At 46.0% G+C, this 45,137-nt stretch carries 40 protein-coding genes; 21 read left to right on the top strand and 19 right to left on the bottom strand.

The features are described 5' to 3' along the window. Nucleotides 1-703 (bottom strand): phosphate ABC transporter substrate-binding protein (locus RH89_RS14495; RefSeq protein ID WP_004403342.1); only part of this gene is annotated, 703 nt, incomplete at its 3' end. Between the two features lie 912 nt (nucleotides 704-1,615). Between RH89_RS14495 and RH89_RS14490 the strand changes: the two genes are divergently transcribed. Together RH89_RS14490 and RH89_RS14485 are read left to right on the top strand one after the other, a co-directional pair. After that, nucleotides 1,616-2,227 carry a LysR family transcriptional regulator gene (locus RH89_RS14490; protein WP_004403341.1) on the top strand — a complete coding sequence of 204 codons (612 nt, stop codon included), beginning with the start codon at nucleotides 1,616-1,618 and terminating at the stop codon, nucleotides 2,225-2,227. Further along, nucleotides 2,217-2,546 carry a type 2 periplasmic-binding domain-containing protein gene (locus RH89_RS14485; RefSeq protein WP_004403340.1) on the top strand — a complete coding sequence of 110 codons (330 nt, stop codon included), beginning with the start codon at nucleotides 2,217-2,219 and terminating at the stop codon, nucleotides 2,544-2,546. Before RH89_RS14490 ends, RH89_RS14485 begins: the two co-directional genes overlap by 11 nt. Before the next feature lie 65 nt (nucleotides 2,547-2,611). Here the strand turns inward: RH89_RS14485 and RH89_RS14480 are convergent, their stop codons facing one another. After that, the gene (locus RH89_RS14480) at nucleotides 2,612-3,967 is read right to left on the bottom strand and encodes an aerolysin family beta-barrel pore-forming toxin (protein WP_004403339.1); all 1,356 of its coding nucleotides are present in this window, start codon (nucleotides 3,965-3,967) and stop codon (nucleotides 2,612-2,614) included. Between the two features lie 135 nt (nucleotides 3,968-4,102). Then, on the bottom strand, nucleotides 4,103-5,002 hold the full coding sequence (locus RH89_RS14475; protein ID WP_004403338.1) for a LysR family transcriptional regulator: 900 nt from the start codon (nucleotides 5,000-5,002) through the stop codon (nucleotides 4,103-4,105). 152 nt (nucleotides 5,003-5,154) lie between these two features. Between RH89_RS14475 and RH89_RS14470 the strand changes: the two genes are divergently transcribed. The 7 genes from RH89_RS14470 (at nucleotide 5,155) to RH89_RS14440 (ending at nucleotide 14,053) form a co-directional block, all read left to right on the top strand. Beyond that, nucleotides 5,155-5,553: a RidA family protein gene (locus RH89_RS14470; protein ID WP_004403335.1), complete on the top strand. Its 399-nt coding sequence runs from the start codon at nucleotides 5,155-5,157 to the stop codon at nucleotides 5,551-5,553. Between the two features lie 24 nt (nucleotides 5,554-5,577). Then, on the top strand, nucleotides 5,578-7,032 hold the full coding sequence (locus tag RH89_RS14465) for an aldehyde dehydrogenase family protein (RefSeq protein WP_004403332.1): 1,455 nt from the start codon (nucleotides 5,578-5,580) through the stop codon (nucleotides 7,030-7,032). Nucleotides 7,033-7,066: 34 nt separating this feature from the next. Then, a complete protein-coding gene (locus RH89_RS14460) occupies nucleotides 7,067-8,056 on the top strand; it encodes a membrane dipeptidase (protein WP_004403325.1) in 990 nt (329 codons plus the stop codon). A 120-nt stretch (nucleotides 8,057-8,176) separates the two neighbouring features. After that, nucleotides 8,177-9,766 (top strand): BCCT family transporter, encoded by a 1,590-nt coding sequence (locus tag RH89_RS14455; protein WP_038142778.1) that lies wholly within the window; start codon nucleotides 8,177-8,179, stop codon nucleotides 9,764-9,766. Nucleotides 9,767-9,829: 63 nt separating this feature from the next. Then, a complete protein-coding gene (locus RH89_RS14450) occupies nucleotides 9,830-11,530 on the top strand; it encodes a hypothetical protein (RefSeq protein ID WP_004403322.1) in 1,701 nt (566 codons plus the stop codon). Continuing rightward, nucleotides 11,527-12,261 (top strand): DUF3726 domain-containing protein, encoded by a 735-nt coding sequence (locus RH89_RS14445; RefSeq protein ID WP_004403320.1) that lies wholly within the window; start codon nucleotides 11,527-11,529, stop codon nucleotides 12,259-12,261. Before RH89_RS14450 ends, RH89_RS14445 begins: the two co-directional genes overlap by 4 nt. Before the next feature lie 364 nt (nucleotides 12,262-12,625). Beyond that, nucleotides 12,626-14,053 (top strand): OprD family outer membrane porin, encoded by a 1,428-nt coding sequence (locus RH89_RS14440; protein WP_004403318.1) that lies wholly within the window; start codon nucleotides 12,626-12,628, stop codon nucleotides 14,051-14,053. A 68-nt stretch (nucleotides 14,054-14,121) separates the two neighbouring features. On the opposite strand, the gene RH89_RS14435 is transcribed toward RH89_RS14440, so the two are convergent. Continuing rightward, nucleotides 14,122-15,006 carry a LysR family transcriptional regulator gene (locus tag RH89_RS14435; RefSeq protein WP_004403316.1) on the bottom strand — a complete coding sequence of 295 codons (885 nt, stop codon included), beginning with the start codon at nucleotides 15,004-15,006 and terminating at the stop codon, nucleotides 14,122-14,124. Between the two features lie 98 nt (nucleotides 15,007-15,104). Between RH89_RS14435 and RH89_RS14430 the strand changes: the two genes are divergently transcribed. Then, nucleotides 15,105-16,472, top strand: coding sequence for an MATE family efflux transporter (locus tag RH89_RS14430; protein ID WP_004403314.1), 1,368 nt, complete (start codon nucleotides 15,105-15,107; stop codon nucleotides 16,470-16,472). A 25-nt stretch (nucleotides 16,473-16,497) separates the two neighbouring features. Here the strand turns inward: RH89_RS14430 and RH89_RS14425 are convergent, their stop codons facing one another. Together RH89_RS14425 and RH89_RS14420 are read right to left on the bottom strand one after the other, a co-directional pair. After that, the gene (locus RH89_RS14425; protein ID WP_004403311.1) at nucleotides 16,498-17,352 is read right to left on the bottom strand and encodes an AraC family transcriptional regulator; all 855 of its coding nucleotides are present in this window, start codon (nucleotides 17,350-17,352) and stop codon (nucleotides 16,498-16,500) included. A 141-nt stretch (nucleotides 17,353-17,493) separates the two neighbouring features. Continuing rightward, nucleotides 17,494-18,039, bottom strand: a complete 546-nt coding sequence (locus tag RH89_RS14420; protein WP_004403309.1) for a hypothetical protein — start codon at nucleotides 18,037-18,039, stop codon at nucleotides 17,494-17,496. 360 nt (nucleotides 18,040-18,399) lie between these two features. Here RH89_RS14420 and RH89_RS14415 point away from each other — a divergent pair, with 360 nt between their 5' ends. Both RH89_RS14415 and RH89_RS14410 read left to right on the top strand, forming a co-directional pair. After that, nucleotides 18,400-19,092 carry a response regulator transcription factor gene (locus RH89_RS14415; protein WP_038146120.1) on the top strand — a complete coding sequence of 231 codons (693 nt, stop codon included), beginning with the start codon at nucleotides 18,400-18,402 and terminating at the stop codon, nucleotides 19,090-19,092. 13 nt (nucleotides 19,093-19,105) lie between these two features. Then, nucleotides 19,106-20,473, top strand: a complete 1,368-nt coding sequence (locus RH89_RS14410) for an ATP-binding protein (RefSeq protein ID WP_231109586.1) — start codon at nucleotides 19,106-19,108, stop codon at nucleotides 20,471-20,473. A 44-nt stretch (nucleotides 20,474-20,517) separates the two neighbouring features. On the opposite strand, the gene RH89_RS14405 is transcribed toward RH89_RS14410, so the two are convergent. From RH89_RS14405 to RH89_RS14385, 5 genes are all read right to left on the bottom strand, one after another. Beyond that, nucleotides 20,518-21,825 carry an MATE family efflux transporter gene (locus RH89_RS14405; RefSeq protein WP_004403302.1) on the bottom strand — a complete coding sequence of 436 codons (1,308 nt, stop codon included), beginning with the start codon at nucleotides 21,823-21,825 and terminating at the stop codon, nucleotides 20,518-20,520. A 44-nt stretch (nucleotides 21,826-21,869) separates the two neighbouring features. Continuing rightward, complete coding sequence (locus tag RH89_RS14400; protein ID WP_004403299.1) at nucleotides 21,870-22,742, bottom strand: GNAT family protein; 873 nt, start codon at nucleotides 22,740-22,742, stop codon at nucleotides 21,870-21,872. Between the two features lie 452 nt (nucleotides 22,743-23,194). Then, entirely contained in the window at nucleotides 23,195-23,437 is a 243-nt protein-coding gene (locus RH89_RS14395) for a glutaredoxin family protein (RefSeq protein WP_004403296.1), read from the bottom strand. 12 nt (nucleotides 23,438-23,449) lie between these two features. Beyond that, nucleotides 23,450-24,382, bottom strand: coding sequence for a ribonucleotide-diphosphate reductase subunit beta (locus tag RH89_RS14390; protein ID WP_004403294.1), 933 nt, complete (start codon nucleotides 24,380-24,382; stop codon nucleotides 23,450-23,452). A 65-nt stretch (nucleotides 24,383-24,447) separates the two neighbouring features. Beyond that, nucleotides 24,448-26,703, bottom strand: coding sequence for a ribonucleoside-diphosphate reductase subunit alpha (locus RH89_RS14385; RefSeq protein WP_004403291.1), 2,256 nt, complete (start codon nucleotides 26,701-26,703; stop codon nucleotides 24,448-24,450). 401 nt (nucleotides 26,704-27,104) lie between these two features. On the opposite strand from RH89_RS14385, the gene RH89_RS14380 reads away from it, so the two are divergent. Together RH89_RS14380 and lpdA are read left to right on the top strand one after the other, a co-directional pair. Beyond that, a complete protein-coding gene (locus tag RH89_RS14380) occupies nucleotides 27,105-27,521 on the top strand; it encodes a hypothetical protein (protein WP_004403286.1) in 417 nt (138 codons plus the stop codon). 326 nt (nucleotides 27,522-27,847) lie between these two features. Beyond that, on the top strand, nucleotides 27,848-29,986 hold the full coding sequence (gene lpdA, locus RH89_RS14375; protein ID WP_004403284.1) for a dihydrolipoyl dehydrogenase: 2,139 nt from the start codon (nucleotides 27,848-27,850) through the stop codon (nucleotides 29,984-29,986). A gap of 51 nt (nucleotides 29,987-30,037) precedes the next feature. On the opposite strand, the gene RH89_RS14370 is transcribed toward lpdA, so the two are convergent. The 3 genes from RH89_RS14370 to RH89_RS14360 are packed head-to-tail and all read right to left on the bottom strand — an operon-like array spanning nucleotide 30,038 to nucleotide 32,468. Next, a complete protein-coding gene (locus tag RH89_RS14370) occupies nucleotides 30,038-30,940 on the bottom strand; it encodes an EamA family transporter (RefSeq protein WP_004403282.1) in 903 nt (300 codons plus the stop codon). A 4-nt stretch (nucleotides 30,941-30,944) separates the two neighbouring features. Next, entirely contained in the window at nucleotides 30,945-31,649 is a 705-nt protein-coding gene (locus RH89_RS14365; protein ID WP_004403281.1) for a UTRA domain-containing protein, read from the bottom strand. A 3-nt stretch (nucleotides 31,650-31,652) separates the two neighbouring features. Then, a complete protein-coding gene (locus tag RH89_RS14360; protein ID WP_004403279.1) occupies nucleotides 31,653-32,468 on the bottom strand; it encodes an IclR family transcriptional regulator in 816 nt (271 codons plus the stop codon). 175 nt (nucleotides 32,469-32,643) lie between these two features. On the opposite strand from RH89_RS14360, the gene pta reads away from it, so the two are divergent. The 5 genes from pta to creD all read left to right on the top strand — a co-directional run bounded on the left by pta (nucleotide 32,644) and on the right by creD (nucleotide 38,314). Further along, the gene (gene pta, locus RH89_RS14355) at nucleotides 32,644-33,642 is read left to right on the top strand and encodes a phosphate acetyltransferase (protein WP_004403277.1); all 999 of its coding nucleotides are present in this window, start codon (nucleotides 32,644-32,646) and stop codon (nucleotides 33,640-33,642) included. Nucleotides 33,643-33,657: 15 nt separating this feature from the next. Then, on the top strand, nucleotides 33,658-34,410 hold the full coding sequence (locus tag RH89_RS14350; protein ID WP_004403276.1) for a TSUP family transporter: 753 nt from the start codon (nucleotides 33,658-33,660) through the stop codon (nucleotides 34,408-34,410). A 106-nt stretch (nucleotides 34,411-34,516) separates the two neighbouring features. After that, a complete protein-coding gene (locus RH89_RS14345; protein WP_004403268.1) occupies nucleotides 34,517-35,200 on the top strand; it encodes a response regulator in 684 nt (227 codons plus the stop codon). Beyond that, entirely contained in the window at nucleotides 35,197-36,651 is a 1,455-nt protein-coding gene (gene creC / locus RH89_RS14340) for a two-component system sensor histidine kinase CreC (RefSeq protein ID WP_004403265.1), read from the top strand. The genes RH89_RS14345 and creC overlap by 4 nt, the downstream gene beginning before the upstream one ends. Before the next feature lie 277 nt (nucleotides 36,652-36,928). Continuing rightward, nucleotides 36,929-38,314, top strand: coding sequence for a cell envelope integrity protein CreD (gene creD / locus RH89_RS14335; RefSeq protein ID WP_004403261.1), 1,386 nt, complete (start codon nucleotides 36,929-36,931; stop codon nucleotides 38,312-38,314). A gap of 30 nt (nucleotides 38,315-38,344) precedes the next feature. Here the strand turns inward: creD and RH89_RS14330 are convergent, their stop codons facing one another. The 4 genes from RH89_RS14330 to RH89_RS14315 all read right to left on the bottom strand — a co-directional run bounded on the left by RH89_RS14330 (nucleotide 38,345) and on the right by RH89_RS14315 (nucleotide 41,549). Further along, nucleotides 38,345-38,917: an SOS response-associated peptidase family protein gene (locus RH89_RS14330; protein ID WP_038146130.1), complete on the bottom strand. Its 573-nt coding sequence runs from the start codon at nucleotides 38,915-38,917 to the stop codon at nucleotides 38,345-38,347. A 179-nt stretch (nucleotides 38,918-39,096) separates the two neighbouring features. After that, nucleotides 39,097-39,699, bottom strand: a complete 603-nt coding sequence (locus RH89_RS14325; protein WP_004403257.1) for a TfoX/Sxy family protein — start codon at nucleotides 39,697-39,699, stop codon at nucleotides 39,097-39,099. Between the two features lie 102 nt (nucleotides 39,700-39,801). Beyond that, the gene (locus tag RH89_RS14320) at nucleotides 39,802-40,620 is read right to left on the bottom strand and encodes a TSUP family transporter (RefSeq protein ID WP_004403253.1); all 819 of its coding nucleotides are present in this window, start codon (nucleotides 40,618-40,620) and stop codon (nucleotides 39,802-39,804) included. Between the two features lie 71 nt (nucleotides 40,621-40,691). Continuing rightward, nucleotides 40,692-41,549 (bottom strand): TauD/TfdA dioxygenase family protein, encoded by an 858-nt coding sequence (locus RH89_RS14315; protein ID WP_004403249.1) that lies wholly within the window; start codon nucleotides 41,547-41,549, stop codon nucleotides 40,692-40,694. Between the two features lie 107 nt (nucleotides 41,550-41,656). Between RH89_RS14315 and RH89_RS14310 the strand changes: the two genes are divergently transcribed. Then, complete coding sequence (locus tag RH89_RS14310) at nucleotides 41,657-42,574, top strand: LysR family transcriptional regulator (protein ID WP_004403246.1); 918 nt, start codon at nucleotides 41,657-41,659, stop codon at nucleotides 42,572-42,574. Nucleotide 42,575: 1 nt separating this feature from the next. On the opposite strand, the gene RH89_RS14305 is transcribed toward RH89_RS14310, so the two are convergent. Continuing rightward, entirely contained in the window at nucleotides 42,576-44,243 is a 1,668-nt protein-coding gene (locus tag RH89_RS14305; protein ID WP_004403244.1) for an amidohydrolase, read from the bottom strand. 353 nt (nucleotides 44,244-44,596) lie between these two features. Between RH89_RS14305 and RH89_RS14300 the strand changes: the two genes are divergently transcribed. After that, on the top strand, nucleotides 44,597-45,137 hold a 541-nt coding region (locus tag RH89_RS14300; RefSeq protein WP_004403242.1), incomplete at its 3' end, for a PAS domain-containing protein.

Here is a 45,137-nt window from a genome sequence, read left to right as displayed (position 1 = left end):
ATGGACGAGCGACTTTGTAAGAACCGTTCTTCACGTTGTCGACTGTTGCCGCTGTGCCATCGATAGCCAGAGCCTGAACAGAAGAATCAACCGTACCTAGAGAGATGTAACCGATAGCAAATGGGTTGCTTGCAACCATGGTTTTCAGTGCACCGTTGCCGTTTGCAACCTGAGCGCGTTGAGAGATTGCCGATACTTTCTTACCCGCAATTTTCTTTTTCAGTTTCATGATGTCTTCGAATGCACCACGAGTACCAGACGCTGTGTCACGAGTGATAGCAACGATTGGCTTGTTAGCACCGCCAACCTGGCTCCAGTTTGTTACTTCGCCTTTGTAGATAGCCGTTACCTGAGCGGCTGTCAGTTCTTTCACACCGTTTTTAGGGTTAACAACAACTGCGATACCATCACGAGCAACAACCACTTCTTTTAGTGCTGGCTCTTTTTCAGAATCTTTCAGGTTACGAGAAGACATGCCCAGGTCTGCACTGCCGTTCTTCGCCGCTTTAACGCCAGCAGAAGAACCAGGACCTTGAACTTCAATGAAGACGTTTCCGTTCGTTTTCATGTAAGTTTCAGAGAATACTTCCATCAGTGGAGTAACGCTGCTAGAACCGACAGCAGAGATAGTTTCTTTAGCCAGAACTGGGTTTACTGTTAGTGTGCCTAGTAGAGCCAATGCACCGATTACTGTTTTTTTCATCACAATTTCCTTAAGTGGCATTCATCGCCGTTGTGTTTCACTTGAACGCTGCTCACTTTAGGAAGAATATGTGACAGTTGTGTTTCACTAGTTTGAACCCTACATGACAAAGTGTAATATTTGAGAATACCGACATTCTTAGCTTCTGATGAAACAAGAGTCTAGTAACTTAACGTATTGATTTAAATATTGATTAACCCTTCAACTTACTAATTAAGTTATTGCATCAATACCTTTTATATCCGTATATTGAAAATCAAATGAATTGAAAACTCAGTGATTAATTCGCCTTCTAAATCTCGAGCGCTCAAACGATCACCGTACGGAATGAGGAAATAGCTATAGGGATTAAGCCAGCCTCTGTTTTTATTACGAACAGCCTAAACAGAATAATAATTAATCAATATTGTTCAGAATAATATATTTTAGATGAGTCTAAATAAGTTATTTCCAAATAATCACTATGAGCTAATCTGGAATCATTTTTAGAATGGGAATCACAAACTGCATTCAGTAATAAAGATATAATTCTTACCCTCGTCCAAATAGTGACAAATATTGTTATCCACATAATTCATCAGTTTATTCAATCTTAAGTGACTCAATAAAAATAGACTTAATATACTCAAACCACCTCAAGATGCAGGATTCAGAGCGTTATCTCCTGTTTCAGTTCAAGGAAAAGAACGCAGTGGAATGACGAGTCCTTTCCAAGTTCTTTGACGATGAAATGAGGCAGGAGATACGCTCCCAAGGGCGAGTTTGCTTGGCTTCCATACTGCGTTATCGATTCTAGATTTAGAGCCACTAGATCTTCAAATCGATGTCTTGTCTGAAAACCAAGCAACTCTCGCTGAAACTAGCACCTTGAGGCGGTTTGAGTATAACTACGTGTTTCGTTAAGTTGGTAAAATGGATAGATTTTTAAAAATTAAGGCATTCGTTACCGTTGTCAATGCCAACAGTTTCTCCCTCGCTGCTGAGCAACTTTCAGTATCGATATCAACGGTGAGTAAACGCGTACAGTATCTTGAAAAGGAAGTGGGATACCAACTGCTCAATCGAAAAGGAAATAAAATTTCGCTCACCAATAAGGGTGTCGACTTCTACCAGAAAGCCAGAGATCTTCTCCATGGTTATCATGAATTGATGACCCCCAGCCAGGACAGCGTAATGAAAGGCAATGTCCGTTTAGGCTTGCCGCGTCGCTTTGGTGAAGACGTTGTGTTTCCGGTATTGCTGAAGTTTATTAACTTGTACCCCGACATTCAGTTGGACGTCAGTTTAAACGACACACGCGAGTCCATTTCTCGTATGGGCTACGACTTAGTACTGCGTATTGGAAAAGTCACCGAGCAGGACGTGGTGTCTGTGAAACTTGGCAGCATACCAAGAATGCTGGTTGCGCCCAGTACTTTGGTTCCGGAAGAACAAAAAAACAACCTCGATTACATCAGTAAAATACCGATCGTTTTAAACGTTGCATCTAAATTTTCCCTATATAAAAACTTACATGGAAAATAACGTCTGTTCAGATCAGGTGATATTAAAAGTGAACTCCGACAGATGCGCAATTAACGCCATATCTTCATTGAATGCTATGACAATTCTTCCTTATTTTAATATTCGTGAGAAAGTGAGCAACGGTGAATTAACCGTATTATTGCCGCATAAAAATTTACCCTCATTGGATGTAAGTTTAATATTTCCCAGCAGACAGTTACTCACTACACCGACCCGAACTATTATTGATTTTTTAAAAAGTCACGTAGAAGAAATATTTCCAAAACAAGAAACAGGCGATAAACCAATTGTTGATAAGCTTGTGACAGAAGACATGTAGATAAAAACAAAAATGACCTGAAGCGAAGTCACTTCAGGTCATTTGAGATTCATATTATTTCAATTTTACATAGTCAAAGGTGCTGCCAGCGACATAGTAATATTTGAAACCGTGTTATCGTCGGAATGCTTATCGATAGACTCGACTTTCAGCCCCAGCTGAGAACTGGCGGTACGCATTCGAGCCATGCGGCTATTCACTGGCTGACTGCAATTCGCAAGTGTAGCAATCTCTTCTGGAGTCAAACGAATAGAAGCTCCGGCAGTTATGTTGTACTGGCTGCCATCCACGGTCGTAAACTTGCCCGACATAGGCGCACCATATTTTCGTTTTGCCACGTTACCAATTGCCCAGTTCAGGTTCGACTGACCAAATTCATCTCGCATCCAGTGCCAGTCCCAGCCACTGTAGCCTCCAATGTAAGAGAACTTGTACTCATCTGCGATTTGTTGCGGACCGTTAAGACCATTGGTGTGACCAAACGTGTGAGTAATATACGGGCGATCGGTTGGGTGATCAGATCGTGCATTGCCACCCCAGCGAAGGAAACCTTCGTAGTCAATGTTATAGCTGAGGTAGGCGAATGAGTTATACGGAATGTCTGCTTTCTGCTTAAACAGGGTCAGAGTAATGTAGCGCTTACTCATCTCAGGAACCTGAGCTCGGTACTGCGCTTTTTGGTCAATGGAAGTCGAATCGCCATTGGTTTCATTCCACCCCTGGCTAGCATTAAACTCCACTTTTACCTCTGATGATGCTCCCCCAATCAGTGGCACACCTACTTCATACTTGTTGGTCACACTTAAAGACTGACCAAAAGAGAAGTTGTCGGTTTTTGACCAACTGGTCGTTTCACTGTAACCAATATCGACAGGGGCGGTATCTTCGGTGTTCCCGCAGTTATAGACCATCGCATTAACCGTGGCGAGCGCTTCCCTGTCGTACACTTCTGGCTCGCCCAGAATCAGATCTGCTGGGTTTGTTACCAGTTTGACGTCTTTCACTTTCATTTTTAAGCGTTTATGCGCCCAGTATCCATCGGCGTGCGGGTCATTGCTGTTGTAGCGAGCATTAATAGAATACGTTTTCGAATCAATTCGCTTCACTTCCATATCTTCGCCAATGAAACCTGAGTTGGTGCCACCAGCCCATCCAAACCCCATGTAGTGCCCAAGATAGGCAAGAGGTTTGTAAAAATCCGGGTCATTAAAGACTTGGTATTGAAGGGCTTCCGCGTTTCCGCCATCCGCGTATTCTTTGTTGGTGTAGTTAGGCAGACTTGGTAGCTGGCTATTATTGGCAGTCGTGGTGACGCTGTTCGCTGCTGCGTCTGCAGACGCTCCCGCTACGGCAAGAGTTGGCACCAGAACGATTGCGATGCTTGCAGCCAAGGTACGTAGAGCAAAAGGTGTTTTTTCCATTGTTATCTCCTTCGTGTTTGCAAATTCATTCTTATGCATCACATCAGGGGATTGAATATCTATGGAATAAAACCGGGTTTTCGTAAATAGAAATTGCCTTTTGATATTAAAATCAATATCAGACTAAAACGTAACCTATTGTTTATCCGCCTCTCCTTTCCCAAAGTTCAGATATTCGATACACAAATCATGAAAACCCTTGGCCTGCGGTGAAATCGTGCGTTCAGACAGCCGAAAAATACCAATCTCACGCTGCAAAGGAGGGTCTATAAGGGGGATCCACACCAGCCGCGTTTCATTGGTTGGAAATGCAAGCTTTGGAAGCGTTGTCACGCCAATGCCTAACTCTAAGACGGAAAACAGAGACGTGATGTTTTCTACTGAATACAGCGCTTTTTGGCTGAGCACCCTTGCAGGGGTCGATTCAAGCAAAGTACAGGTGCCATTACGAATAAAGGGTTGTTGCAACAAAGTTTCCCAGGCTATGCCATCCATATTGGAGGCAATTGGATTGTCTTTCAGACACACCACGCCAATAGGATCTGAAATCAGAGGGGTGAAATCCATAGATTCATCATCCAGATGCATGCAGTTACCCAACGCCAGATCCACTTCTCCCGACATCAGTCTAGCTTCCACTCCAGTCGCGTTATCGTCGATTAAGCTGACTTCCACATCGGGAAAACGTTCGCAGAACGCCGCTAGCACACTCGGGATCAATTTGGCGGCTACCGACGGCACACTGGCGATACGAACCCGACCCTGCTGCCCAGCGGCTGCGGCACGCAAGTCATTGTCCAATGCGTGGTAAACATTGAGAAATTGCGTGATCTTAGGCACACAAATTTCACCAAACGGGGTCAGTGTCGACTTGTTCCCGCTTTCAAACAAAGGTTGACCAAGTGTTCGCTCCAGCTCTTTGATTGACGTGGACAGAGCTGCCTGAGATCGGTTGGCACGTTGAGAAGCAGCCCTGAAACCGCCCTCTTCAACCACGTACGAAAAATGCATCAATTGTTGCAGTTTAATGTTCATCCTTTCCCTCTAACGCCTTTCCCTGTCTGGTTTTTTCTCCACTGATAAATTTTATTTATCAAATGTAAAAAATTTACCGTTAGATTTATCACTTGTCAAAGTGCAATATTTAACCAAAGAGAAACATTTCTATTACATCTTGGATTCGAAACGTGAATACACAAACTGCAAAACACCCAGTAAAAACCGAGCTATTTGCTTCTAAAGCCCCATTGGAATGGGCAGTCGTCGGCAACGGCACTTTATACACCGCTCAGATTCCCATCGACCACACGGGCGCTGTCGTTGAAGGAGGCATAGAGGCACAGACTCGCCAAACCTTCGCCAACCTTGCACACACACTGGAATGCGCTGGGGAATCACTCGATTCGGTATTTCAGGTGCTGATTTACGTAACGGACAGGGACTATTTACCAACGGTCAACCGCGTGTATGCAGAACAGTTCAATGCCCCGTTTCCAAATCGAGCGGCGATGGTGGTTGCTGGACTGGCTCGTGAAGAAATGCTGGTGGAATTTGTGGTGTACGCGTCTGCCACCCATGGTCAATAACTCGAATGACAACAAGGATTCAACATGACAACTTCATTGCCCTACGAAAAAGCCCTGTACATTGGTGGAGAATGGCAATCGGGTGAAAGCACCATTGCCAACATCAACCCATCGGACATCAGCGAAACCATCGGAATATTCGCGCAAGCCAGTGAGCAACAAACTCAACAAGCGATTGCCGCTGCCAAGACCGCCCAGAAAGAATGGGAAAAAACACCCCTAGAGCGCAAGCAAGCGGTGCTGCAAGCCATTGGTGATGAACTTATCGCTCGCTGCGACGAACTGGGTACGTTGCTCTCTCGTGAAGAAGGAAAGCCGTTTGCAGAAGGTCGAGGAGAAATTTACCGCGCTGGTCAGTTCTTCCAGTATTTCGCGGCAGAAGTGCTACGCCAGATAGGCGACGCTGCCGATTCAGTGCGCCCGGGGGTTTCGGTTGAAGTCACACGTGAAGCCGTGGGCGTGGTTGCCATTATCTCCCCGTGGAACTTCCCTACTGCGACTGCGGCCTGGAAAATTGCGCCTGCACTGGCGTTTGGGAATAGCGTTATATGGAAACCCGCCAACCTCACTCCTGCCAGTGCCGTAGCCCTAACCGAAATCATTCACCGTCAGGGTTTGCCAGCGGGAACCTTCAACTTAGTCCTAGGCAGCGGTTCGAAGGTGGGCAACACCTTAATTAATTCAAAAGAAATTGATGCGGTCAGCTTTACCGGTTCAGTGGAAACCGGTCGCAAAGTTGCTGCGGCTACAGCACCTAATTTTGTGCGCTGCCAGTTAGAAATGGGCAGTAAAAATGCGCTGGTCATTGCTGACGATGCCGATATTCAGACAGCGGTTGACGCGACTATTGCGGGTTCGTTCTCGGGGGCAGGTCAGAAGTGTACCGCATCCTCTCGCTTGGTGGTGATGGACAGCATTCACGACCAGTACGTTGAGGCATTGATTAAACGCATGAGCGAACTGAAAGTCGGTCATGCCCTTGATGACGGGATCTTCATGGGTCCGGTGGTCGATGGAAACCAGCTTGAAGCCAACTTCGCATGGTTAGAAAAAGCGCGTGCAAGCGGTGCTGAACTCGCCTTTGGTGGCGAGCGTTTAAGCCTGAAACACGAAGGCTACTACATGTCCCCAACTCTATTCTTAGACACAAAAAACCAGTGGGAAGTGAACCAGGAAGAAGTATTCGCACCGATGGCTAGCGTGATTCGAGCATCGGGCTTGGATGAAGCAATTGCTATCACTAACGATACTCGCTTTGGTCTGACTGGCGGCATCATTACCCAAAGCCTTCGCACCAGCGCGCTGTTCAAACAGCAAGCGCAAACGGGCTGCGTGATGGTGAACTTGCCAACCGCAGGAACCGATTACCACGTGCCGTTTGGCGGACGTAAAGAATCCAGCTTTGGTCCTCGTGAGCAGGGTCAGTACGCCAAAGAGTTTTATACCGTCGTTAAGACGGCTTACCAGCGTGCTTACTGATTCTCGCACGCGCAGCCTAATAGGAAACCACGGTATGTATCAGGAAAGGATAGTGATTGACGGCTTGCAGTACTGCAACTGGGACAGAGAGTATTTTCAGACTCTCAGAGCCAGCGGCATCACCGCCGTCCACGCCACGTTGGTGTACCACGAGAATACGCGTGAGACCCTCACACGATTTGCGGAATGGAATCGATTGTTCGAGCTCAACGCCGATCTCATTATGCCCGTTCACACCATGGCAGATGTCGAAAAAGCCAAGTCCTCCGGGAAAGTGGGGGTGCTTTTCGGCGCTCAGAACTGCTCGCCGATTGAAGACGAAATCGGCTTAATCGAAGTGATGAAGCGTCAGGGTTTGCTGATCATGCAGCTCACCTATAACAATCAAAGCCTGCTCGCCACAGGATGCTATGAACAACACGACGCGGGAATTACCCGATTTGGCAAGCAAGCCATCAAAGAAATGAACCGTGTAGGGATGATCATTGATATGTCGCACAGTGCCGAGCGTTCAACGCTGGAAGCCATCGACCTGTCTGAACGCCCTATCTGCATCAGCCACGCTAACCCAAGCTTTGCGCACAAAGCACTGCGTAATAAATCCGATCACGTAATCCAGTCGCTGACTGAACGTGGTGGATTGCTGGGTTTCAGCCTGTACCCATTCCACTTGCCCAATGGCAGTGACTGCACGCTGGACGATTTTTGCCAGATGATCGCCAAAACCGCTGACTTAGCAGGCGTTGATCACCTGGCTATCGGCTCAGATTTGTGCCTTAACCAGCCTCAATCGGTACTGGAGTGGATGCGAAACGGACGCTGGTCAAAAGCCATGGATTATGGCGAAGGTTCGGCGAGTAACGCAGGCTGGCCAGATGCACTGCCATGGTTTGCGGGCAGTGAAGGGATGGAAAACATTTACAACGGATTAATGCGCCACGGGTTTACAGAGCCCGAGGCAGGAAAAATACTCGGAGACAACTGGTTTCAGTTTCTGAAAGAAGGGCTAGAGCCAATGACGTAATCGGCTTCGTGTCAGCCAGTGTCTATCTAACAAGGAACAGCCTGCCTAATAACAATAATCATAATGGCAGGTGTTAAATACACCTTTGCTGCGGCAAAGAAAACTTCTGGAGTCAGCATCATGTCTGATCTAACCAATAGCTTGAAAAACTCTGGGGCGGCTACCGCACCTAAAGCTTCAAACCAAACCAGCCAAAACGCAACGGACGCGTTAGGTTTAAGCAATCCGGCACTCTGGTACAGCGGTGGTTTCATCGCACTTTTCGTTACGCTTGCGCTTTTCGATGGCGAGCTCTTGTCTTCGGTGGTCAACGCTGGATTTGCCTGGTCGGTGAAAGTGTTCGGTCCCTACTGGCAGCTCCTCCTCTTACTCACCTTTTTGATTGGTCTTGGCTTAGCGGCGGGTCGAACGGGCAAGGTGATTCTGGGTAATATCGCGAAGCCGGAAATGAACAGTTTCCGCTGGATGGCCATCATCTTCTGTACCCTGCTTGCCGGAGGCGGCGTATTTTGGGCAGCAGCAGAACCGATCGCGCACTTTGTCAGCCCTCCACCACTTTATGGTGCGCAAGAGAGCGTTCAGCAGACTGCGATTAACGCATTATCGCAATCCTTTATGCACTGGGGCTTCTTGGCTTGGGCAATTGTCGGTAGCCTGACGTCCATTGTGGTGATGCACCTGCATTACGACAAAGGTCTGCCTCTGAAACCTCGCATTCTCCTCTACCCTGTGCTTGGGGAGCGGGCACTCAAGGGGCAAACAGGCGCTTTGATTGATGCATGCTGCATCGTCGCTGTAGCAGCGGGCACCATTGGTCCTATCGGCTTTCTGGGCTTACAGGTCAGCTATGCCCTTAACGTTTTGTTCGAAATTCCTGACGGTTTCACAACCCAGTTGATCATCGTAATGTTTGCCATTGCGCTGTATACCCTGTCTGCCATCAGTGGCTTGAATCGCGGCATGCAGATGCTCAGCCGTTTCAACGTAATCCTTGCTTGTGCCTTGATGGTTTACATCCTGCTGTTTGGTCCCACCAACTTTATTTTTAACGGTTACATTCAAGGCGTTGGCACCATGCTGGACAACTTCATTCCGATGGCAACCTACCGCGGTGACGAAGGCTGGCTGAGCTGGTGGACGGTTTTCTTCTGGGGCTGGTTCCTGGGGTACGGTCCGATGATGGCGATATTCATTGCACGCATTTCTCGTGGCAGAAGCATTCGCCAGATCATTTCCACTATCAGCATCGTAGCGCCACTGGTCACCTTCTTCTGGTTCACCATCGTCGGTGGTTCAGGTCTGGCTTTTGAAATTGCTAATCCCGACAGTGTCAGTAAAGCATTTGAAGGGTTCAACTTACCCGGTGCATTGCTCGCGGTAACCCAGCAGCTACCTTTACCGCTGTTTATATCAATTCTGTTTTTGGTTCTGACCACTATTTTCATCGTCACTACTGGCGACTCGATGACTTACACAATCAGCGTGGTGATCAGCGGTGAAACGGAACCAAATGCCATTATTCGCAGCTTTTGGGGAATCATGATGGGGGTGACGGCTTTAATCCTTATTTCCTTGGGTTCTGGTGGAATATCCGCTTTGCAGTCCTTCATTGTGATCACTGCGGTACCTGTGTCCTTGATCCTGCTGCCTTCCTTATGGAATGCCCCTCATATCGCGATGAAGCTAGCGAAAGAACAAGGTTTGAATTAATCCAATAACTGGTGGGCTTCGCGCCCACCCAAATACTCTTATAACAATATGGTGGTGAGCAAAATGGATGCACATCGTTCTACACACCTTTCTGCCCTGTATCGTAATCCGGATGTCGTCATGGCGCCTGACCGTTTAGGTGCCATGCATCAAACGCGGATCAGCTTTGTCAGGACGTTGATACGAAAAATGGCAAAACAGAAGTGGCGTATAAAGAGGCACTTATGGGAGCTTTGCCCACAAGGTTTTGGTCACGTCGTTTACCAGCTCAGGACACCAGAAAATGTCTATCATTTAGTGGTTTTCTGTACTGAGATTAAAAACGACGAGCGCAACGACCGGGTGATCGCCGAGAAGTGGGATGTCACTTTTGCTTTAGTGCATGGAGACGTCTCACAAGTACTGTTAAACAGGCTTAGGGAAAACGTACCATTGCAGGAAGCAGGTCGTAACCCTAACAACGTGTTGGTCTTGGCGCGCGCCAATAAAAGCATGCGAGTGTTCGAACACGTTGTTTCACGGCTGGCAAGTGGCTTGCAGCCAGAGCTAACTGAGTTGGCAGAGGTCGGTTACATTTTACGAACCACCGCGGTTTACGGGAACGGAAAATTCGGCATTGCTGATTTCAAACGGCTCGAAAATAACCCGGATTTTAAGCAGTCTTTCAGCGCTCAGATGTGTGCGGTTTACATGTTGCGAGAATTCAGCATCGACTGGGTACACTATCTGGCTAAGTTACAGGGCGGAGATAAGTTCGTAGAGCTTGAGCGCTCTCTTCAACGCTACCTCGGGGTTGGAAATGCAACAGGTCTGGGCATGGCTCCATACCTGATTAACCACCCATGTATTGTCGACCAATGGTTAACCGCGAGAGAATCTGCGCTGGCGGAAGTATTGTGTCAGACACCTGATTCTAAAAGTAAGAAACAGCTCATTCGGTTGCTGAACAAAGCCATTTGCCACTTAGAGCAAGTTGTCACGATTGATGTGCTTCAGCACGACATGAACACCACAGCAGCTCAGGAACTCAGAAAGCTTATCGTCAGTATCGATTCCCCGTCTGTCAGCAATCACAACTGGGGACAATTTCTTGAAGACAGCAGTCATCTGAGTCTGGAAGCTCAAGAGTGCTTAATTAGCTGTCTGATGGAGGTTTACCCAGAGAAAGTCGATGTGTTTCAAGACCAAATGAATTGCGACGAGTCTCTGAATCTGGAGGGAGGAAAAACCGTTCAGCAGTTTATTGACGTTCTGAAAACACGCTATCGATGGGCGATTGACCCTGATTACTCACAACGCAATAACAATTACTGGTTTTGGTATCGGTCGCAAGACAAGGAAGAGCCGAGGCTCGGTATTCGAGGTGAAGAACCAGGTCAGGAAAAAGAACTGCCGCTTGATATAGGACGGCAAGTAAACAAACTCTACCACGCCTTAGAGTCGGAAAACCCAAACATCTCGATGGCGGAGTTTTCACTTAAGCACCCCGAGCACCGCATGGTTGCTCGCCGAGTTTGCACGTTAGGGAAAAAAGTAATGGGTGACATTCAAATGAATGTATTGCACAAGGACGCATTACCGATGCACTTACTTCGCTGTAAATTGGCTATATTTGGCGCAACCAAGTTTGACCCGAGATCCGATCGCTGGGTAAGAGTCACCTTTTTCCAAGGCGCACCACTCACTGATGAAATTGGCGAAGATGAATGGATTTTCCCGACTTTGCCCTCACTCAGCTTAAGTACAGGAGATGAAGACTTATGATCGTTTCTCATAACGAGCTGGCAACGACCGTCACCAAAGCATTTCTGGGAATGCGGAAAAACTGTGGCGAAGCCGATATCATTGCCAACATGGTCGTGGATCTGCAAATGGCAGGGTTGAATGGTATTAAGCATTTCAACAGCGGCAGCCGATTCATGCACAAAGAGAAAGACAGTCCTGTTGATGTCTGCGAAGCTGGCAACAATACCCTTGATTTTGATCTTCACGGTTCAAGCCTTGCCTGCCATTTACCTGCAGTGCTGGATTTTGCACTACAGAAAATGGTGAAGCACCGACAGATTACGCTGACGTTAACCCGATGCCACAATCGCTGGCTCGCCTACAGCGAACTGGTCAAGCTGTCTTCCAAAGGCATTGCATGCAAAGCGAATTGGGAAAATGGCTCTGACCCCAGAAAGGTGTTGCTGATTTTGAACAAAGGACGAATTTCGCCGGAACTGTTTTTCTCTAAGCAGGTGTCAGCGGATTTGGATCGGATTCATGATATGACTGTTGTGCTCTCTATTGATGATTTCGACTTTTCGGATATAGCTGAAGAGTACGATATTCATATTTCAGCAAGACAGCTGTCTCGCTCGCAAAGAACGGCTTGGGAACGAGGCATAGAAGTTGACGAGCAAGAGTGGCAAGTGCTGAAACAATCGGCGAAAGAGATTTTGGTCGAAAATAGTGAACAGTCGAAGCTCGGCGCTGGAGAACCCGTCACTTAGTTCTGCAATACCATCTATGCATCAAGGTCTAAGACCAGCAATCTGGCTGGTCTTTATTGATAGAAATCACAAAAAACCGCCCAATTCCACTTTCGACGAAAAGTGATGTGACTCACTCTCCACCTTCTTCACAATTGCGCCAACTCTTAATAATTACCTTATTTTTCATATTATTACTAAGATTTTTCATATCTATAATCGCACATCAATTAGATTGTGATCGACTTCTAATCCCAGTATCTAACTATGATCGAGATCTTATGAAACATAAATAAAACGCCATTTCTATTTTAAAATAACGGCGTTTTTATATCATAACCCTGTGACTCATTCACAAAAAAATCAATAACTGATGGATATGGTTATGAACACACTGAACAAAACTCCCCTTTCCCTACTCAGTGCCTCTATTTTGGTTGCAATGGCGGCATTCCCTGTACACGCAGACGATAACGACCCTAACGACGTCCTTAATCAAAGTGCCGCGGCACTCGATTTGGCAGACGAAGCGAAGCAGGCTTTCTATGAAGAGTCGACGTCTAAGCTTCACTCTTTCCTGTACATTCGAGATCGTCAGCAAAAAAATGCCTCTGATGAATACGTCCCTAATATTGAAAACCAAACGCTACAGCTAGCGTGGGATTACCGCTCTGGTTACTTCAAAGACACCATTGGTTTTGATATTTGGGCAAACACCAACTTGCAAGTTGGCGACACAACGGGCATGTCCGAGATTCTGTACTATGACCACACCTGTGAAGGCAATCCGTCGTATGACGGAAAAGCGTGCGAAAAATCTTATGTCGCAGTGCCAGTTGCTTCACTAAAAGCAAAATTTGGTAATGACGACACGGGTCTTGCGGTTCGTGGTGGTTACACCCGAATCAACATTGGTACCATTCGTTCCAGCTGGGGGCTTAACCCTCACGCCTACCGCGGTGTCGAAGCCAAAGCGCATTTTGGTGATTTTGTCGTGGGCTATGCCATTGCCGATAAATTCAAAAATGACTGGCGTAAAAACTTCCACGACATGACAACTACCTGGCACCAGAATCAAGACCCAACTGGCAAGCAAGGTAAGATCATCGACTACATTCATACCGTTGGTGGTATCTACAAGTTTGATGGCGGTCAGATCGACTTAGGCTACGGTGAAGGTAAAGATTACCGCACCAACTGGCAGATTCTGGGTAAATACGGCTTTGATTTGGGCAACGCTAAAGTCAACCTGACCGGTTTCTACCACGGCAGTATCCGCGCTGAAACTGAGCTGACAGGTCTTAAAGATCAGGAAGCACAAAGCTATGTTGGTGTTGGTGCTAACATTAAAAGCGGTAACTTCACCTGGATTGCAGGTTTGAGTGCAACGGATACGAAAGGTCAGGAAGGCACTTACAACTTCCGTCTGACACCTTGGGCGAACTCCGACAACCGTAATTTCCAGCAGACTACTTCTCAGCTGGAAGACTACAACGTAGATGGCACACGAGCAGTGAAACTTGCGATGAACTACAACTTTGCAGATTTCGGTGTACCGGGGCTAACCGCCGGTGTAGGCGCTAACTACGGTACGAATGTCATGTCTGATTTCGCTAAGAAAGAATACGACGCGACGATGAAATCACTGGACTGGAACATTGGCTACAAGTTCCTGGAAGGTGGGCTTAAGGGCTTGAACGTTCGTATGTTCCACGGTTACTACGATCACGGTGACTCCATTTCTCGTGGTCCGAAAAACAATGACCGCACCGACGTGAAACTGCTTATCTCGTACAGTATGAACCTGAAATAATATCTATAGCTGCCTTTTATGCCCTGCATGGTTTCCCGCATGCAGGGTATTTTTTGTTTCTTATTGCTCTATTCGTTTTTTTCCAACAGCTCTTTTAGTTCCGTCATCAGCCAGGTTCTTACTTCACTGTCTGGGCTGTCAGTGCGTTTAACCAAACCAATCTCCACCATCACTTCAGAGAAAGAATCTCTGCATTCCAGTACTTTAACCTGACCAGAGAACCACGATGTATCTGCAATGTGTTTTGGGACAATTGCCCACCCCTGATTGTGTGCAACCAAATCGCAAATCAGGTAATAGCTGTCGATATACCAATGGTTTGGCGTTAACGCTTTGTCTCCCCCCTCACCTGCCCGATCACAGATAACAAGCTGGCGATCTCCGTGCAGCTCCGCCAGCGACACTTCTTTTCGATTGGCGAGCGGGTGCGCTTCTCCAACAACCAGCACTTTTTCAAAGTACCCAATGGATTGAAAATCGACACCTCTGGGCAGCTCGGCATGTCGGAACATGAGCCCGATGTCGGCTTTCTCTTCGGCAATAGCCACTGAAATATCGTCTCGAGAACCATTGGTAATCGTGAGTTTGAGATCCGGAAAGCGTTCGCCAAGTGTTGTAAATATGGAATGCGCGGCATCCAGCGGAATGGCTTCGTCTACAGACAATTTGAGCGAAATCGGTTCCCCTGATGAAGCGGTCAATGCCCGGCTATTCAGCCTGTGGCACTGGTGCAGCAAAGCTTCGGCATCCACCAACATTTGCTTACCAAGTGGCGTAACCACAGGAAATCGGGAAGAGCGGTCAAATAAATCGAACCCCAGATCTGCTTCCAGATTGGCTATCGCACTGCTAATTCGCGACTGAGCTTTTCCTAACTTTCTTGCAGCAGCGGAAAATGACCCGCTTTGCGCCGACACCACAAAGGCTTCAATTTGATCCAGAGTCCAGTTCATTGCATTTATCCATCCGAAAAACGGATAGATAATAACTTTCATCTATCCAATCTAACAATACAATGGTCAGAATAAATTGAATAATCGAGCACGTGATCATGTCTGAAGTCACCATTTCCAACACCAGCCAATCGGTAAGTAAAACCTTCTGGCGCTATGCTATTCCATCTATTCTGGCCATGGTGGTGAACGGTCTTTACCTGGTCATTGACGGCATCTTTGTTGGTCACTACGTGGGATCAGACGGGCTCGCCGGCATCAATATGGTGATTCCAGTGGTTGCCATTATCACCGGTATTGGAGTGCTTATCGGCATGGGAGGCGGGAGTATAGTTTCGCAATTTCGGGGAGAAGGTAAGCTCGCCGATGCGGATCATACTCTAAAGACTGGTTTATGGATGATTCTGGTGACAGGAATACTGGGCTCACTATTTCTTTATTCTGTTTCTGGGTGGGCTCTGGAGATTCAGGGCGCTTATGGGGACCCGAAACAGTTCGCAACTGAATGCCTGAATATATTCACAATAGGTGCTTTGCTCACTATCGCTTCCAGCGCACTTCCAATGTTAGTCCGAAACGACGATAGCCCGAATATCTCTACAGCGTTTATTTTAATCGGAGCAATCACGAATATCGCACTGGATTATCTGTTTCTGGCACATCTTGGTATGGGTCTGAAAGGAGCCGCCATTGCGACATTAATAGCTCAGGCAATCACCACATTATTAAGCCTTGGGTACTTTCTGAGTAAGTATTCTGAAGCTAATGTATTTAGTGGTCAGTTTAAGTGGAAGTTGGTCTGGCGCACCACCGAGCTTGGCGCGTCAACCTTAGTCATGTTCGTTTACTTTGGTTTTGTGATGGCTCTGCACAACAAGCTGTTCATGTACTATGGTGATTCAACCCACGTTGCTGCTTTTGCTATCGTTGGCTACATCGCCAGTATTTACTATTACTTTACAGAAGGCATCGCCAACGGCATGCAGCCCCCAGTGAGCTTTTACTTTGGCGCGAAGCAGTTTAGTAAAATTAAAGATACCGTTAAGCTTGCACTCTCGGTTTCGGTTGGTTTGGGTATTGTCGTCACTATCCTGCTGAACATCTTCCCTGAAGCTGCGATTTCGCTATTCACTACTGAAAACTCAGCATTGACCTCTGCCACCAAGCAAGGTGTGCAATTACATTTATTGGGGATAAGTCTGGATGGTTTCCTATTTGCGGCTTCTGTTTACTTTATGGCGATAGGTATGGGAGGAAAGGCGCTATTCGTCTCAGCGGGAAATATGATTGTACAGCTCCCCTTTCTGCTGGTATTGCCCCAGTACTTTGGAGTAGATGGAATATGGCTTTCTGTACCCTTATCCAATTTAACTCTCACTCTTGTAGTGTTGCCTATGGTCATCAGCAGTTTGCGCAAACTTAGAAATAACGGAATTGAAGAAGCGGATTCATTTCAGACAGTGTAAATAGAGCGGCTTTTGCCGCTCTGTTTTATTCGATGGGTAAGTAAACATCTGTAACCAGTTCATGTTCATCCACTTCAGGAAAGAAATTCTGATAATGGAAAAAGCACGGGAAATCTCGCAGTGTTTCACCGCTTTCAGGTAGCCAGGTTCCGTAAAGGTAGATAACCTTTTTATCGAGCTCATCATGAGAACCAATATGGCGAACAACAGCTACTCTTCCTTCCGGAATTTCTTTGTTCACAACACCATGAGAATTTGCAGGAACGGCTTGATGAACTTCGCCACAAATATCAAATCGAAACTTACTCGGCTCGGTTTCTGCAGGGTCATCGTAAATCAAACCAAAAGTCCGGCGACTGCTTACTGGCGATAAACCTGTCGACTTCCGCCAATCGATAAATTTCATAGCTGAGTGATTAACTTGTGGAGCGGGACCGCGATGCTCAAATACCGCAATTAAGGTTCTCTCAAATTTTTGAATGTCTACTTTCATTTTCTCCTCCTGTCGCCTTGTTGGCTTCAAGAATGTCTGGTGCAACTTCTGCCAATCCGGTTGTTTGCGAAAATCACGAGGGGATTGACCGAATTCCTTTTTGAAAGCACGAGAAAACGACTCAGAAAATTCAAACTGTGCGTCTAAGGCAATGTCTGTCACACTCTTTTCGGGATGAAAGCCAAGCTGATACGCCGCTCTTTTTAGTCTGAGCTGCGTGATGTAACGTGCGACATTGACTCCAACATAAGCCCGAAACTGACGATGAAAATGAAATTCAGAAAAATGCGCTACCTGACTAAGTTCAGAAACCGTTAGTATCTTATCCAGGTGTTGATGTATGTAATCGCATGTCGCCTGCATTCGCGCATCGTATTGTGTGCTCAAAGTGTTCTCCTGTCCTTTCTCCGAAGAGTTTCACCGTTTTTTCAGAGCGATACCTGACCAATCTTGCTAAATAATAGCTAAACAACTTAACGTTTAATTGGTCAGATGGTAAAGAAAAGAACAAAAGATATTCAGAATGGATTACAGTCCCAAAACATACTCAATTTTTTTAATTTTGCCTTTTTCATCCGTTACTACCTTGTAACCAGACAAGTCATCAAAGAACTCACCCGTAATCAGCTTCCAGCCATCTTTGCCCTTGATTGCCTTCTTTTCTACGCCTTGATCAAAATGGCTGCCTGACGCAAATAAAGTGTCCAAAGCCTCAAGTAGGTATTCGGCGTCCTCTTGGGTATTCAGGCGAAAGTCAGATTTCAGGCACTCTGATACATCTGGCATGACCTGAGTTGAAGTTGGAGTCATCAGCTCTTCTAGTTGTCCGTTGAGAGAGTAGAATTTATAGTCGCCGAACGACGATTCTCCATCGCGATGTTTTAATACTGGAGTCGCGGAATAAAAAGAGCAGGAAAACACGTGACGAATGGCGATACCTTTGACTGATTTTACTTCGACATGCATCCAGTCCATCACCTTTTTCTCGATAATGTTTTTTTCATTATCTGCCGCAAATGTAGAAAAACTGCCTATTGTAAAAATCAGTGGAAGTAGTGAGAGTTTCAGTTTCATCGCTGGAATTTCCTTGTGTAGTGAGCGCAAACTGGAAGCATAGCTACCCGGAATACATGCATCACCAAAGGCAAAGAATACGATATAGCTCGCTATCAATTTTGTAAGGACAAGTAACACCAACCCGCTTGAAACGTAATTTATGTCATTTCGTAAATATCGCTAGAAAACACCAACAAGAAATCGATTGCATCGTTTTTACAGCATGAAATATAGTCAAATGTATAGTTGGGTTCTCGAATGTAAGACAGTGTAAGAAACTTCGAGTTTACAACGAGAAAAATATTTTCCTTCTCACTATTGCGATACAATTCACATTCTATATACTTGCCCCGGAATGCATAACAACGCCATATCAAGATGCCAAATTGTAGAATTCTATTGGTTGAAGATGATAAGGAAATATCTCGCCTGACTAAGATGTACCTTGAAGCTGAAGGCTACGAGGTTGACGCTATCTGCGACGGTTCGGACGCTGTCGACGCGGTAAAAAATATTCATCCCGATCTTATTATTTTAGACCTGATGCTACCCGGCAAAGATGGAGCGACTATCTGCCAGGAAGTTCGAGAGTTTTATGATGGAATGATCGTTGTTCTCACTGCTTCTGAAGATGAACTTACAGAGGTAAGTTTGTTCAAGTTTGGAGCAGACGACTATTTAACCAAACCCGTTCGGGGTCATATTCTGGTTGCTCGAATTGAGGCGCTACTTCGTCGTTATAAAAAATCGCAACCCCCCACAGATCCTCTGTCTCTTTCTAAATATGGCATTACCCTTTGCCTTACTCGAAAAATCGCCTGTTACCACGAAAATAAACTCAATCTTACGGCATCAGAGTTCGATATCCTGCACCTGTTGATGGAAAACTCAGACAAGCCAGTTTCCCGAGAAATATTTTGCCAGTCTGCACGTGGAATCGAGTACAACTTTAATGACCGCTCCATCGACATGCGGGTGTCAGGGCTCAGGAAAAAGTTCTCTCAGGCGAATGTTTCGTCAGCATTTATCAAAACCGTACGAAATCAAGGCTATATGCTGACTCATGTTTAAGGTTCTCAATTCGATGTTTACCCGGCTTTATTTAGGCATCATTGCCGGGCTGGGTTTAACGATTATGGTCTTCATGCATCTGGGTGAAGGGTATATGCATCGAACAGATGTAGAGATATTTCTCAACGATGCTAATTTCTTTCTCAATCAGTACATCGAAGAAAAAGGCGACCCAAACTCGCTGTATAAAGAGCTGGAACGCACGGGAGAACAACGTTTTTACATCTTTGACTTAGCGTTGATCAAAGACTGGGATGAGAGTGCTCCATGCGCTGAATGTGAATTCATGTTCTACATGAAAGGACTCCCTGTTTACCTCATCAATGGCTGTCACTTTGCCGTTGTCATGCCCATTCCCAATTCAAATTACAGTTTCTTTTTTGGCGAGCATGGTGAGTTCTTCGAACCCCAATTTGAATGGTATGAGGATTCGGAAATCCATTTTGTTCTGGCTTTATTGGCAACACTAGTCGTGAGCTTGGCAGCCCTGATTTACGTGCCAGTGAGAAAGATTCAAATACAAATTAACCAACTACTTGCTGACCAAAGAAAATTTGGACAAGGCAGCCTTTCCACCAGAACAACTGCCCATTACTCTCAGCCCATTCGCGAGCTGGCGAATGGTTTCAACGGCATGGCGGAAGACATTGAAAGCCGGGTGAAACAAAGCCAGATATTTACTCAGGCAATCCCACATGAAATTCGAACACCTCTGAGCCGAATTCAGATGGCGTCAGACCTCGCAAGAATCCAGACTCCGGTTCAGGATCGGGCAATATTCAACAACATTGATCACTACGTCGAAGACATCAAAGATCTGTCGACACACATCGTTCAGTTATCCAAGCTGAATGTATCCGGTTATGCCGAAATACAGCAAAAGTCTTCCAGTATCTACATTTCTGATTTTTGTCAGGAACGTCTGAACAAAATCACCCAGCGCAATGGGGAGTTTGTCGTTAACTGCATTTCAGAAAACACCATTTTGCATGCCGATGAAACACTCTGCCAACTGGTAATCGACAACTTCATTACCAATGCAAATCGCTATGGCAACGGAAAAGTAAGGCTTAGCCTTACTTGCTTTAAAACCCATTGGGCAATTGATGTGGAAGACAATGGACCCGGTATTCCAGAAGACAAACGCAAAGAGATATTCATGGCGTTTGCCCGACTGGATAAAAGCCGCAATTCTGCCAGTGGCGGTTTTGGCTTAGGCCTGGCAATTGCAGCCAGCGCTGCGAAATCACTTAAATGGACAATTTCTGTTGATGATAGCGAGTTGGGTGGTGCCAGATTCACTGTGCTGATTCCCGTTTCCCCCGAGAAGCCATTGCCCAAAGAAATTGAAACCTATCAATTTGACACAGAAACACTCTGATTTAACGGATTAGAAAGAAAGCGTACCTCACCGGTACGCTTTTTTTATGCCAGTTTCACCAACCACTTGTGCTGACGAATTCGAAACATCGCTGGGAACAGTTTGGCAAACTCTTCCATCTGCACAAACAAATAGACCCAGTGCACTGGTAACGCCAACCACAACCCTAAAGCAACAGCGGTTGGAATTGCGATGATCCACTGACATACAAAATCGAGCTTCACTACAAATTTGGTTTCTCCGCCACTCACGAGAATGCCTGCCATCTGAACACTATTAACGGCTTTCAGCATCACAGTGATCGCGGTTAGCGGATACATGATCGACAGCATACCGACCACAGACTCACTCAGATGTTCATAGTATTGAATGACCCAGAATGAAGAACCAACAATGATGAATGCTGCCAGTCCGCCAGACATAACACCAAATGTCAGACCCAATTTGGCGACGTGCTTGGCGCGTTCAAACCTCTGTGCACCTAACTCTTTACCTACGAGAATACTGGTTGCCTGACCTACGCCAGAAACAAACGACAATGCGAGGAGTTCAAACGGAGTGATAATGGACATAACCACCAAAACGTCTGTACCCATATTGGCGTATATCACTTGAAACGCAAATACACCACCTACCCAGGCAAGCGATCCCAGCACTACGGGCCAGCATAAGCTGTAGATCTTCTTATAAGCTTCAAGGTTAAAGGAGGAATAAACTTCCCTAAGCCCTACTTTTAGCCTTGGCTCGAACCCGTACATTGCAAACAGAAGCAGCAGAAAACGTAGCCCCCTAGCGATGATCGAGCCAATGGCGGCACCTTCTATTCCTAATTTAGGTGCACCGTAAGCCCCAAATATCAGCAGATAATTCAAGAAAATATTCAGTGCCACTTCAAAACAGTAGCTGTAGAGAACTAGATTCACTCTCCCTAAAGAACGAAAGGCAAAATCTTGAATGGTGGTCAGACCCGTCAGGATGATGACAACTGCCATCAGGGAAATGTAACCACTCGATAGGTCCAATATGCTTTCATCCTTGGAAAACAACCTCGCCAGCATCTCAGGTATGGTAAAGAAAAGGCAGGCAAAGCTTAAAGCACAACCAAGAATGATCAGCGACCCTCGAACAATGTTACGACGATACTCAGTATCGGCTCGCTCAGACTGCTGATTCCAAATAATGGCAACACCAGTCGATGAAGCCGACACAAAGAAAGCACTGAACCACAGCCACCTGGCTCCGATTCCCGCAGCTGCTGCTTCTGTTTCACCAAGCTGACTGATCATAAATGAATCGACAAAGCCCAATGATGACATAACAACGTTGTACAGCGAGATCGGTATCGCGCACATTAAAAACGTTTTTTTACTAAATTGAGTCATGTAAATAAACTGGATTACAAACCAAATATTAAATTTTCTGAATGGAGAGAAATAAATGGAATATCAACATCTATACCAAACGTTACTCTCGGTTCTTTCATTTTAATCTGACTTTCCAAATTAATAAGGCAAACCGGTGTATCAGCCAAACTAATAACACAGTGCTCTGACTTGTCATGTTCTTTAATTAACTTAGAAATAGCAGGGATATGGCTTACAAAAAGGTCTTCATGACCAAAGTAAACAATTTCACTGCATAGTTTGTCTTCCAACTTCACTTTTCTAGTTATTAAGAAGCAAACCTCTTCTTCGGACTTAATTAGAAACTGATTACACTCAAGATCCTCATGTGAAAAGTAGAGCGACTTTTCGTAGTCACTGAGATAGCTTAAATCAAACTCATCAACATGCGCTTCAACTTGGGAAACGTCGTCTAAAACACCATCGACAATTTGAAACCCACCGGACTGCTCTCTTGCTTTGCACACTTTGCGGTATATAACATCGGCGACATCACTGGCAGACAAAGCCGTGAAAAGGACGTCGTCAAACTTGTTTAACTGTCTGAACAGCTTTAGTCCATATCCTCGATAGTCTGGGTGAGATACAGCGCAGGTGAGATTCACAGTCTGTACGGTATTACCTTCGCGTGTCACCCTCTCCTGAGGAATAAACCCCATGCATCCTACCAGCTTGCCGCCTGCACGGAGAGCCAGACCAGTGACCACGTCAGGTCCTTCCGGTTTGAACACCTTTTTCAAAAACTTTTCATCCACGTACCCCAAGTGAGGTGGACTGATCAATGGATATAATTCCTCGTAATCAGAAGAACGCAGATCATTAATTACAACTTCTTCAGAAACCAACTGAGTGTTTTCAGATTTCATAAAGCTTTCCCTATTTTAAAAGTAAACGAATCCCTTCAAAGCTCTTTATAAGCTTCAAACAAAAAATAAAAACAATAAGTTAATAAAAAGTTAATTCAGACTAATTTCAATATATTGGTTATTTACAGAATGAACATTGAAAATAAAAGAGCAGTGATAATAAACACAGGATTTGAAACAATGAACGGGTTTTAAATTATATATACTTTAAAGGATTACCAAATGTGAGTGTTGTCACTCATATACTTTATAGAAATGAAATTGATACTTTTATTTTATTGACTGTTATGCAACTTTATAAATGACAATTGCATCAAAATAATATGTTTAAAAATAACAAGTTAGAAACACTTTAGGGACATAGGATAAATATTGGAAAAGAAAACAAAAAAAGTGGCTGTAAAAACAGCCACTTCTCTATGTTTGATTAAGTGAGAAATTTTAGGTTCTTTTTAAAAAGAAGTTTCCGCACTGAATGCAAGTTGGTTCTTTAGCGTTTCAAAATCGCCAACAGGTTGCCCGTTCACGCGAAATTGTGGGTAGCTTCTTGCCATTGGAAACAGTTCAAACAAGGTTTCTCTGTCGAAGTCGATGTCTAATTTAAGCTGACTCAATTTTAACCCTTGCTGCGCAACCCAGCTGGCTGCAGTCACACATTGCGGGCAGTTGTCCTTGCTAAACATTTCAATTTGCATGTTCCACTCCTGTTAGAAATCGGCATCGAAAGCCAGTTGACGATCTTGCGGACGCTTGTATTCCGTCACGCGTTTTTCGAAGAAGTTTGTTTTGCCTTCCATATCCAGAAGACGCATGTAATCAAATGGGTTCTCAGAGCCGAACACTTTGTCGAAACCAAACAGGCCAGCGATAACGTCTGCCGTATGTTCAATATACTGACACATCAAGTCAGCGTTCATTCCAATCAGGTCTACTGGCAGAGCTTCGGTTACGAACTCTTTCTCAATGGATACCGCTTCGCGACAAATTTCTTCAAATTCTGCTTGAGTCACTTTGCCCTGACCTAGTGTTTTGAACAGTAAGGCAGAAAAGCTAAAGTGCAAACCTTCATCACGAGCAATCAAGTCATTACTTGCTGCCAGACCCGCCAGCAGACCACGTTTACGGAAGTAGTAAATCGCACAGAAGCTGCCCGCGAAGAACAACCCTTCAACCAGACCAAAAGCAATTAAACGCATTGGTAGTGGCTTGTCTGAAGAGATCCACTTCATCACCCACTGTGCTTTGCGTTTTACTGTAGGCACGTTGTCAATCGCATTGAACAGACGCTCACGTTCTTCCACATCAGGAATGTAGGTTTCAAGCTGGAGTGCATAAGTTTCTGCATGAATCACTTCGTTGAACGCTTGCAACGCAAGGAAGCAGCGAGCTTCTGCAATTTCAATTTCACCGTAGAAACGCGTCAGCAGGTTTTCGTTGATCATGCCTTCACTCTGAGCAAAGAAAGCCAGAACGTGGCGAATGAAGTGTTGCTCACCTTCAGTCAGCTTTTGCAGATCAGGCAAATCTTGCGCAAAGTCGAGCTCTTCGGTTGTCCAGAATGCCGCTTCGTGGGTTTTGTATGCTTGCCAAATCTCTTCGTACTGAATTGGAAACAGGCTGAATTTGTTTTTTACGATCATGGGGTTGTCCTAATTTGCAGGCGGAGCATCGTCTCCGCCTAAATATCAATGTGCTGGAGCGTCAGTTATGCGCCACAGCCTACGCACTCTTCATCTTCGTTGTTGCCAACGGTCACTTTCACCGCATTAGCAGAAGGCTTGGTACGCAAGTAGTACATGCCCGTCTTCAAACCGCGCTTCCAGGCATAGAAGTGCATGGCGTTGATTTGAGCAAAGGTAGGCGATGCCAGCCACAGGTTGAGGCTTTGTGACTGACAAACGTAAGGACCACGGTCAGCGGACATATCGATGATAACTTTCTGAGAAAGCTCCCAGATGGTGCGGTATACCGATTTCACATCTTCTGGAATCGCTTCAATCTCTTGCAGAGAACCGTTGTTCAGGATGATGGAATCACGAATTGCCGGCGTCCACAGCCCGCGCTCTTCCAACGCTGCTACTAGATGGCGGTTCACAATGATGAACTCACCTGACAGAGTCTGACGCTTGTAGATGTTGCTGGTTTGCGCTTCGAACGCTTCGGTATTACCCAGAATCTGAGCAGTGGAAGCCGTTGGCATTTGAGCAATCAATAGAGAGTTACGCAGACCGTGCTGTGAGACCTGCTCGCGAAGCGCGTTCCAGTCCCAGCGATCGCTTGGCTGCACATCCCAAAGGTCAAACTGGAAAGTCCCCTGACTTGCTGGCGAACCATCGTAGCTGCTGTAAGCACCAAGATCTCTTGCCAACTCGCTAGAAGCTTCAAGGGACGCATGGTACATGGTTTCTGCGATTGCACGGTTAAGCTCGCGAGCTTCTTCGCTGTCGTAAGCAAGGTGTAGTTTGAAGAACACGTCTGCCAAGCCCTGAATACCCAATCCGACTGGACGGTGAGCGTGGTTAGAGACTTCAATCTTATCGGTTGGATGGTAGTTCACGTCGATAACACGATCTAAGTTCTTAATCGCGATCTTAGTAATCTCGTGCAGCTTATCGAAATCAAACTGACCATCGATAACACACTTAGGCAATGCCAGAGAAGCCAGGTTACACGCTGCAGTCTCTTCAGGAGTGGATACCTCCATGATTTCCGCACACAGGTTACTCGACTTAATCGTACCCAAGTTCTTCTGGTTCGATTTAATATTGCACGAATCTTTGTACAGCATGTACGGAGTACCCGTCTCTGCCTGAGATTCGATAATCTGAGTCATCAGGTTACGCGCTTTGATGGTCTTAATGCCCAGACCTTCGCGTTCGTACTTCTCGTACAGTGCAACGAAGTCATCGCCGTATACATCAGACAAACCTTTCGCATTGTGCTCACTGAACAGCGTCCATTCGCCGTCCAGCTCTACACGCTCCATAAACAGATCAGGAACCCACAACGACAGGAAGAGATCACGTGCACGGAATTCTTCTTTACCGTGGTTCTTACGCAGATCCAGGAAAGATTCAATATCGGCATGCCAAGGTTCCAGGTAGATGGCGAAAGAACCTTTACGCTTACCGCCACCCTGGTCAACGTAACGTGCGGTTTCGTTGAACACTTTCAGCATTGGAATGATGCCGTTAGAGATACCGTTGGTGCCGATGATAGGTGCGCCTGAAGCACGAATATTGTGAATGTGAAGACCGATACCACCAGCGGATTTAGAAATCAGTGCACAGTCTTTCAGCGTGTCGTAGATGCCGGAAATGGAGTCATCTTGCATTGCCAGTAGGAAACAAGAAGAAAGTTGCTGCATCTTACAACCCGCGTTAAACAGGGTTGGAGTCGCGTGGGTGTAGTAACCCAGGCTGAGCATGTCATACAGTTCTTTGATTTGTGCGATGTCTTCACCTGCAACGGCAATCGCTACACGCATGTACATGTCTTGCGGACGTTCTACGATGTTGCCATCGACTTTAAGCAGGTATGAACGTTCAAGAGTTTTGTAACCGAAGTAATCAAATTGGTAGTCACGACGATAGTCAATAAGTTCAGCGATTTCAGGACCTTGTCTGCGCACTTGCGCAACGTAGTCCTCGGAAAGAATGCCAATTTCAGAAAGCTGCTCTGTCGCCCATTGGAAGCCCTGTGTCTCTTTTTGCAAAGAACTGACCAAAACACGTGCTGCCAGCTTGGCGTAGTCAGGGTGCTCGGCGGCTAAACTTGCGGAGGTTTCCGCTAGGAAGACATCAATTTCTGTTACTTTGATGCCATCATACAAACCACTTACGACTTTCTGAGCCACTGCGATTGGCTCAACTTTTAGCCCGTCTGCCAGTGCTTCTGCTCTACGAGTCACTTTATCTAGGCTGGTCTTCTCTCTTCGACCGTCGCGTTTTATTACGTCCATAAACTCTATCTTGTACTCGGTTAAAAACTATATCTTGTATGCAGTTCAAAAAATAACCACTACATCTTGGCATATAGTTCTAGTTGATAACGATTATCAATTCAAGTTGTGTTACATAATTTTCTTCCCTAAAAGAAAAATTTTTAAAGGGTTTATTGACAGCGCGCGAGGCTAGATCAGAGCAAGGAATCTTGCTTTGAAGCACGTAAAATTACGCGTTTTTTCAATTCATCAGCAACTGAACTATCTCAATGAAATGTTTAAACTTTTTGTGAAATTGGTGCAGAAATGAAGTTTCGTGACGTACCGCTTAATTTTTAAAACAAAAATTGGGAGTAGATTTATCAATTGATAATGATTATCATTTAAAAAATATTTCACTCATTTGGGATGTTACTGAAATGGATTCTCTTCACAACCTCATCTTCCGCAATATCGACGACTACCGCTTGAAGGCACAAGATATGAAAACAGAAATGTATCTGTGTGAAGCGGTATTGAGCAAAAGCAATGGTTGTGAACGTGCTCTGCATGCCTACAACGATGCATGCCAGAAGCTAGTGAGGAGTTCTCAGGAAATTGGCGATGATTATTGTGCAATTCGCGTTCTGAAAAAGCTTCATTATGCATTGGTGAATGAGATGAATAACCCGGAACGCGGTCAGGCATTTCGCCACAAAAGCTATCTTCTAGCCTGCGACACGCTTGTGGAAATGTGCCGCCTGTATCGACTGTACGAAAACGAACCTCGCGCCCAAATGTGTCAAGAAGAGTTTTCTCGCTCCATCACGTGTAATCACCCACCAAAATCACACTAAAATTCAAGAATCTCATATTAACTTCGCCTATCTTGATCGTATCTAGCTCAGTTTCAACAAGCTGGGCTTTTCTCTTTTTTTCTTCTCATCTTACCGTTCTCTAAAGAAGCATCCGGAATAAGTAGATTCACTTTTTTTCAAAAAAAGCATAAAAACGTGAAATGAACTCACCAGAAGCTGGGTCTTTTAAAACAGATTCCAAAAACGGGTTATCCTCACATGCATTAACCTGTTTTTATTTACTAGTTTCACTACACTTATATCCAGACCGCAATTTTGAGATAAGTGGTTGATAATTTTGCCAACAACCTAATGAAGGACATGTGATGAGCAAAAAAAAGATATTTCTTGCACTCGGGATAATCGGGTTCATCGTTTTATGGTTTAGCCTCGACTTGGGGCGCTTCCTGACTCTGGAAACCGCGAAGCAACAGCAAGAGCAGTTGTCTTCACTAATTCAAGACAACCCGCTGCTATCTAGCGTGAGTTACTTCGTTATCTACGTCATCGTAACGGCGCTGTCATTACCAGGCGCTGCCATTATGACGTTATTGGGCGGTGCACTGTTTGGCTTTGGCTGGGGTCTGTTACTGGTGTCATTCGCCAGCTCCGTTGGTGCGACACTCGCTTTCCTGTTCAGCCGATTCTTGTTGCGTGACTGGGTGCAGAGTAAATTTGGCGATCGTCTTTCTGCCATTAATGAAGGCGTTGAGAAACAGGGTAAGTTTTACCTGTTCACCCTTCGCTTAATTCCGGTTTTCCCTTTCTTTGTTGTCAACCTGTTGATGGGTCTGACGCCAATCAAAGCGCGCGATTTCTACTGGGTGAGCCAGTTAGGTATGCTGGCAGGCACAGCCGTTTATGTGAATGCTGGTACTCAGCTTGCTGAAATTGATTCACTAGCGGGCATCATCTCTCCTCCAATTCTGCTTTCGTTTGTATTGCTGGGTTTGTTCCCTCTGATTGCGAAGAAACTGGTTGATATCATCGCTGCACGTAAAGTTTACGAAGGCTACAAAAAGCCATCAAAATTCGACACCAACATGGTTGTGATTGGTGCAGGTTCTGGTGGTTTGGTATCGGCTTACATTGCCGCAGCAGTGAAAGCTAAAGTGACACTGATTGAGCGTCACAAGATGGGTGGTGACTGTTTGAACACAGGTTGTGTACCTTCCAAAGCTTTAATTCGTGCAGCTCACACCATGAAAGAGATTTCTCAGGCTAAGCGCTTCGGTATCGAAGCTGGCGAAGCCAAAGCGGACTTTTCTGCCGTAATGGAACGCGTGCAAGATGTGATTGCCGGTATCGAACCTCACGATTCTGTTGAGCGTTACACATCATTGGGTGTGGATTGCGTCACTGGTGAAGCCAAAGTCCTTTCACCATGGGAAGTAGAAGTTAACGGTGAGCGCATCACCACCAAAAATATCGTTATCGCCACTGGCGCTCGCCCGCTCGTACCGGGTATTCCTGGGCTTAACGAAGTGGAATACCTGACATCCGACAACGTATGGGAATTACGTGAACAGCCTGAAAAGTTGCTTGTATTAGGTGGTGGACCAATCGGCTGTGAATTGGCACAAAGCTTTAGCCTTCTGGGATCAGATGTAACTCTGGTTGAAATGGCAGAGCAAATCCTGATTCGTGAAGACAGAGAAGCTTCTGAGCTCGTTGCTAGCCACCTAACAGAGGATGGAGTGAACCTGCTCACGGGTCACAAAGCGGCACAGTTTGGTCGTGATGACCAAGGTCAGTTTGCAGAGCTTGAGCATAATGGCGAAACCAAACGCGTGTACTTCGATAAAGTACTGCTTGCTCTTGGTCGTGTTGCCAACGTGAAAGGCTTCGGTCTGGAAGATTTGGGTATTGAAGTCACTAACCGTGGTACGGTTGAAGTGAACGACTTCCTGCAAACCAAGTATCCGAATATCTTCGCTGTGGGTGACGTATGTGGTCCATTCCAGCTGACACACGCCGCTGCTCATCAGGCATGGTATGCCGCTGTGAACGGCTTGTTTGGTCAGTTTAAGAAGTTCAAAGCAGATTACCGCGTAATGCCTGCTGCGACTTACACTACACCAGAAGTCGCACGAGTGGGGATTAACGAGAGCGAAGCCAAACAAAAAGGCATCGATTACGAAGTGGCGACTTATGGCATCGACGATCTGGACCGCGCTATCACGGATGGTGCAGACATCGGTTTTATCAAGGTCATTACGCCTAAAGGCAAAGATACGATTCTGGGCGTCACCATTGTCGGACATGGTGCTGGAGAGTTGCTGGCTGAATTTACGCTCGCGATGAAGTACAACCTTGGTCTGAACAAGATTCTGGGTACGGTTCACCCTTATCCAACCATGAGTGAAGCGGCTAAATACACCGCTGGAGTTTGGAAGAAAGCCAATGCCCCAGAGAAATTGCTGGAGTGGGTTCAGAAATTCCACGGCTGGCAACGCGGTAAGTAAGCCAGTACAGTTAGAATCTAATAACAAAATGCCTCGTTTAACGAGGCATTTTTAGTTGGTAAGCGCCAAAACCAAGCCAGCAACAATACAAATCACACCGACGCCCCGCGTATAGAGCCATTTCTCTTTCAAGAAAACGATGCCAAGCAACAAACCAAAAATAATGCTGGTCTGGCGCAGTGCCACAACCAGGCTCACGTTCTCAGTCAGAGTCATGGCATAAAGAACGAGCGTATACGTCACACCCATCATAATGCCCGCGACCGTCGCTGACTTCTTCATCGCCCAGCCTGCTGCAAACACATCCCATTTTTTCCTGACAGCAAACACCAGGCTCAGGGTCATCGCCATAAAACCAAACTGAACACCGAGATAAAAAATGGCCACCTGCTGAGCGTTGTGAATGCCCGCGACGCTGTGAGAAACAATGTCTATCGCGACTTTATCCAGAATCGAATATCCAGTGGTGCCTATTGCTGCGACCAACGCCCAAGCAACACCGGCATTCATGTAATCTGCCAGCTTAAATTGACGAAATGAGACTAATGGGACACACAAGCACCCCAAAGTAATCAGCCCAAACCCTATCCATTGAGGTAAGGAAAGTACCTGCCCCAGAATGGCGGTTCCTACACCCACCATTAACACTGGCAATGCTCGCGCAATGGGATATATCACCCCAACATCGGCACGTTGGTAAGCATACGCTAACCCCAGAATATAAAGCGCTTGAAAAGCTGCACTGATCATCACCCACAACCAGAATTCAACTGGGAGTGATACCTCTGGGTAGGTCAGAAACCACAAAGTAAAAGGAAACAACAAAAGGGTCGGAGCAAAAGATGAGGCCAGAAAAAATGCACCTCCTGCCCCCTGTTTCGACTTGCCAATGATGTTCCAGCTTGCATGCAGCAATGCGGAAAAAATCACCAGCACTATGGTAAATGTCGACATCGATTTAGATTTTCAACTCCACAGTAGATTCAATGCTGATGGCGTCATGGCGCCAGTATTCCACTCTGCAATCAATGATGGCACCTGTAGCATCCATACAGGTTCTTTCTATCACCATTGCGGGGGCGCCGGGCGTAGCCCGTAATGCCTGAGCGATTTCTCCAAGCAGTGAAGTGGTTCGCAGCCTGATCTGCGTTGAGGCGGGATGAACACCAAATTCAGACGAGCAAATGCCACTTAACGAATGAGTCAGATCGTGTTCAAGAAGCGTTGGTGCAAAGTCTGGCTGCACGTAATGTGTCACATAAACCACGGGTCTCTCGTCCAGAAAACGTAAGCGCTCAATTTGGTGAACATCTGAGAAAGGCTGAAGATCGAGTATCTGCGACGCGTATTTTGTCGCCAGTACTGTCTTTGCCTTTAACACTTCGGTTCTTGGATTGCGCTCATTGGCTTTTGCAAGTGCGGTAAAACTGAAGTCCTTACCCGGGTCATAACGCATGGCTGACGGAGAAATAAACCATCCCCGTCGATCTTCTCTGAATATCTTGCCTTCTGTTTCCAGAAGCGACAGCGCCTCTCGCAGTGTTACCCGCGTCGTATTAAATGACTCTGCAAGTTTCCGCTCCGGCGGTAGTTTTTGCCCTGCGGGTAACAAACCCGACTCTATCTGTTCTTCAATAACGGTTTTTATATCGACGTATTGCACTGATCAGTCACCATTTCCAGCCAGAAATTCATCTTCTTCCTCTTCTATTTTGGCTAATGCATTGGCTGCGCGCTGCAAAGCCGGAAGAAAATGCAAAGCCTGTTCTGGTTTTAGACGAATAATAGGCGCCTGAATAGCGATACCAAGATTAGAGCGACCACGTTTTGAAGGCACCAGTACCGCCACGCAAAACAGACCGGGAAGAAACTCTTCGTTATCGATGGCATAACCGTTGTTTTTCACGATATCCAGTTCTTCTTCAAGCTCTTCGATGCTGGTTTTGGTGTGTTGAGTATAGCGTTCAAGCTCTGTGGTGGTCAGGACTCGACGGCGCTGTTTCGCATTCATGTTGGCGAGGAACAATTTACCAGTGGCGCTACAATGAACCGGAACTCGCGAACCAGGGTGCAGGTAGAATCTCAGCGGTGCTTCTGTCTCTACCCTATCCACATAAACAATCTCACCTCCCGAGAGGGCCGTTAGATTACAGCTTTCTCCGACCTCTTTTTGCAGTTGCAACAATACCGCATGCCTTGCGCTGTGGATTGTGCTGTTCAGCAAAAGCTTTTCTGCAAACCGACGAAGCCGAATTCCAGTGCTGTAATGCCTGTCATCATGGTCACGCTGGACAATACCTGCGCTCTCCAGTTGCTGAAGCATCCGGTGCAGGGTTGGTTTCGGCAAACCGGTTTCTTCAACCAAACTCTGTAAAGAAAAAAATTCGTCCTTTTCGGCAATCACTTCTAACAACGCAAAAAGACGCAAAGTGGGCGTGTCTCCTTCCACTTTGGGAAGATGAGGGGATGACTGGCTATCCATAACTCTCCGGGCTTTATTTGAAACAAGGTCTTCTGACGCCATCACTTATAGCAAGAAAGCAAAATGATTTATACCACATAGCGGATTTTACATTGATCTATGGGGTGTCAGTCGTTAGCATTACTATAATAAATCATTTTACGGAACAAAATGTATCAATAAATGGAATTTAAACATGAAAGCAATAGAACGCATCATTCTTAGTGCCAAGGAAAACCCAAAAACCATTGCTCTTTGTGAAGGTCAGGATCCGCGGGTCATCAAAGCCGCTCTGCGAGCCCAAAAAGAAAATATTGCCAAAGTCATTTTAGTAGGCAGTAATCGAGATCTCGAAACTCAGGCAAGGGCACAAGGGTTAGATCTGCATGAACTGACACTGGTCGAAACCCATAATTCAGAATGGAAGCCAGATCTGGCTCAGGCAATGTATGAAGCAAGGAAACATAAGGGAATGACTCAGGAAGATGCCACTCGGATCATCGATCAGCCGCTGGTTTTCGCTAACATGCTGGTCAGGCAGGGTTATGCCGATGGTCTCGTCGCAGGCGCAGTTCACACCACGGCAGAAGTGGTTCGGCATGCCATTCAACTCATTGGTACTAATCGCGACTTTCCGCTGGTATCGAGCTTTTTCATCATGATGCTTTGCGAGCCTTTTCACCAGCACAAAGGTTCGCTTATCTTTACGGATTGTGGATTGGTCGTAGACCCAAATGAAGAGCAACTGGCAAACATAGCTATCACCGCCTCTAAAAGCGCCACACAACTTCTTAATGTGGAGCCAAGGATTGCCATGCTCTCGTTCTCAACAAACGGTAGCGCACAACACTCTGCTGTTGATAAAGTAATAAACGCAGCCAAGCTGGTAAAAAATAAGCACCCCGATCTTACAATTGATGAGGATGTTCAGTTTGATGCCGCTATTGTTAAAGAGATAGCTTCAAAAAAATCCCCTAACTCTGCGGTGCAGGGGGATGCGAATATTCTGGTTTTTCCCAACCTGGAAGCGGGCAACATAGGCTATAAACTGGCTGAAAGGCTGAGTGGAGCAAAAGCCATTGGTCCTCTTCTACAAGGATTAGCCAAACCCGCAAATGATTTATCCAGAGGATGCAGTGAAGACGATATCTTTCACGTTATCGCGACAACTGTTGTTCAAGCACAACATACCTGAGGTAGCCAACCACGAATGGAACTGACCCTGTTGCTCGTCATTATTGCCTTTGGCACTTATTTCCAGACCGTGACGGGGTTTGGGCTTGCCATCATCATTGTTGGGCTCACCAGTGCTTTTAAGCTGTACAGTTTGCCAGTCGTCGCTGCAATCATCAGTCTGATCACAGTCGCCAACTGCGTAACAGCGTTAAAAGCAGTGGGAAGGCGCACACCCTGGCGTAAGTGGGTATTCACTGTTCTTGGTTCAATTCCCGGTGTGTATATCGGTGTTTGGGGTCTCAACCACCTGAGTGGAGATGCTTTGAGCGTATTGGAATTCTTGCTGGGCGGGATGATTCTGTACAGTGCCATCAGCCTGTTCCGACGCACTGCCGCAAAACAAGAGCTGTCGAGTTTTGCTAGTTTCTCTGTTGCAGGTTTTGCGTCAGGGCTGAGCGGTGGTTTGTTTGGTTTGGGTGGTCCCCCACTGATTTATCACTTTTACCGTCAGCCAATGGCAATCGAACATATTCGCGCATTGCTTCTTTCGACCTTTCTGTGCAGTTCTCTGTCCCGAACCATCATTTTGGCGTGGGAAAGTCAGCTCACTCCAGAGATCCTGACCATCTCTGCCATTGCTATTCCTTTAGTTATGGTGGTCACGTATCTCACCCAGAAATACCCAAGCGATATCGAACCAAATACGATGAGAAAAGGTATCGCACTGGTTTTATTCCTGATAGCCATAAGACTTATGGCACCTTTCTTTATAGATTTAATTGTCTAATTAACTCTGCAAAGAATCGGCTTATCGAAAATCCATCATCTATCCTTACTTTTGATTTCGACAGAAGAGTATACTCTACGCATATCCTGCTGAATCGAGTCGAATTTTGAATATTCTGATCATTGAAGATGAGCCTGCTATCGCTGAAAACCTTATCCACGTTCTGGAAATGGATGGCTACCAGGTGGACTGGTTTTCTACTGCCGGAGAGGGGCTGGCGCATTTGAAGTCCCACCATCCCGATCTGCTGGTTCTGGATGTCGGCTTACCCGACGGCAACGGATTTGAACTCTGCAAAACCATTCGGGACTTTTCTGCGATTCCGATTATTTTCCTAACCGCACGTAACGATGAAATCGATCGGGTGGTCGGTCTGGAAATCGGTGCAGACGACTATGTCACCAAACCCTTTAGCCCACGTGAAATGCTTGCCCGTATTAAGCTACGTATCAAATCCCGCCCGGTCAGCCCAACTTCAGAACCAGAAATGCAAACGGCAACTTCCTCGGGTTTATATGCGGAAAACTTCGACTACAGTGTCAATGGGGAGCACCTTGGTCTCACCGCCGTAGAATTCAAAATTCTTCATAAGCTGATTGAGGTTTCTGCCAACGTATTAAGCCGGGAGCAACTCATGGTTGCAGCGGACATGACGCCTGATGCCGTTTACGAACGCAACATTGATTCCCACATCAAAGCCATCCGCAACAAACTGAAGCCTTATGGAATGGCGGATCGCATCTGCACCAAACGAGGCTTCGGCTACTACTATCTGAAGGAGCAGGAATGACCGGGAAAACATCACACTGGCCCAGAATTCCACTCGGAATCCGCCTGTTCTTTCTCTATTTCGTACTGGTTGGGATGACGGCTTACATCGTAAGCCAGACTGTGATTCAGGAACTCAAACCAACGGTGCGTCAGGCGACAGAAGAAACCTTGGTGGATATGGCGAACCTGCTGGCTGTGCTAGCAGAGGAAGACGTCGCCAATGGTGAGATGACGGAAAGCCGATTCGCCCGTCTTTTGGCGGCGTATGGCAAGCGGGAACCAGAAGCCAGAATCTGGGAAATTGGTAAGAAGGTCATCAACCACCGAATTTACATCACTGATAAAAACGGCATCGTCATCGCCGACTCGTGGCAGCAAGATGTAGGCGCAGATTACTCCCAGTGGAACGACGTTTACCTCACTTTGCGCGGTCAATATGGTGCCAGAAGCACGATTGAAGACCCGAAAGATCCGCTCTCTACCGTGATGCACGTTGCGGCTCCCATTTATCATCAGGGCGAAATCATTGGCAGCGTCACCGTAGCAAAAGCCAACCGCAGTGTTCAGCCGTTCATCGACCTTTCCAAGCGTAATGTGCTGTTCTGGATGATGTGGATGACGGGGCTAGTTCTGCTGGCGGGGGCTTTGATTGCCTGGCGTATCCATTCCGCTTTACACAAATTGGAAAACTACGCCGACAAAATGGGTCGGGGAGAAAAAGTCACCAAACCCAAATTCCGAATCTTTTACGAATACAGCACCCTGAGCGATGCACTTGAGAAAATGCGTAACCAGCTTGATGGCAAGCAATACGTCGAAGATTACGTTCAGACACTGACTCATGAGCTGAAAAGCCCGCTTTCTGCCATTAAAGGAGCCAGCGAAATTTTACAGATGCCGTTACCGGAAGAAAAAATCACCCGGTTTGCGGGCAATATTGAGCGGGAAAGCGACCGAATGCAGTCGCTGGTCGATAAACTGCTTGATCTGACCCGGCTAGAAAAAATGCCGGAACTGGAAAAGACCGAACGCCTTAACCCTAAATCCATGCTGGAAGAGATCATACAAGCATCCGATTCACGTTTGAGCAGAAAGCAACTCACATGCGAATTGAACACGGACTCGCCAATCGAGTTAGTGGGAGATGGGTTCCTACTAAAACAAGCCTTGTTTAACTTAATGGATAACGCCTTAGACTTCGCCTTTGAACATGGTGAAATTCACTGGCGAGTAACCAAATTGGATGAACATGTAGCGTTGGTTATCGAAAATCAAGGACCAGCCATTCCCGAGTATGCGCTTGAAAGAGTGACAGAACGCTTTTACTCCCTTCCGCGAGAAAACGGAGCCAAGAGCACAGGGCTGGGATTGAACTTCGTTGAACAGGTTGCAAAGTTGCACAACGGCAGTCTGATTGTCGAGAACATTGAAAAAGGTGTCAGGGTCACACTCGAGCTGCCTTCTCCATAAAAACTCCACATTGACTCCATTCACTCTCCAAGTTGCTGTTTTAGAGTGGACTTAACCTGAACTCGGGATAAGAAGTTAGCTACTGTCTTAAAAATGAAGGCAAATAACCAATTGAAGTCTTCTAATGAGAAATTTTTACTTAAGACAAGGCGAAGCCACGAACCAATAACGGGTTATTGGGAGAGGGTTCAACACAGTATTAAGTGAAAAGAGCCATTAGAGAGCAAGTTGTTATCCCGAGTTCAGGTTACTACCCAGCAACTCAAGGAGAGTGATAATGAGAAAAATCTTAAACAATCAGTTAGGCATAAAGTTCGGCTTTGTGCTGTTTCTGTTTTTGCTACTGCAAGTCCCAGTTTCTATGATTGACGGGCTGATTTCAGAGCGATCTTACCGCCAAGACGAGGTAAGAGCTGACATTGCCAGAAGCAGCAGTGGTGAACAACGTGTTATTGGTCCTTTCATTAACATCAACTACACCGAAACCATCACCAACAAAGAAAAAGAGTACACCGTTGATCGTCAGGCATTCATCTTGCCCGAATCCTTTAACCTGACGTCTCATCTGGAAAGTTTCGAAAAATACAGAGGCATCTACAAAGCCAGACTTTATCAGGCACAAACCTCTGTCCATGGTCACTTTGATATGTCCTTAATAGACGAGCTCAGTGACTATGACATTGACAGTGTCAGCCTGGTGGTTGGCATCCGCGACAGCCGTGGACTTATCAATCTCGGCGATTTGTCGCTCAACGGTCAGGCAATTGAAGTGGTTCCGGGGACTGGGATGAACCAGATGGCTCAGGGTTTTCATAACAAACTGGATATCCGTACTCTGGATACGTCAGAACCATTAAACTTCGATTTGAACTTCTTGTTACAGGGGATGGGTACACTGCAAATTTCGCCAATTGGCAAAAATACTCAAGTGGCTTTGTCGTCCAGTTGGCCACACCCGAGCTTTATTGGCGATTATCTGCCGACTTCTTCCGACATCAATGAGTCCGGATTCGAAGCCAAGTGGTCCACCAACAACTTTTCTACCAACATTACCCAGCTGTTTGATCAGTGCCTGTCGGACAACACCCAATGCTACGAACTGGAAAGCCGACAAATGGGCGTGGACCTAATTGACCCGGTAGATCACTATCTAAAATCTCACCGGGCGATCAATTACTCGCTATTGGTCATTACTCTGATCTTCGCCAGCTTCTTCTTATTGGAACTGTTCCAGGCAAGACCAATCCACCCGATCCAATATGGTTTCGTCGGGCTTGCGTTAGCAGTATTTTACTTGTTGTTGATTTCGCTGAGTGAGCACACCGGCTTTAACTGGGCGTACCTCGTTTCGGCTGTCGCTTCAACAGGATTACTCGGCGTGTACGTTGCAGGCATGTTATCCAATACCAAACACGGCGCCATTTTTGGAGCCAGTTTACTTATCCTTTATGGATTGCTGTTCGGTCTTCTACAAGCAGAAAGCTACGCATTGCTGATGGGCACATTACTCTGCTTTGTCGTTCTGAGCTTTGTTATGGTACTGACACGTAATGTGAACTGGTATGAACGCAGCGCCAAAGCCGCCAGTCAGAATGAAGACGTCTATGACATTGATTTTGATGACATCCCAGAACCTGAAACCAAAAGCAAAGACCCGTCATAAACCAGAATAGAGCCGCAAAAGCGGCTCTGTTCATTTCTCTACCACAGGCATTGCCTTCAAGGGTTGCTGCTCCTCAAGCTGAAGTAGGTCTTTGGCATCTGAGGGTGAGGCAAACAGCCAACGGCTAACGTCAGAACGCGGAATCAGCAACGGCATTCTATGGTGGTATTGGGCATAACCCTGATCGGGCTTAGTGGTGAGCGTGACAACCTTATTCATCGACTCCAGTGCGATTGCTGCCATATAAAGTGGTTCATCCGATGGTGATTGAAAGAGGTATTTCTGCTTTCCATTGTCCTGAGGGGTCCATTCATACCAACCACCGCATGGGACGACGACTCTTGAGGTTTCGAAGGCATGCTTAAAGGTGGGTTTGGATGCAACTGTTTCTGCCTGAGCATTAATAATGACTCGCTTAGCCCAATGAGGTTTAATCCCCCACCGCAAATCAAACTGCTGCATTCCCATGGCTCCAGCGCCTACAGTCGCCAACGTTTCTGTGGGTCTGAGGTCTGGGTTAGGTTTTGCGGAAAACTGAATCCCTAATTGTTCGCACACTTGCTGGACAAATGGGTCGTCCATTATGTTTAATCTGCCGCAGATAACTATTCTCCACTCGCTACAACTGTGAGTAGAAAAAGTATAGTGTCTTATTTTTAAGATTCCCAATTCCCCAAAAAAGAGTCATTGAAAATCGTCATAAGTGCAGGAAGCCAGGGAATAAAAAAAGCAGGTCTTTCGACCTGCTAAGTAGGTGATCTTTAAAATCTGCGCGGTTTTTATTAAGAAGCGCGATTGCCTATGATCATTTGATAGTCAGCATCCAACCTGCGCTTTTCCTCTTCAGGAAGCACTGTCCAATGTTGACCTGTCCTCGCTCCTTCAATTTCATAAAGGAGCTTTGGAGAGACATCAAGATCAAGCCCCAGATTGACGATTTTGCTGACAATATTGGCGGTTGTATCTTGTTGAAGATCGGTCATCGAGCCGATTCCGATCCGACGAAATAGTTTCAAATGCAATCGCCGCACGTTAGGTAACAACCTAAGCGGCTGATTGGCTCGATGATCGTGATTCGCTGCTTCAATAGAAAGATCCACCGCTTTCACAAAACTGTTTTCGTCCAGTTCTGAGTGCAGTGAGAAGTAGTGAGCAGCAATTTTAAAATCGCCTTTCATCTGAGCTTCGGGCTGGCATTCACCACACCCTAAGTCGACGAGCTGGTCTTTAAGTTTGTCTCCAGCTCTTAAGAAAACATGCTCATCGCGAGCAACCGCAAAGATTATGTCGTCACAGAAAATACCTGTGCCACCAAACATTGCGCGAGAGCTTACGCGTCCAAATCGCTGCGCGATGAGTATGGTTGAATCTACATTTACATTCATACCCTTTCCCCCCTATGGTACATCCTTGGCTTTGTGCTTCAGGAATGCCAGCACCCTCATACTGGCAACACACATTTATTGCGTTCCTTCCGCCAAACTGCTTTAGAGTTTGGATATCAGTGCCATCGTTTCAGTTACGAACATATGATGATCACTGTCGACAATCAGTTTGACTGTCATGAGTAACGTAACGGTGATAAATACAGGACGAACCACTTTATCGCCGTTGTGAATTACGATCTTGCTTCCTAGTACCGAACCTAAAATCTGTCCGGCACCCATTACTAAACCCAGTTTGTAATCAACGGTTCCTAGCCCGATAAAGAACAATAAAGAGACTAAGTTACCAATCAGGTTCAATGGTTTCGTGGCGATGGTGGCTTGCTTGATCGTAAAACCTAACAGAATTACGAAAGCCACCATCCAAATTGAACCTGTACCCGGACCGAAAAAGCCGTTGTAAAAACCAATGGCTAAACCACACATCATCATGAAGCGTCGGTTAGACATCTTGGCTTCGGTCGCCACGTTATTTTTAATTCTTTTCGATAAAATTGAATAAAAGGTGATACACACCATTAAGATGGGTAGCAAAAGCTGCAACACATCTTTTGGAAACAGACTGACGGAATAGGAACCCAACACAGCCCCTATTCCTGTCATAAAAATCCCGAATGCAAATCCTTTCAGTTTTATTTCATTGTTTAGCCAGTAGGTGATCAATGCCGTAGTTTCACCTATTACTGCCTGCAACCTATTTGTACCCAGTACTACGAGAGGTGGTACACCTGCAAGCATCATGCTTGGCACGGTGATCAGCCCGCCGCCACCAGCAATCGCGTCGACGATGCCAGCGATTAACGCCGCGCAAAACAACCAAATCAAAACACTTTCAGAAACTTCAAAAAGCGACAGCTCCATTTGTCAAACTCCGTACAGGGCAAAAAAAGCCGAGCCTTGTACCATTGACCAAGGCTCGGTAAAACATGGATTTAGGACGTTCTGCGGTTCACAATTACACGATGCATTACTCGTAATGAACCGTGATAATCGTTTACCGCGTGGTGTTGCACCGACCGGTTGTCCCACATAACAACCGTGCCATTTTCCCACTTAATGCGGGTGGTGAACTCGGGCTTGGCAACATGATCAAAGAGGTACTCCAAAATTGGCGTACTTTCCTCTAAGGTCAGGTTGGCAAATCTCTCTGTATGCTCCTTATTGACGTAGATGGCGTGATGCCCCGTCTCTTCGTGAGTCATAATTGACGGATGAATCGCTTCAAACGTCGCGTTTGCTGTAGCAATTTGACTAAAGTTAGTCAGATGCGGAATTTTTTGCTTAGCCGACTGATGCTTATTTGAAATGTAAACCGCGTCGTTATTCAGCAAGAACTCTTTCATTCCCGAAGACAGCTTTTGAAAAGCCTTTTGGCTGTCTGAGAAAATTGTGTCGCCACCCACTGTAGGGGTAGCCCTTGCCGTTAACATTGTAAAATCAGGTGGATTGTCTAAATACGTGGAATCCACATGCCACATACCACTGAAGTTTTCTGCCTGATCGGGTTCTTTGCGTATTTCCACAATATTCGGGAAACCCTCTATTCCGCTAGAAAACGGGTATTTTTGAACCACGCCAAGTTTTTCAGCAAAGTCCATTAATTCCTGAGAACTCATATCCTGTTTACGGAATACAAGTAGTTTGTTTTCAATGAGTAGCTTATAAAGCTCCTTAAAGCCTGAGCTGTCTATTTCCGACAGTTTTAAACCCTTTATTTCCAACCCCATACTGCGTGCAATGGGTTGAGCCTCGATATCTATCTCAAAATGTGTAGAAGCAACCTTATCCATGAGTTAAGTCCGTTTTTTAAATTAATTATGCGACGCCGATATTAGTATCAATTTTCATCATGTAGTTAAATTAATCATATCTAACTCCAATATTAAGGCTGGACTTAATGCTGACTTCACAGGACCTCGAATTTTTCGACACTATTGCTAATAGCCAATCGCTGGCTGCGGCGGCCCGTACACTTAACGTAACACCCCCGAGTATCTCGCAGAGGCTGCAAGCATTAGAGAAGAAGCTGAATGTAAAATTAGTCGAACGCAGCGTCCGTTCAACGACCTTGACAGAGGAAGGTGAAAAGCTGGCCAAACGGGGGCGCAAGCTGCTTGTCGACATAGAGTCATTACAGAATGAGATACTTGCTGATAAGCAAGTAATTGAAGGTGAACTACGGGTACTATCCCCTTTAGGATTCGGCATCGACTACATCGCTCCTCTTGTCACAGAGTTTCAGGAACGCTACCCAAATATTGATATCGACCTGACTCTTTCCGACATACCACGTTGGACCGACAGACAACATCCAGATGTAATGGTTTACATTGGTGAATTAAAGAACTCTTCACTCAAATGCATACATCTTGCGGAAAATCGTCGTCTTTTGTTGGCATCTCCTCATTACTTGCGAAATTCAGCACCTTTGCTTTGTCCGCAGGATTTGCACAAGCACCAATGTATCGCTTTAAGGGAAAATGATGAAGATGTAACCATGTGGAAGTTTGAAGCTGCCGACAATCAGCCACCCACTGGTGTCAGGATCCATCCTAAATTGTCGAGTAATGTCGGGCAGGTCATCAAAGACTGGGCAATCGATGGTCGGGGAATCATTCAGCGTTCAGAGTGGGACGTGACCAAAGAGCTCAAGTCTGGCGAACTGGTCTCTTTGCTGACGGATTTCCCTTTACCCAGAGCAGATGTGGTGGCATTGGTTTCCGACGACAGGCAACAGAGACCATTAAAGGTCAACCTGTTTCTGGACTTCATCAAAGCACGTTTGGCAAACAGACCTTGGTTTAATAAGGCGTGATTTACTCCAGCAGGAAGACGATGTTTCCCATTGCCATAGTCAGCCATACTGGGGCATAGGGAATGTCTTCCGCATCTATTTTGGTGATGTCTTCTCCAAGCACAACCAGATCCGCATATTTGCCGACTTCCAGTGTTCCGGTGATATGATCGATCCCAAGGCTTCGCGCGGGGTTAATGGTGTATGCGGCAATAGCGGTGTCTATGTCAGGTAACCCATATTTTCCAAGCCGAAGGCTATTGGCAATACTCGCCAGAGGGCTGATTGGGTTAACGTTCCAGTCGCTACTGAGTGTCACATTTGCACCCGACTGGTAGAGCAAATGCAGTGGCATCAAATCGTGGGAGCGTTTCTTACCCAGAAACCTCTTTGCCCAGCTATGGTCACGTTGCGCAGCATATTCCGAGCCAACCTGCATGTCGGCACTGACGCCCAGGCGTGAAAACCTTAGTACGTCTTTCACATCCACCATCTCAACATGAGTCAGGGTGTATGGCACTTCTAGTGCGTCTTCATCCAGACTTTCTATCGCATTCAGCGACGCTCGAACCGCCTTATCCCCAATGGCATGAATGTGGGCACCGTACCCAATACCATTGAGCTGATGCAGCCACTCCTGCATTTTTCCTGGTGGAATGTAGTAAAGCCCGTCGTTGCTTTTGGGCATGTAAGTGAACAGATAAGGAGCCAGGGTTTTGGCAGTGCCGTTAATAAGGATACCGTCGCTGTACATTTTCACCTGGTCAATGCGGAGCCAGCCGGAATCATCGTTGCGATAGATACGTTCAAAATATTTCAGCTGTTCCAGCATGTCATCTTGCGGGTAAACCCAAGGTCGGAGCGACACCCGCGCTGTCAGCGCATTGTTGATTTCAGCTTGTTGCCACACTTCGAGCCAGCCGCGTTTCCAGTACATCCTGCCATCGCCGATGGTGGTAATACCGTGCTGTGAAGCCTCACTCAGACCATTGAGCAAACCTCTGTAGCTCGCTTCAAACAGGTTGTCGGTACTTTTCCAAGCCAGCTCCATGACGATGTCACCAGCGTTGTCGAGCAGTATGCCGTTAAGCTTTCCTTTTTTATCTTTAAGGATACGACCACCAGCCGGATGCGGCGTTTTGGCTGTTATGCCTGCTTCTTTCAAAGCCGCGCTGTTGACCCACATAGAATGCGACGTCTGCTCCATCAAAATAACGGGCTTATCTGGAAATACACTGTCTAATACTTGAAGAGGAGTACGCTTGTTCGATTTGTGGAGGATATGGTCAAGCTGAAAGCCGTAGCCAATAATCCATTTGTGGTTTTTTCCGTATTGTTTGCAATACCTTAGATAGGGAATTTGCTCTTCCAACGTCACATCAGGGTCAACATAACAATCGCCCCCGACTTCCGATGCAGCTTCAAATACATGATTATGGTTGTCGATAAATCCGGGCAATACCAAAGCACCATTTGCATTGACTACTTTAGTTTCAACATCGATATATTCTTCGACGCCATTCGCGTCACCTAAATATTCAATTTTTCCTTCCCGGATAGCCATTGAAGAAACACGGTAGCCTTTGCCAACGTATATTTTTGCGTTGGTAATAACGGAGTCAGCCTTAATTACTGCGGAGGTAGGAGAAATAAAAAAAGCCAGCGCGCACCCAAGTAACAGACGCTTCATAGTGTGACTCCGTAGATAAACCCGAGATGGATTATTGAGAATGAATTTAGAATGACCAATAGAGGAAGACAGACAATTTCATTTAGAAACAAAAAGTTCAATCGGATATCTGAATCTAACTCTTTGAATAATGATAGGTCATATTTTTCGTGAATGTAACAGACCGCTCAGTAATTTAAATCCTGTCTCGAATATTAGAGTTTATTTATTTTATAGCTCAAAATTAAATCGAAGCGCGGGTTTTATGAGCTACTGATCATAGAAATATGTAAATATGAATTTTTATTTTGAATTCCTCGTATTTATTGTGCTTATATGTGCCCCTCAAAAGGCTCAGATGGAATAGATATCACATGAATTCATCACTTTCAAAATCAGCTCAAGAAGTTTTGGTCGGAGAAAATGAACAACTGGTTTCCACTACCGATCTTAAGGGCGTGATTACCTATTGTAATCCTGCTTTCTGTCGAGTAGCTGGCTTCGAAGAACAAGAGTTGCTCGGTCAGAATCATAATATTGTCCGACACGCTGACATGCCTAAGGCGGCATTTGGCGACATGTGGTCTCATTTGAAGAAAGGCAATGCGTGGCGTGGAATCGTAAAGAATCGCACCAAAAATGGTGGGTTCTACTGGGTAGACGCCTACGTTACCCCCATTTACGAACACGGCAGCATTGTGGGTTATCAGTCTGTTCGCGTTAAACCGAAATCCAATTGGGTAGATGTGGCGTCCACCGCATACAAAAAACTGCTTGCCGCAGAAAAAAGTGGCCGCAGCGCGGCATTTGCCCTGCCAGCGGCTTTTAAATACACCGCGCTCGCTGCGGCATGTGCCGTTCCTGTTATTGGAAGCCTGATCGAATCTGGCGTGTCCTGGCAGTTCTATGATGAGT

It is taken from the genome of Vibrio nigripulchritudo ATCC 27043 (assembly GCF_000222685.1).
In the GTDB taxonomy this organism is placed as follows: Bacteria; Pseudomonadota; Gammaproteobacteria; order Enterobacterales; family Vibrionaceae; genus Vibrio; species Vibrio nigripulchritudo.
The sequence above is the reverse complement of the archived record's forward strand: the minus strand, read 5'-3'. Positions and strand labels throughout refer to the sequence as shown.

Bases quoted from the DNA above. Each gene is read 5' to 3' on its own strand.
- RH89_RS14305 (WP_004403244.1), bottom strand. From the start codon at position 44,243: ATGAAGCGTCTGTTACTTGGGTGCGCGCTGGCTTTTTTTATTTCTCCT.
- RH89_RS14460 (WP_004403325.1), top strand. From the start codon at position 7,067: ATGTATCAGGAAAGGATAGTGATTGACGGCTTGCAGTACTGCAACTGG.
- RH89_RS14360 (WP_004403279.1), bottom strand. From the start codon at position 32,468: ATGGATAGCCAGTCATCCCCTCATCTTCCCAAAGTGGAAGGAGACACG.
- RH89_RS14445 (WP_004403320.1), top strand. From the start codon at position 11,527: ATGATCGTTTCTCATAACGAGCTGGCAACGACCGTCACCAAAGCATTT.
- RH89_RS14450 (WP_004403322.1), top strand. From the start codon at position 9,830: ATGGATGCACATCGTTCTACACACCTTTCTGCCCTGTATCGTAATCCG.
- RH89_RS14465 (WP_004403332.1), top strand. From the start codon at position 5,578: ATGACAACTTCATTGCCCTACGAAAAAGCCCTGTACATTGGTGGAGAA.
- RH89_RS14480 (WP_004403339.1), bottom strand. From the start codon at position 3,967: ATGGAAAAAACACCTTTTGCTCTACGTACCTTGGCTGCAAGCATCGCA.
- RH89_RS14385 (WP_004403291.1), bottom strand. From the start codon at position 26,703: ATGGACGTAATAAAACGCGACGGTCGAAGAGAGAAGACCAGCCTAGAT.
- RH89_RS14325 (WP_004403257.1), bottom strand. From the start codon at position 39,699: ATGAATGTAAATGTAGATTCAACCATACTCATCGCGCAGCGATTTGGA.
- RH89_RS14440 (WP_004403318.1), top strand. From the start codon at position 12,626: ATGAACACACTGAACAAAACTCCCCTTTCCCTACTCAGTGCCTCTATT.
- RH89_RS14320 (WP_004403253.1), bottom strand. From the start codon at position 40,620: ATGGAGCTGTCGCTTTTTGAAGTTTCTGAAAGTGTTTTGATTTGGTTG.
- RH89_RS14395 (WP_004403296.1), bottom strand. From the start codon at position 23,437: ATGCAAATTGAAATGTTTAGCAAGGACAACTGCCCGCAATGTGTGACT.
- creD (WP_004403261.1), top strand. From the start codon at position 36,929: ATGAGAAAAATCTTAAACAATCAGTTAGGCATAAAGTTCGGCTTTGTG.
- RH89_RS14350 (WP_004403276.1), top strand. From the start codon at position 33,658: ATGGAACTGACCCTGTTGCTCGTCATTATTGCCTTTGGCACTTATTTC.
- RH89_RS14485 (WP_004403340.1), top strand. From the start codon at position 2,217: ATGGAAAATAACGTCTGTTCAGATCAGGTGATATTAAAAGTGAACTCC.
- RH89_RS14390 (WP_004403294.1), bottom strand. From the start codon at position 24,382: ATGATCGTAAAAAACAAATTCAGCCTGTTTCCAATTCAGTACGAAGAG.
- lpdA (WP_004403284.1), top strand. From the start codon at position 27,848: ATGAGCAAAAAAAAGATATTTCTTGCACTCGGGATAATCGGGTTCATC.
- RH89_RS14380 (WP_004403286.1), top strand. From the start codon at position 27,105: ATGGATTCTCTTCACAACCTCATCTTCCGCAATATCGACGACTACCGC.
- RH89_RS14455 (WP_038142778.1), top strand. From the start codon at position 8,177: ATGTCTGATCTAACCAATAGCTTGAAAAACTCTGGGGCGGCTACCGCA.
- RH89_RS14410 (WP_231109586.1), top strand. From the start codon at position 19,106: ATGTTTACCCGGCTTTATTTAGGCATCATTGCCGGGCTGGGTTTAACG.
- RH89_RS14430 (WP_004403314.1), top strand. From the start codon at position 15,105: ATGTCTGAAGTCACCATTTCCAACACCAGCCAATCGGTAAGTAAAACC.
- RH89_RS14370 (WP_004403282.1), bottom strand. From the start codon at position 30,940: ATGTCGACATTTACCATAGTGCTGGTGATTTTTTCCGCATTGCTGCAT.
- RH89_RS14420 (WP_004403309.1), bottom strand. From the start codon at position 18,039: ATGAAACTGAAACTCTCACTACTTCCACTGATTTTTACAATAGGCAGT.
- RH89_RS14415 (WP_038146120.1), top strand. From the start codon at position 18,400: ATGCCAAATTGTAGAATTCTATTGGTTGAAGATGATAAGGAAATATCT.
- RH89_RS14405 (WP_004403302.1), bottom strand. From the start codon at position 21,825: ATGTGCGCGATACCGATCTCGCTGTACAACGTTGTTATGTCATCATTG.
- RH89_RS14310 (WP_004403246.1), top strand. From the start codon at position 41,657: ATGCTGACTTCACAGGACCTCGAATTTTTCGACACTATTGCTAATAGC.
- RH89_RS14315 (WP_004403249.1), bottom strand. From the start codon at position 41,549: ATGGATAAGGTTGCTTCTACACATTTTGAGATAGATATCGAGGCTCAA.
- RH89_RS14490 (WP_004403341.1), top strand. From the start codon at position 1,616: ATGGATAGATTTTTAAAAATTAAGGCATTCGTTACCGTTGTCAATGCC.
- RH89_RS14435 (WP_004403316.1), bottom strand. From the start codon at position 15,006: ATGAACTGGACTCTGGATCAAATTGAAGCCTTTGTGGTGTCGGCGCAA.
- RH89_RS14400 (WP_004403299.1), bottom strand. From the start codon at position 22,742: ATGAAATCTGAAAACACTCAGTTGGTTTCTGAAGAAGTTGTAATTAAT.
- RH89_RS14475 (WP_004403338.1), bottom strand. From the start codon at position 5,002: ATGAACATTAAACTGCAACAATTGATGCATTTTTCGTACGTGGTTGAA.
- creC (WP_004403265.1), top strand. From the start codon at position 35,197: ATGACCGGGAAAACATCACACTGGCCCAGAATTCCACTCGGAATCCGC.
- pta (WP_004403277.1), top strand. From the start codon at position 32,644: ATGAAAGCAATAGAACGCATCATTCTTAGTGCCAAGGAAAACCCAAAA.